General features: G+C 25.7%; 34 protein-coding genes and 2 CRISPR repeat arrays. Of the genes, 10 read left to right on the forward strand and 24 right to left on the reverse strand.

What is annotated here, in order from left to right:
• Positions 1–212 precede the first annotated feature (212 nt).
• On the forward strand, positions 213–761 hold the full coding sequence (locus J3E06_RS07360; protein ID WP_048187082.1) for a recombinase family protein: 549 nt from the start codon (positions 213–215) through the stop codon (positions 759–761).
• A gap of 524 nt (positions 762–1285) precedes the next feature.
• Positions 1286–3321: direct repeats of the CRISPR family, unit length 37 nt; unit sequence GTTTCAATCCTTGTTTTAATGGATTATGCATTGTGAC.
• A gap of 400 nt (positions 3322–3721) precedes the next feature.
• Here J3E06_RS07360 and cas4 read toward each other — a convergent pair.
• The 3 genes from cas4 to cas1 are packed head-to-tail and all read right to left on the reverse strand — an operon-like array spanning position 3722 to position 5621.
• A complete protein-coding gene (gene cas4 / locus J3E06_RS07365) occupies positions 3722–4339 on the reverse strand; it encodes a CRISPR-associated protein Cas4 (protein ID WP_013179909.1) in 618 nt (205 codons plus the stop codon).
• Positions 4308–4604 (reverse strand): CRISPR-associated endonuclease Cas2, encoded by a 297-nt coding sequence (gene cas2, locus J3E06_RS07370; protein WP_013179910.1) that lies wholly within the window; start codon positions 4602–4604, stop codon positions 4308–4310. The genes cas4 and cas2 overlap by 32 nt, the downstream gene beginning before the upstream one ends.
• Before the next feature lie 27 nt (positions 4605–4631).
• Entirely contained in the window at positions 4632–5621 is a 990-nt protein-coding gene (gene cas1, locus J3E06_RS07375; protein ID WP_013179911.1) for a CRISPR-associated endonuclease Cas1, read from the reverse strand.
• Positions 5622–5810: 189 nt separating this feature from the next.
• Here cas1 and J3E06_RS07380 point away from each other — a divergent pair, with 189 nt between their 5' ends.
• The 5 genes from J3E06_RS07380 (at position 5811) to J3E06_RS07400 (ending at position 12638) form a co-directional block, all read left to right on the forward strand.
• The gene (locus J3E06_RS07380) at positions 5811–7556 is read left to right on the forward strand and encodes a TIGR02556 family CRISPR-associated protein (RefSeq protein ID WP_013179912.1); all 1746 of its coding nucleotides are present in this window, start codon (positions 5811–5813) and stop codon (positions 7554–7556) included.
• Between the two features lie 80 nt (positions 7557–7636).
• Positions 7637–8515 (forward strand): type I-B CRISPR-associated protein Cas7/Csh2, encoded by an 879-nt coding sequence (cas7b, locus tag J3E06_RS07385; protein WP_013179913.1) that lies wholly within the window; start codon positions 7637–7639, stop codon positions 8513–8515.
• A 77-nt stretch (positions 8516–8592) separates the two neighbouring features.
• Positions 8593–9318 (forward strand): type I-B CRISPR-associated protein Cas5b, encoded by a 726-nt coding sequence (cas5b, locus tag J3E06_RS07390; protein ID WP_013179914.1) that lies wholly within the window; start codon positions 8593–8595, stop codon positions 9316–9318.
• On the forward strand, positions 9299–11944 hold the full coding sequence (locus J3E06_RS07395) for a CRISPR-associated helicase/endonuclease Cas3 (RefSeq protein WP_013179915.1): 2646 nt from the start codon (positions 9299–9301) through the stop codon (positions 11942–11944). The genes cas5b and J3E06_RS07395 overlap by 20 nt, the downstream gene beginning before the upstream one ends.
• A 19-nt stretch (positions 11945–11963) precedes the next feature.
• A complete protein-coding gene (locus J3E06_RS07400; RefSeq protein WP_013179916.1) occupies positions 11964–12638 on the forward strand; it encodes a CRISPR-associated endonuclease Cas6 in 675 nt (224 codons plus the stop codon).
• A gap of 61 nt (positions 12639–12699) precedes the next feature.
• Here the strand turns inward: J3E06_RS07400 and J3E06_RS07405 are convergent, their stop codons facing one another.
• The 11 genes from J3E06_RS07405 to J3E06_RS07455 all read right to left on the reverse strand — a co-directional run bounded on the left by J3E06_RS07405 (position 12700) and on the right by J3E06_RS07455 (position 24246).
• Positions 12700–13107 carry a hypothetical protein gene (locus tag J3E06_RS07405; RefSeq protein WP_013179917.1) on the reverse strand — a complete coding sequence of 136 codons (408 nt, stop codon included), beginning with the start codon at positions 13105–13107 and terminating at the stop codon, positions 12700–12702.
• A 54-nt stretch (positions 13108–13161) separates the two neighbouring features.
• Positions 13162–14262 (reverse strand): type III-B CRISPR module RAMP protein Cmr6, encoded by a 1101-nt coding sequence (gene cmr6 / locus J3E06_RS07410; protein WP_013179918.1) that lies wholly within the window; start codon positions 14260–14262, stop codon positions 13162–13164.
• An 11-nt stretch (positions 14263–14273) separates the two neighbouring features.
• On the reverse strand, positions 14274–14648 hold the full coding sequence (locus tag J3E06_RS07415; RefSeq protein ID WP_013179919.1) for a type III-B CRISPR module-associated protein Cmr5: 375 nt from the start codon (positions 14646–14648) through the stop codon (positions 14274–14276).
• Entirely contained in the window at positions 14641–15471 is an 831-nt protein-coding gene (cmr4, locus tag J3E06_RS07420; protein ID WP_013179920.1) for a type III-B CRISPR module RAMP protein Cmr4, read from the reverse strand. The genes J3E06_RS07415 and cmr4 (J3E06_RS07420) overlap by 8 nt, the downstream gene beginning before the upstream one ends.
• Positions 15468–16715: a type III-B CRISPR module-associated Cmr3 family protein gene (locus J3E06_RS07425; protein WP_013179921.1), complete on the reverse strand. Its 1248-nt coding sequence runs from the start codon at positions 16713–16715 to the stop codon at positions 15468–15470. Before J3E06_RS07425 ends, cmr4 (J3E06_RS07420) begins: the two co-directional genes overlap by 4 nt.
• On the reverse strand, positions 16716–18458 hold the full coding sequence (gene cas10 / locus J3E06_RS07430; protein ID WP_013179922.1) for a type III-B CRISPR-associated protein Cas10/Cmr2: 1743 nt from the start codon (positions 18456–18458) through the stop codon (positions 16716–16718). It lies immediately after the preceding gene.
• Entirely contained in the window at positions 18442–19797 is a 1356-nt protein-coding gene (locus tag J3E06_RS07435) for a hypothetical protein (protein ID WP_013179923.1), read from the reverse strand. The genes cas10 and J3E06_RS07435 overlap by 17 nt, the downstream gene beginning before the upstream one ends.
• Positions 19798–19933: 136 nt before the next feature.
• Entirely contained in the window at positions 19934–22096 is a 2163-nt protein-coding gene (locus tag J3E06_RS07440; protein ID WP_013179924.1) for a CorA family divalent cation transporter, read from the reverse strand.
• Between the two features lie 218 nt (positions 22097–22314).
• Entirely contained in the window at positions 22315–22716 is a 402-nt protein-coding gene (locus J3E06_RS07445; RefSeq protein ID WP_013179925.1) for a hypothetical protein, read from the reverse strand.
• A 176-nt stretch (positions 22717–22892) separates the two neighbouring features.
• Positions 22893–23210 carry a nucleoside triphosphate pyrophosphohydrolase gene (locus tag J3E06_RS07450; protein ID WP_013179926.1) on the reverse strand — a complete coding sequence of 106 codons (318 nt, stop codon included), beginning with the start codon at positions 23208–23210 and terminating at the stop codon, positions 22893–22895.
• A 1-nt stretch (position 23211) separates the two neighbouring features.
• Positions 23212–24246, reverse strand: coding sequence for an HNH endonuclease domain-containing protein (locus tag J3E06_RS07455; RefSeq protein WP_013179927.1), 1035 nt, complete (start codon positions 24244–24246; stop codon positions 23212–23214).
• A 105-nt stretch (positions 24247–24351) separates the two neighbouring features.
• Here J3E06_RS07455 and J3E06_RS07460 point away from each other — a divergent pair, with 105 nt between their 5' ends.
• Positions 24352–25035 (forward strand): hypothetical protein, encoded by a 684-nt coding sequence (locus tag J3E06_RS07460; protein ID WP_013179928.1) that lies wholly within the window; start codon positions 24352–24354, stop codon positions 25033–25035.
• 441 nt (positions 25036–25476) lie between these two features.
• Here J3E06_RS07460 and J3E06_RS07465 read toward each other — a convergent pair whose 3' ends face one another.
• Together J3E06_RS07465 and J3E06_RS07470 are read right to left on the reverse strand one after the other, a co-directional pair.
• Positions 25477–26769, reverse strand: coding sequence for an ATP-binding protein (locus J3E06_RS07465; RefSeq protein WP_013179930.1), 1293 nt, complete (start codon positions 26767–26769; stop codon positions 25477–25479).
• Positions 26770–26977: 208 nt separating this feature from the next.
• Positions 26978–30235 carry an ATP-dependent helicase gene (locus tag J3E06_RS07470; RefSeq protein WP_013179931.1) on the reverse strand — a complete coding sequence of 1086 codons (3258 nt, stop codon included), beginning with the start codon at positions 30233–30235 and terminating at the stop codon, positions 26978–26980.
• A 245-nt stretch (positions 30236–30480) separates the two neighbouring features.
• Between J3E06_RS07470 and J3E06_RS07475 the strand changes: the two genes are divergently transcribed.
• The 3 genes from J3E06_RS07475 (at position 30481) to J3E06_RS07485 (ending at position 35358) form a co-directional block, all read left to right on the forward strand.
• Positions 30481–33153: a tetratricopeptide repeat protein gene (locus tag J3E06_RS07475; protein ID WP_013179932.1), complete on the forward strand. Its 2673-nt coding sequence runs from the start codon at positions 30481–30483 to the stop codon at positions 33151–33153.
• 8 nt (positions 33154–33161) lie between these two features.
• Positions 33162–34460, forward strand: a complete 1299-nt coding sequence (locus J3E06_RS07480; protein ID WP_013179933.1) for an McrC family protein — start codon at positions 33162–33164, stop codon at positions 34458–34460.
• Positions 34461–35076: 616 nt separating this feature from the next.
• Positions 35077–35358, forward strand: coding sequence for a hypothetical protein (locus J3E06_RS07485; RefSeq protein WP_013179936.1), 282 nt, complete (start codon positions 35077–35079; stop codon positions 35356–35358).
• Positions 35359–35390: 32 nt separating this feature from the next.
• On the opposite strand, the gene J3E06_RS08525 is transcribed toward J3E06_RS07485, so the two are convergent.
• The 8 genes from J3E06_RS08525 to cmr1 are packed head-to-tail and all read right to left on the reverse strand — an operon-like array spanning position 35391 to position 43407.
• Positions 35391–35585 (reverse strand): hypothetical protein, encoded by a 195-nt coding sequence (locus J3E06_RS08525; RefSeq protein WP_418904721.1) that lies wholly within the window; start codon positions 35583–35585, stop codon positions 35391–35393.
• 49 nt (positions 35586–35634) lie between these two features.
• The gene (cmr6, locus tag J3E06_RS07490) at positions 35635–36681 is read right to left on the reverse strand and encodes a type III-B CRISPR module RAMP protein Cmr6 (protein WP_013179937.1); all 1047 of its coding nucleotides are present in this window, start codon (positions 36679–36681) and stop codon (positions 35635–35637) included.
• Between the two features lie 8 nt (positions 36682–36689).
• Positions 36690–37118, reverse strand: a complete 429-nt coding sequence (cmr5, locus tag J3E06_RS07495) for a type III-B CRISPR module-associated protein Cmr5 (RefSeq protein ID WP_013179938.1) — start codon at positions 37116–37118, stop codon at positions 36690–36692.
• Positions 37119–37135: 17 nt separating this feature from the next.
• Complete coding sequence (gene cmr4, locus J3E06_RS07500; RefSeq protein WP_013179939.1) at positions 37136–38005, reverse strand: type III-B CRISPR module RAMP protein Cmr4; 870 nt, start codon at positions 38003–38005, stop codon at positions 37136–37138.
• A gap of 12 nt (positions 38006–38017) precedes the next feature.
• Entirely contained in the window at positions 38018–39394 is a 1377-nt protein-coding gene (locus J3E06_RS07505) for a hypothetical protein (RefSeq protein WP_013179940.1), read from the reverse strand.
• Between the two features lie 8 nt (positions 39395–39402).
• Positions 39403–40473: a type III-B CRISPR module-associated Cmr3 family protein gene (locus tag J3E06_RS07510; RefSeq protein ID WP_013179941.1), complete on the reverse strand. Its 1071-nt coding sequence runs from the start codon at positions 40471–40473 to the stop codon at positions 39403–39405.
• 2 nt (positions 40474–40475) lie between these two features.
• On the reverse strand, positions 40476–42233 hold the full coding sequence (locus tag J3E06_RS07515) for a Cas10/Cmr2 second palm domain-containing protein (RefSeq protein ID WP_013179942.1): 1758 nt from the start codon (positions 42231–42233) through the stop codon (positions 40476–40478).
• Complete coding sequence (gene cmr1 / locus J3E06_RS07520; protein ID WP_013179943.1) at positions 42226–43407, reverse strand: type III-B CRISPR module RAMP protein Cmr1; 1182 nt, start codon at positions 43405–43407, stop codon at positions 42226–42228. The genes J3E06_RS07515 and cmr1 overlap by 8 nt, the downstream gene beginning before the upstream one ends.
• 703 nt (positions 43408–44110) lie before the next feature.
• A CRISPR array of direct repeats spans positions 44111–44896; the repeat unit is 31 nt; unit sequence GTTTCAAATCTACTATAGTCTTATTTCTAGC.
• Positions 44897–44959 lie beyond the last annotated feature (63 nt).

Raw genomic sequence — 44959 nt, forward strand, 5'->3', positions numbered from 1 at the left:
TTTTGGCACGAGTTTTGGAACTGATTTTTAAACAAAAAATAACAATAATCTATAAAATAAAAAGATTCCCAATAACGACCGTTTTTAAGACTTTTTACTTTTTTTAAGAAATTAACATCTTTTATATATGGATAATTCTCAAAACTTAGTATCAATATCAAAGTATCAAAACCTTACAAAATAGATAAGTAATGAGACTTTACGTGATAATTATGATTATAGGTTATGCAAGAGTATCGACAAAAGACCAAAACTTAGAACGACAAGTTCAAGATTTAAAAAAAGTAGGTTGTGAAAAAATCTATTTGGAAAAGATTTCAGGAACTATAAGAAATAGACCTGAATTTACTAAAATGTTTGATAGGTTATCTAATGAAGATATAATAATCGTTACAGAACTTACACGTATTTCAAGAAGTACAAAAGATTTAGTTGAAATTGTTGAAAACTGTAAATCTTTAAACGTTGAGATTAAAAGTTTAAAGGAATCTTGGCTCGATACGAGTTCGGCACATGGTAAGCTTCTTTTCACTATCATTGCAGGATTAGCACAATTTGAAAGGGATTTGACATCTGAACGAACTAAGAACGGTTTAGACGTTGCACGTTCACGTGGTCGAGTTGGCGGTCGTCCTAAGGTTGATTTAGGTAAGGTAGAAATGGCCATTAAACTTTATAATTCGGGTGAATGTACATTAAAAGAAATAAAAGAGATTACTGGAATTAGTAAGACTACTTTGTATAGATATTTAGGTAAATAGTTATTTATTTTTATTATTTAACTATTGTATCAAACCCTTTTATTCACTTCGTTCATAAAATCCTTTGATGGATTTGAAATGAAGCCGTTCGTCCTAAAGCAGTTGGGCTTTCAATCCTTGTTTTAATGGATTATACCAAACCCTTTTATTCACTTCGTTTATAAAATCCTTTGATGGACATATTTTGTAATTAAAAATATCAAATCTTCGATTTGAGTAAATGCCAATCGCCCAGAGGCAGTTGGGCTTTCAATCCTTGTTTTAATGGATTATACCAAACCCTTTTATTCACTTCGTTTATAAAATCCTTTGATGGACATATTTTGTAATTAAAAATATCAAATCTTCGATTTGAGTAAATGCCAATCGCCCAGAGGCAGTTGGGCTTTCAATCCTTGTTTTAATGGATTATACCAAACCCTTTTATTCACTTCGTTCATAAAATCCTTTGATGGACATATTTTGTAATTAAAAATATCAAATCTTCGATTTGAGTAAATGCCAATCGCCCAGAGGCAGTTGGGCTTTCAATCCTTGTTTTAATGGATTATGCATTGTGACAATATCTTTTTTATGATATAGAAACTCTTGATATTGAGTTTCAATCCTTGTTTTAATGGATTATGCATTGTGACGGATATGACGTTTAAAAAGACGGACGGCACTATATCGTTGTTTCAATCCTTGTTTTAATGGATTATGCATTGTGACTACTACTAATTTCGGGAAATATACGCATATTGGAGAGTTTCAATCCTTGTTTTAATGGATTATGCATTGTGACTACAACTACCAGAAACACCAAATATCGAAACAAATTCGAGTTTCAATCCTTGTTTTAATGGATTATGCATTGTGACTTTATAGCTCCTGGAGCATCAGGGGGTTTAGATATTAGTTTCAATCCTTGTTTTAATGGATTATGCATTGTGACTATAAAACACAATGGGCAACGGATAATTGTTGAAGAACGTTTCAATCCTTGTTTTAATGGATTATGCATTGTGACAGTTCAACACCTCATAATCGACATCAATTTGTTGATTATGTTTCAATCCTTGTTTTAATGGATTATGCATTGTGACGGGGGGATTAGCACAGCACAGTTTGAATGTATTAGCGTTTCAATCCTTGTTTTAATGGATTATGCATTGTGACGAAAATAATGGTGGAAGATATTCACGTTATCTTAGAGTTTCAATCCTTGTTTTAATGGATTATGCATTGTGACTTCTAAACTATCGCAGTTTAGAAGCAAGGGCTGTCGGTTTCAATCCTTGTTTTAATGGATTATGCATTGTGACAAGATGCGTATATTCCCTTAAATATATGCATTGTAGGTTTCAATCCTTGTTTTAATGGATTATGCATTGTGACAGTGTAGTATACGATATTACAAAACAATTTAGTGAGTTTCAATCCTTGTTTTAATGGATTATGCATTGTGACTAAAAAGGTGGTAAAATGGACATAAGCGAATTAATGAAGTGTTTCAATCCTTGTTTTAATGGATTATGCATTGTGACTTGAAAACAGTTTCAGATTATGATTTCAGACAGTAGTTTCAATCCTTGTTTTAATGGATTATGCATTGTGACCTGAACGATTCAATTGATGAAGAATCTTCTCAAAAATGTTTCAATCCTTGTTTTAATGGATTATGCATTGTGACAGATTATATGAAAAATCCCACGCCAAAAGAATCGATAATGTTTCAATCCTTGTTTTAATGGATTATGCATTGTGACTTGAGCTATATCCTCAAACTAATAATGAGGTATATGCGTTTCAATCCTTGTTTTAATGGATTATGCATTGTGACAATGAAGTACAAACATTTACATTATTCTAAAAAAGGTGATGTTTCAATCCTTGTTTTAATGGATTATGCATTGTGACAGACCAACCCCTTAGACGGGGAAAATCGCCAAAACCTCGTTTCAATCCTTGTTTTAATGGATTATGCATTGTGACTTTTCTAATATGAAGAAATCAAAATATGTATTCTTGTTTCAATCCTTGTTTTAATGGATTATGCATTGTGACTGGATATTCCAGATTGGATTACCAGACAAATATGTTTCAATCCTTGTTTTAATGGATTATGCATTGTGACTGACCCCCAGTGGTTGGGGGAAAAACATTATAGCGAATGTTTCAATCCTTGTTTTAATGGATTATGCATTGTGACATAATGCAATATCTTTATTGATAGACACAAGTTTCGAGTTTCAATCCTTGTTTTAATGGATTATGCATTGTGACAATTGAATGAACTTTTCTAAGGGGGAGGTTAGTAAGTTTCAATCCTTGTTTTAATGGATTATGCATTGTGACAATGCAGTTCCATTTATTGCGTCAGTCAAAGGTTCTAAGTTTCAATCCTTGTTTTAATGGATTATGCATTGTGACCAATGTATACAATAATGGATGGGCAACCGGTGGAAGTTTCAATCCTTGTTTTAATGGATTATGCATTGTGACAAAGATATTGAAAGACGTGCAAACGTTAGAAATTCAAATGTTTCAATCCTTGTTTTAATGGATTATGCATTGTGACACGTAGTTAAATTATTACTCATCAATAAGTACAAAATAAGACTTATAGATTAAACAAAGCTCTATTTAACCGTATCACAAAATTTATTCAATCTGACAATATATAGTTTGTTTTGGACTCTATATAAAAGTTACCATTTGTATTTTAAAAATATAATTCGGGGTTAGTTGAATAACTAAAAAGTAACTCTTTTAGTAAATACAACGTAACTAAGAAATAATAATCAAACCATAAAAAATGAATTGAGCATATAGATAACTGTATAGATTAAACAAAGTTTATAAAGAACTCTAAATTTTTTAACCCTAAAAAAAGAAGCTCAGAATGGGCTTAATAATTTTGGATTTTGAAATGTGTTATTACAAAGGTCACGTAAAAATCATATTAAGTAATACGTATATTACCTTGGGCATATGTTTTTATAACAACAGTCCAGACATCTACGCTCGTATTTGGTAGCTTCGGGGTATTTGCCTTTTAAAACTTCCATATACGAATTAATACTTTCTAAAGTTTCAGTTCTTAGTTTTTCAGATATTTTTATTTCTTTTAAAACATTTTTATCTTTGCAATATATAATATATCCATAATTTACAGGTTTATTGTACAAATCTTCAATCATTAGCGAGTACATAGTACTTTGAATTTTATGAGTTTTGTATGTTTTAGAGTTGTAATTTGTAAATTTATAATCTAATGGAGATAATGTATTATCATTCATTGTTAAAATTTCATCAATAATTCCCCTAATTTTGTATTTTTCAGAAATTAAATTTACATTTATTTCTTTTGAAACCATCGGAATTTTTTTACGAATGTATTGTATATTTTGAGATTCTCTTATTTTATGAATTTCCCTACCCTTACGCACATTATAACGCTTTTCTTCATGTTGTAAAATGTTTAAAACTTTCATAAAATATGTATATCGTCTACAATAAGTAAATTCTATCATATCGGAGGGTGTAACAAAATACGAATATTCATTAAATTCGGAAGAATTTTGAGGTAATTTCATCTAAAACCAGCTCCTCATCAAAAGATTGACCTATTAAGTATGATTTATCAATAAATTCTTTACTGGTGGGTAAAAAGTAAACTGAATCTGTTTCTGGATTTATAACATCTTTTGTTATTAGTTTAAGTTCTTCAAATCTATTTTTAGCAACTTCGCCCAAGAATACACTTTTTTGAACCCTATAAAGTCCAAAATTTAAACAACTTTTGGATATTTTGGTTCTTACCTTATTTTCTTGTATATCATAAATAACCCATAATAACACTTTAGCACCCCCGTATTGTTGATAATTTTAAATATATTTTAATATTTTATTAGATACTTTATGACAGTCTTTTAAAATTGTATCTTCAATTCGAGTATTTTTACCATCGTATTTAATTTTTTTATCCATGATTTCATTGTATTTTGAAATTAAAAGCTGTTTACCTTCTTTATTTAAATAATATCCATTTTTTGATTTTTCTTCAGCTTTTAACTCATCAAAAAATTTGCCCTCAATTAATTTATTGTTACAAAGTTCAAACACCGTTTTATCTACATAGTAACGGTATGGTTCTATCATATCATACACTAAAGCAGTTCGATTATAATTATCCCTATGTAAAATACCTATATAAGGGTCTAATCCCGCAATTATGCATGAACGTTCAATTTGCCCATAAAGAATGCCATAACCGTAATTTAAAAGACAATTAAAGTAATCTTTTGCAGGATTTCTGCTTCTACATTCAAAACGATATTCTTCATGCAATAATTCAGAAAGAGTTTTAAAATACATTCTACTTACATTAGCTTCTAAATTTTGAATTTTATCCCTTTCTTCTTTTATATTTTTGTAATTATATTCCATTTCGTTTATTTTTTGTATATAGTTATTCATTTTAGAAATTGCATTATTATTAATAAATTCATCATTTGAAAATTTCTTTAAAAGTTTTTTTTGATTATTCATTTTTGTAGATATCCAATCTTTAACTAATTCAAAACCCAAATACGTATTTTCTAATTCAAGCTGTTTTTTACGTATTGTGCTAATACTTCCAAATTTAGAGTGCCAAAATCTACCCAAAGGCTTCCCATAATTGTTAAGCATTATAAAATCTATGTTATTTTCAACTGCAAGGTTTATGGCATCCGTAGTAATTACGCCTTTTGTTGTTACGACGATTTGCTCGACCTTATCCACAGATATTTCGTCTTTTTTACCATCTGCTTTAATAACAAACCTATTTCCATTTTTCGAAAGATAAAAACCGTAAGTAGTTAAATTAAGTTTCATAAAATCACTTTTATAAGTTTTTATTATATCTTATTAATAACATGAGATTGTTATCGTAAATTTATAATATTTTTTTTAAGTAATATATAATTACCTCATCAAATTACTTAAGAAACTATTTATCTAATAAAAATCAAATTTTATAACAATTAATTTCGTCAAATTACTTAAGAAAATAAGGGATATCTTATGTTAGAACATATTGCAAATATCGGCAAATATTCCGATGAATCAGGTCAACTAATTGATTTATGGCAAAAAGATGAAAAAGACTTTGATGGGATTATTGAAGTCGCCATAACTAATGGTAAAGTGGATAATATACTCGCTAAACAATTTGATAAAAAAGTTTGGCGAAATATGTTATTTTATCAAGTTGGAAACGGTTTTGTTGGTAGTTTAGTAAAAATAGAGAAATTTAAAGATGATAAAAAAATCATTGAAAAATTAAAGAAAAAAGTTGAAAAATCTATTAAATTTTTAGACTTGAAGTTTAATAATAACCAAATAGATGGGCTAATGAAAGAAATTGTATCTCAAATTCAAGATACGTCTAAAAATTATGTCGTTAGCTTTAAAATTAACGATAAATATCCATTTGAAATAGGTTCATTAAATGATAAATTTAATTTAGAAATTGAAAAAACGTATTTAAATAAATCTAAAGTTAAAAAAAAGTGTCATATATGTAGTAAAGAAGATATAGCATACAATACCGCAGTATATAAATGTTATACTAATGACAAATGTATTTTTTCAAATACGGAAGATGGTGAATCATTCTTTATGTGTAGAGACTGCGTAATAAATATTTTAAAGGGTAGAAAATTCATTGATAATAATTTAAAGGGTTATTGGATAGGCAACGAAGTAATGTTTTTACCTCAAAATGTAAATGAAGATGTGCTTGAGGCTTTTGAAGAATTTGTAATATATGATAAAAGTGACATTGAAAGAAAAAACCCTCAAAAACTAATTAATTCTATTAAAAATAATGAAAATGAGGTATTTACCAGTTTAGGTAATTTAAAAACGCCTTTAGATATTATATTTTTTGACGACCCAAAAGCAAGTTCTGAATGGAAAATTAGATATTCGATAAATGGTGTCTTACCTTCAAGATTTACGATTATATCGAAGTTAGAACAAAAATATATGAATAAAAAAGGAAGTGAGCTTAATTTATGGATGGTTATAAATTATCTTATTCCGAGGGATGATAAAAATAAATATTCATCAAACGAAGCAAAATCAATATTAAATGTAATTTTTCAAGGTAATAAATACAGTAGAAATTTATTTTTTGCAAAAGTTATGCAAAAATACAAAGCAGAATATGGAAAATATTTGAAAAAAGAAATAAAATATCCGCCAAATATTAATGATATACATAGAATTTATAATTTTATGGTAGACTGTGGATGTTTATCTAAGGGCTGGAATTTCGCTTATGAACTATCTAATAGACCATTTAATAAAGAAAATAATGAGGATAATAATATGTTATATGAAAGTATTGTAAAATATGAAAGCATTAACGAATTATTTGATAAAAATAAAGATTATTTTGATACAGATACTAAAAAAGCCTGGTTTTTATTAGGCAATATTTACGATTCAATCGTTTATTATTCAAAAAAATATCACAACAGTGATAAATCATATTTGGAATCAAATTTTTATTATGGCAATAAATTTGATGAAAAATTTTTCCAAAAAATGTTAAATCAATGTAATGAATTAATGTTAAAATATGGAACAACAATTCAAGGTAAAGTAGGGTTAGAAAAGAGAATAACCGATGCAAAATACTTAATGACCGATAAAAATAATGATAAAAATAATAAATTATCATCTGATGAAGCAAAATATATCTTTTTCTGGGGATTGCAACAATACTTTGGACCCATAAAAAAAGATGAAAAAGAAGAATAATTGATATAATCAATTAATTATACATTATATTTTATTTATCAAATTGAAATATAGTTCAAAAAATTCGAAATGGTGATATTATGGCAAATACAAGAGAATATTTATTGATATGGGACAGTACAATGGCAAATCCTAATGGAGATATGTTATCGGAAAATAAACCAAGAATAGATGAAAGTACGGGTCAATTGGAAGTTTCAGATGTTCGGATTAAACGATATGTACGAGATGAGTGGATTAAAGAAGGAAAAGACGTTTTAGTACAAACTTTAAAAGATGATAAAGGTAAAATTTTATCCTGTCAAGATATGGTAAAAAATATTCAAGCCAAAGAAAATTTGGATGATAATACGTTATTAGAACACGTTTTAAATAACTATATCGATGTTAAATTATTTGGTGCAGTTATTACAAAACCTAAGCGGGATATTATGGGTCCTTTACAAGTGATGTGGAGTAAGTCATTACATGAGGCAGAAGTTAAATTTATGCAAGGAAATGCCGCTTATGCAAGTGGTTCTGGTAAGGAACAGGCTTCAATATGGTCTAAATACATAAGCCCGTATGTTTTATTTAAAACCTACGCCATATATAATGAAAATGTCGCAAAAGTTCAAAATATCAATGTTGAAGAAGAAGATTTAGAATCATTTAAAAAAGCTTTAATAAATGGTCTTAAAAATTATAGAAGTACCTCTAAAAACCAAATGCCGAGAGTTTTAATTGAAATAATTTACAATGATAATAATATTGATGGTGAATTAGATTATATAGATGTAGTTTATAAAGAAAATATTTTACCAACAGAATTAAGAGAAATTTCCCAGGTTGAAATCGATTTAATCAAATTAAATGAATATATTGAAAATAAAAAAGACAGCATTAAAACAGTGAACATATATAAGCACGGGAAAGTTAATTTAGTAAATGAACCAGATGCAAATATTAAAACAATTTAATATTTTAATAATAATTTAATTCTAATAATAATTTTTTACAATGATTCAAAATATTTAAAAATATTTAACGTGATATTATGGATAAAAATGTATTAGTTTTCAATGTTCAAAGTAATTACGGACGTTTCAGAAAACCCTATACTACCACATCCGCACTAACTTATTTATGCATACATCCTGTAGCGCTTAAAGGACTTATCGGTGCCATATTAGGGATTAAAAAAGAAGATTTAATCCATGAGACCTCAAATTTAACTTTGGGAATCGAAGTACTATCGGCTATTGATAAAGATTTACAATCTGTAAAATTATTATCCCTAAAGTCCGGAATGTTCCACTTTCCCGCTAATGTTGAATTTTTAAGAAATCCCAATTATAATATATACGTAAAATGGGATTCAAAAAATTATAACGCCTTGAAAGACAAATTAGCTTCAGGAGAAGTTTTTTTTACCCCTTATTTGGGAGTAAGTGAAAATGTTGCTAAAATAAGTTATGTTGGGGAATTTAAAGAATTAAATGAAATAGGGAATACAAAAATAGAACATACGGATATAAAACATATAGATTCAATATTTCCTGTAGCAGAATTTAATATAGAAATTGATTTGAATGATGCTAATAAAAAATATTATTTTGATACAATACCTATCAAAAATAATGAAAAAAGAGAATATACGGAATATAAACGAGTTTTAATTTCAAAAGATGCAATACGTATCAATTGTAATAACTTAAACAACCTACATAATTTTAGTAATTTATCTAAAATCGGTGAGAAATGTGTCTACTTCTTTAAATAATGGTAAAAGTGAATGTAAAAATATAGCATATACTATTAAATCTCACCCTTCTAAATTATTAAAAGACCATCTAGAAGGTGTTTTACAAATTTGTGATTTTTTTACAAATAATTATTATGGGGTTTATTTCCAAAATAATGAAGAATATTCTATTTTAAAGAAAATAACATATATTATAGCACTTTGTCATGATTTTGGAAAAATTACTCCTTATTTTCAAGAGTATATACAAAATATTATTGATGAAAAATCTACTCTAAAAAATTCTAAATATAAAAATCATAGCTTAATTTCAGCTTATTTTACATATTATGTTGTTTCAAAGTATTTAAAATCAATAAATAAGTTAGACGAGGTAGATAATGAAAACTTCAAAAATTTACCATATTTTTCATATTTGATTGTAAAAAGACATCACGGAAACATTAAAAACGCAAAAGAAGAACGAGTTTTAGTAGATGACGATTTAATAAATTTACAAAAAGATAGTATTGTTAATGGAAAAAAAGAATACGTTGAAGAAATAAATTTAATTTACAATGAGTTATTCAAAAAATATGGTATTTTTGAGGATGAAATTGATATTTTAGAATTTTTTGGAAATTTAATGGTTCCAGGTACTAAAAGTATCAACTATATTGTCAAAAAAAGCTATAAAACCTGTAAAAAATCTATCGATAAAAATACAGATTTTGCAAATTCGGAAGATATAGAACAACTCCAATATATGTATTCTATACTACTAACCGCAGATAAAATGGACGCAGGAAATATAAACTTGCAAAAAAACTCTCCAATGTATTCAAAAGAATTAATAGAGCCGTATATTCAAAGTTTAAATCAAAAGAATACTATAGAACCTAATGTAAAAAATATTAAAAATATAAATAAAAATATAAATGACATAAGAAATGACATATTTAATGATTTAAAAAACAGATTAAATAATATAAATTTAAAAGAAAATCACGTATTATCCTTAAATTTACCTACGGGAACTGGAAAAACTTTATTATCATATTATACGGCTTTCCATATTGCAAATGAATTAAATAAAAAAAATATATTTCCTAAAATAATTTATTCATTACCATTTACTACAGTAATTGACCAAAATTATGAAGTTTTAGAAAAGTTACTACATATGAATAATGAAAATACAAGTATTCATAATAACGGACTTATAAAATATCACTCTTTAGCAGAAATTCCTGATAATTTAGAAAATGAAGCTGAAGAAGAATTTTATAATAATAGTAATATCTGTGATAAAAATAGTAAATATTTAGATTATAATATAAAATTTAGTTATGACAATTGGCAAGGGAAAGTCATTGTTACTACTTTTGTACAACTATTTAACACATTTTTCAAACTTGGGTTAAATAAAATTAATCATAGATACTATAACCTTAGAAATTCAATAATCATACTTGATGAAATTCAAGCGATAAATCCAAGTTATTATAAAATAATTAACAAATATTTAAATATGTTATGTGAAAAATATGGAATTTACATAATATTGGCTACTGCTACTATGACGCCGTTGTTTGACGATTCAATGGAATTAGTAAGTTCTAAAAAATATTTTGAGAAATTAAATAGAATTACACTATATAATAAATCAAAAGAAGAAATTAATATTGAAGATTTTAAAGAATTGGTTTTAAATGACATTTTAGATAATGAAAATAATAATACTAATAATACTAATAAATCAAAAGATAAATTTTTAATAGTTATGAATACAGTGAATTCTGCACGTCAAGTTTACGAATTTATGTCAAATAAGTTGTTGGATAAAAATAATAACTATGATGGCGAAGTAATTTATTTATCAACAGAAGTTGCCCCTAAAAAAAGAATGGAAATAATTGATAAAATTAAGGATAAAGAAAATAGAAATAAAAATAGAAAATACGTTGTAGTATCTACTCAATTAGTAGAAGCAGGTGTAGATATTGATATGGATGTAATATATCGGGATTTTGCACCAATAGATAGTATAACACAAACTTCAGGTCGTGCAAATAGAAATGGGGCAAATGATGAAAAAGGTATAATTTACATCTACAAAGTAACAAATGAAAAAGATAAATGTTATTCCAAATTTATATATCCAGCGTGGTGTATTCAATTAACCAAAGATATATTAAATAAACAAAAAAATAGGGAAATTTCAGAAAATGAATTCCAAGTTATAAATGAAACTTATCAGCACGAATTGCACGGAAATCGAATAAGTTACATAGATTCGAATAAAATGGAAGAAAACCTAAAAGAATTAAATATAAAAAGCTTTAGGGACAGTTTTAATTTAATAGATAATAATTATAGAATTTATGATATTTATTTAAATTATGACAATGAATTTAATGAAATAATTGGCGAAATTGAAAAAGAATTATTAAAGTCCAAAAAAAATAATATAAAAATAAAAAATCTATTTAAAAAATTGAATAAATATAAAATATCAATTTCAAAAGACAAATACTACAATATTAAAGATAATTTAAAAGAATTGTCCAACTTAGAAATTGAAATAGTAAATAAAGAATATTGCGAAGGCGGTTATTTACGTTATGATAGAATAGAAGATGCACCCATACAAATTTTCTATTAAAATATATAAAGGAGATATAATGGATTTACAATACTTAATGATAAAATATATTGATTTACACTTAAAAATGAGAGATGGAATGAAACTAAGAGGTTATTTTGCTAATAAATACAAAGATTTAGAAGTATTCCATAATCACGATAATACTAAAGAAGAAACTAAAAATAAGAAATTTCATTTTAGATACCCCACAGTTCAGTTTAAAGTAATTGACAGCAATCCTGTAATCGTAGCCATAAATGAAGGTGCAAATACTTTAAAAGACGTCGTACTTTATGAAGATACTATAAAAATAGATGATAAAGAGTATTCTGTTCAAAGAGCTGAATTATCTTCCAAAAGCGTAAACTTTGGATTATCTAATGAAATACATACCTACGAGTTTAAAACGCCGTGGATGTCTTTAAATCAGAATAATTATCCAAATTACTTAGCATTAGATGATATAGATAAAGAAGAAAAACTTAAATCCGTATTAATTGGTAATATACTTTCAATGTCTAAAAATATAGGTTATAAAGTTGATGAAAAAATTAAAGTAAGTGTCGATTTAAAGCCTATTGAATTAAACTTTAAAGATATAAAAATGAAAGGTTTTAAAGGAACGTTTAAAACTAACTTTGATATTCCTGATTATTTAGGACTTGGTAAATCCGTTTCAAGAGGTTTAGGAAGTATTGTAAAAGTTAAATAATTATTGTATTTTTTATTTTTTGTAATTATTTATTTATTTTTATTATTACTTTTATTATTATTTATTCTTCAAACAAATAAACCATTTCCACATCTTTAAACTCAATAGTGATGGTTGTTTGTTTAAATTCTTTTTTTATGAGTTCTGCAAAATAAATAACTGCTTTTTTGTAGAGTTCTAAATTAACAAATTTCGGATTTGCACTACCTATTATTGTAAATGTATCCTCCCCACCTACTGGGCAACCCCATTCTGTGTTGTATATACAGTTGGTAGCTTTTAGTACACCAGAAGGATAAACTTCTGTTTCTTTCATAGTTTCTAATAATAACTTTTGCAAAATTGTCCCTATTTCTTTTGAAATATTATTTTTCATTAATTTTTCGTTTTCGTGAAAGTAACCTTCATTTATTCCAAAAGTTATTGTATATTGAATTGTTTTAAAAGTTTCTTTTATAATTGTAATCACCTATTTTAATTAATAATAAATTAAATTAATTATTAATTATTGGTATTATTGTTCCTATTCCAAATTTCCATAACCTACTTTTGTTTTTGCACCAATGCCTATATCTATTAATATCTTTTTAAATAAATCTATTTTATTTTCGGCAGATATTTCTATTGGTTCATTTCCAGCTATATTTATTTGAGAATTATTTAATAAAAAGTTAAATTTAATTTTATTATTTGGACCTATTTTTAAGAATTTTAAAGGTACGGGGTCTTTAAAAACTTCTTTATGTGGTGTTATATAATCATCTTCAAATAATTTGTTATTATTATCTTCAGAGTATATTTCAGCATCTAAAAATATATCTCTATTATACATTGGTATTGTTTCTTTATCTGAAACTTTACCTTCAAATATTAAATCTCTTAACTTAACGATGAATTCTATTTTATTATCTTGTATATTTATACCATCTTCCAAGTTGAGTATATTTACTAAGTAGTCAATTTTTGACTTATTTTTAGACTCTTTTTCTTCCTTATTTAACGAATCTACATCGCCTATCGGAAATATGCTTCTCAAAGTACCTTTTACCGAAGAGCCGGGGACTATTGGCAAACCTGTGGTGTAATCAAAGAAAAATCCTAATTTAAATTCTTCATCTGCACGACTGGTTTCGTGAGTATATCCTGAACCAATAAGTAAACCAGGATATAATATATTTAATTTAAACTCTTTATTTAATTTTTCGAAGTTCTTTTTGGGAATTAATTCAGTTTTTTCATAATTCTTATTTATATCCTGTACAGAAATGGAAGGTTTAAATTTAATTTTGTCAATATTAGGATTTTCTTTTGCATTTTTTTCTAAATTTGTATAATATTCTCTATAATATAAATATCCCAAATTTCCATTTGACATTTTATCAGCTTTTTCGTTTTTAATAACTTTATTTTTATTATTTTTAATATTCTTATTATTTAATTCGATTTTTGAATTTTCAGAATTGCCCCTATAATTTTTATTTTTTTGATTAATGGTACTATTTTGATTCTTAGAAGTATTATTATCTTTTTTTGATAGGTTATTTGATAGGTTATTTGAAGTAGTAAAACTAGTTATTTTTTTTACAACATTTTCTTTCCTACTTTTTTTGTTTCGCTTTGCCATCGAAAAACCACCTATTTCTCTTCAATTTTAAATGTCCTTAAAGCTAATTTTAAAGCAATTATCGCATCCATTATTTTTTCTTTTGATTCTTCTTCATTATTACATGTGTATTCTAATAAATCCTCATCATCTGTTTTCCCGATGACTTCTAAAATTAAATCATTTACTATTTTCTTCTCGTCTTTACCTTCATAAAATACAACCGCAGGTATTAAACCGCTTTGAATAATTGCAGGGCCATAAGAAGCTAAGTATCCGCTTACTTCTTTTCTAATCTCCGTATCATTTTTCCATAACCCTTTATCACCCACTTTGTCGCATTCTTTACATTCTTTAATGACATTTAAAGCAATTGGTATATAACTTTCGACTTGTTTTTTACTCATTATTTCCCTCATTGCTTTTTATAATATCAATATTACAAAATCCATATCCAATTGTAGCATTTCCGCCGATTTGAACTAATTTTTCATTAATAGCCCCTTCAAATTTCTTGTCTAATTCAGTATCTTCACAGTTTGTCATAAAGTAAAATATTGATTTCCGCGGTACTACTTCCTCATACCATAAATTTTTACTTTCTCCGTTTTCAAGCTGATTTCTTGCAATTACGGGTAATTCTAAGTTTTTAAATTCTTCGTTAGTCGTTATATAGATTTTAAGCTCTTCGCCTTTTAAAATATCATTAAATATATTAATACTATGCGATTGTAAATCTATCTCTTGTAATTTTATACTAGATATATTTTCAAATTTTTCATCTTCTACTTTTTTATAATTTTTAGTTAATTGTTTTAATTGTTTTAAACCTTCTTTTTCATCTTCTTTAATCCCCGAAATCTCTAAATATTCGAAAAAATCACTTAAAGCTTGTGGACAAGTAACTAACACATAAGGTCTTTTATTACTTCTAACGGGTCTAAATAATATTTTAGCATCAAAAAATGCCATTTTACCCTTACCACCTAACGCATCGTTCTCCAAGTTTGTATTACTATCTTTACCAAATATTTTAACTACATCGTCCTTACTCCCCGTACATTCAAAGAAAGCTCTTAAAGCTCCTTTTAAACTAGAAGAGTTAATTATTGGATAGTTTGTAACACAATCCCTTTGAACCATATTATCAATTACACCATATGTGGTATCACCACTGCCAACGTGAAGATTTGTAATTGTTTTTATAAAATAAACATTTTTCGAACTCATTCCTTATCACCCATAGCTACATATTGATTATACCCAATTTTTTTAAGAATGTCATATTTGTTGTCATTTAATATTTTTTCAATTTTCAATTTGTTGTCATTTTCAAAATGAATAACGCTTCCTTTTTTTAGGAATTTATATTGATTATCAAGCTTAGTTTTATGCTTAAAATCCTGTAAATTAATTGTAGCAAAATTCTTTAATTCCGTATGTATTAATAGAGAATTTTCCCTAATTTCCTTATAATCATCATTTGCAAGATACGTATCTGACATTAATGTTATTGTATTTTCTTCAAATTTTAAATTATCAAATAATTTATCCTTCTCAATTTTTTGAATTTCCAAGTTAAATGACGAATTTTCTGCACCCATATTTACAATATTTATATAATTTTCATCTAATTTTTTCAACTTTTTATTATTCTTAAGTGACAATATGAAACAAAAGCCCCATTCTTCATCTAATTTATCTTTATTTCTTAATTTATAGCTTTTTTGCTTATAATATCCATCTTCATTATCCTTGTTGTTTTTAGAGATATTAATTCCAATATTTATATTTTCAATAAATATATCACTATATTTTTTGAAATTTTCAAATTCATTGATATTTTTTGTTTCCACAGTGTAGCTATTATCTTTTTGATTAAATTCTAACACTTTAAACACTATTTCATTATTATGGGTTTTAGGATTAAAGTATACGTAGTTACTATCTTCTTGTACATAATATCCTTTAGTATTATTTTTAGTAATAATATCTTTATTTTCATTTTCAATGTTTTTGAATTTTAAAGGCTTTAATTTAGTTTTATCACAAGTAGGTTGGTAATTAAAAGGTATTTGCGTATAAATTTCTAATTTATTTTTATCTTCATTATCTTTTTTATATAAAACTACTGGCGATATTTCTTTAATATACCCAATATCTGTTTTAAATTCTTTATATTCTTTAAACTCTTCCAATTTGTCTAATTCTAATTTAAAATCCCCGATTATTTCGTGTATATATATATTTTCTTTTTGATAATCCATAATATTAGATTTATAATCTCCAGTGATTTTTAACAATTCTTTTCTTATCATTCCTAAAACGGTAGTTTGTTGTGGGAACTTTTCAGAATTTACGAGATAATTTTTTAAAGAATCATCCGCACCCTCTCCAAAAGTTTCTTTTCCACCAAAGAAATAACTGTCAATCGGTTTTAATGTAACGAGATAGTAATTTAAATCATCAGTCATTTATTCACCTCTCTCATTTAAGAAGCTTAATACCCTTAAAATTCTTTCAAAAGTTTCAATTGCATTATTTTCCTTTTTCGAATTATTGTACGGATATTCATAATAGCAAGCCTTTAATAAATTTTTAATATTGTTAATTTGTTTTTCATTTGACTTGTGAACATCTTTTTTAAAGTTATTTTCAAAGTAATTGTCAATAGAATTATCAAATTCTTTAATGTTATTTTCAAAATCATTAGTTCCATTATTTACGTATAAATTATATAACGAATTTAAAATTACTCCATCTTTTGCAATTTTTGTCTTAAATGATTGCAATATTTTTCTATTTTCTTTAACTTCTTCTTCTGTTTTAGGGGATATAATTTTGAGCAATTCCTTAAATATTTTATATACTGATTTTTGTTCTTTTTCATCCTTTTTTATTTTATTTAATGTAATTTGTATTTCCTGCCCACTGTGTTTTAAAATTTTTAAAGCAACTGCATTTTTCTCATATTTTTTGTTTTCATCTTTTAAATTAGGTGTTATTATACATTTTTTAGCTTTTTCAAGTAGTAAATTATCTGATTCGTTTAAAGCTTCATATAATGGATATTTGTAATAATTAATCGTTAGTCCGTACGATAAAGATGGTTTTATTTCTTTTTCATTTATTGTCCCAGTTCCAAATTTTTTATCAAATTTTTCGTCAATATCTTCTATAAGTCCAAATATTGTTTTAAAGTTATTGGTATCATCTTGATAAATTAAAGGCACAAACGCTAATATATCGTCGCCACCAATGTATATCGGTAAACCACCGTAATTTTCAATGATTTTAACTGTTTCTTTTGAAAAATTAAACAATTTCTTTGAAAATTCGATATATTTCACAATATCTTCGTTATTTTTAGTTTCATTGGTACTTTCTTTTAAGAAATTTTTTAACACTTTACCGACAGAATCCCCGTCTGCTTTTAAAATGGCATAATATTTATAATGTTTTTTAAAATTTTTATTTCCTGCACATTTTTTATAAATTTCATTATACTTTCCGCCATTTATTAAGTCCTTAAAATTATCAATTTTAATATCATTAAATTTAATAAAATTACCTAATGCAATTTCCGGAAGTGATTTTATCATATTTTTAGTATCCTCTCCAAAACAATCTTCTGCTAAAAAACTGCTTTTTATAGCATTATTTTCAAAAAATTTAAACAATGGATTTTTTATATTACAAGGATTATGACTTTGATAATTTGGTTCTAATTCTAAACTGTCTAAATACTCTGTTAATGTATTTATTGCATCTTTTTTAGATTCAAACTGTTTTATAACACCATAAATTTGAAAATAATTCATTAAAACTTTTTTTTGGGCATTATTTTTGGAAATATCTACTTTTAATTCGTTATCATGATTTTTTGATATTATTTTATTTGCCAACTCACTTAATACTTTATTTTTAATTTCTTCAAATTTTTCTTTATTAAAATCCTTAGAAACTTTTAAAATACACCTATCGGGGAATAAACCTGCATTGTACTTGTTATCTTTAAAGTTTTCTTCAACATAGGGGGTTAATATTTCAAAGTCCTCTTTATTTATTTTTTTTTCTTTTAGCTTTATTATCATCTGCTTCATAATATATGAAAATATATAACTTCCACCCCAAGCGTGACCTGTTTTTTTAGCAGAAGCGATAGTTTGTACAATTGGACCGATTGTAAATCCTAAATAATTATTGTTTTTTGTCATTATTCACCCCTACTGGTTCATAGTCTAATTCTTTCATATTCTTTTCTAAAAAATCTTTAATATCAAAATCTGATGGAACTTCTAAATCAGATATTTTATCCAATTTTAAATTAGCATAGTTATCTTTTTTATTGAGTGAAGGTTTAAAAGAATATCTTTGTACATTTTTGAATGCATTAGTTTCATAACATATCATATATGGCATATTATCTATAACTTTATAATATATTGGAGACTGATAACGCTCTATTGGATTATTAGACCTATTTTTTATACCAATGTTGATAAATTTCTTTGGACTTTCTTTCTTCATAAACCTAAAACCTGTTCCCAATCCCAATAAAGGTCTAATAAATTTATAATCATAATCTTGTTTTTTGTCGGAATTTTTATATAAATTTTTATTATTTTTATCACCTTTTAAATCATTGAATAAATTCTCAGAATTACTTGTTTTCTTATTATATGCCTTTTTTAAACTATATTTTATAAATCGCTTTTCCCAGTAGGTTTTTTTAGTAGGATTATTAAAATATTCCATAAGTAATGATTTTTTATAAATTTTACATTTCTCGTCTTTATACTGTTCTTTGAAAATATCAATCGTATCTTGCAATTCATCCTTTTCATCATCTTTTAACTTAAAATCCTCTTCGGTTAAGCCTGATTTTAAGTATTTGTAATCATAAGCAATCTGTCTAACTGCTTCTTCCATATCGCCAAATTTTGAATATTCATAAATTGCAACTATTTTAGACCTATTCTTTTCATTTAATTCAAATTTTTTTTCTTTTTCAAGTAATTTTTTATATAATTCATTAAAATCAGTATTTTTGTCCGTACCATTTATTTTTTTAACTGTAAAAGAGCCAAAACCTTTATTTTGTCTTGCTCCAAAGTTTGTTATTGCGAAAAAACTTTCAATATTTTCTTGAATTTTTGTTATTAATTCAGTATGAAAACTAAAAATTTTTAATTCAATCTCATTATACATTTTAAATTTATATTTATCCCTATTTCCAAATCCAGAATTTCCAAAAAATAATTTATTAAATGGATTTTTACTAATATCATATGCATTATTTTCTCTTGAAACTTTTATTGTAACCCTATAATCAAAAGCTTCATTTTTAATTTCCTTATCTTCTTTTTCCGTATTATATCCAATTAAAAATGTTTTATATTGTTCAATATTATTTTCAAAAGCATACTTCTTTAAAAATTTATCCAACTTAGGTTTTAACTCCGTTCCCCTAAGAGTTGCCCCACTTTGCTCATGTTGGAAATGAATCATAGGTGTATGTTGCTTTAATTCAATAGTTAACTCGTTCGATGTCATAAATTCACCTATTGTATACCCACTTAATTATTTAATACATATTAATTAGTTTGGAAAATATATAAAAATATCGATTTAATCCTGATAATATTAATATTATATAATGTAAATAATTGAAAAAAGAATGTATTAGTTTTTAATATTCATTGAATAATTTTCGAATTTTTTTACAGATATTTTTTTTATTAATAGTTTTGAAAATTGATTTTATATAAGTTATTATTGATTTTAAACCAGGCATGTTGATAAGTACGATAGAAATTATAAAAATTAATATAATATATATTATTTCTACAATTAAGTACAATATGGAATTATTTCCAATATAACCTGTTATATAACTCAATAATCCAAAATTTATGCCCAAAAATCCCGTTATTATTAGTATTACAATTGAAAGTAACATGTATTCTCTTAATTTTTTAATTGATACTTGACAATAATAATGGATATGCCATAATATATATAACAGTACAAATGGCAAAATTATAAAGTTAAATATCCATAGTAAAAACTCCGCATTGTACAACATTGTAAAGAATACATTTGAAGAATCCATACTAAATAGGGGGGTTAATCCATTTTGGTTAATTGCTGTGCTTGCACCGGTAAACATTGTTAGATTCATTCCAAAGAAACCTGTAAAAAATGTTGGTACGATAAATAAAGCCCCTAATATTGCCAAAAGGTTTATTTTTTCAGATGTCTTATTAGATTCTATTAATGTAACATATTGATGTAGTTCGTTCAATTCATTATCCAAATCTTTAAGATTTTGCGCTATATTCATACGGTCTTGTATAAGGTCGTACATTTCAATACCCTGTTCTTGTGCAGATACTTCATTAAAATACATACAATTTAAAAAGTTTATATACCTGCCATATAATGAACGAACGTTATTTAAATAATTGGTAAGCCCTTTACCTTCTAATCCTTTTCCATTTATGCCATTTTTTGAATTTTGAGAAATATCTTCGGAAAATTTTAATATAGAAGCCCTTTGAGCTAAACAGAGTTGAACCATTTCAAAATACATTGTTTTGAAGTGATTTACTAAAAATTTATTATTATCACAATATTCTGTCGTTAGCAATGCGAAAGAATACCTTGTAACACCATATAATGTTCCATAATTAGACCATCGGGTATAGGTATGTTTTTTATTTAATTCAGTTAATAATTTTTCATTTTGACAAGTACAAGAACCACCTGAATCCATAAACATAAATCTATGCCAATATTCATTACTTTCATAATTATAATCAGTACGTGTATTATATTCGTGATTATAGTTATTATTAAAGTTATTATTATTATAATTCAATAAGTTTTTATTTTCTGAGTTTTTAGCATTTTTTGAATCATCTAAATAATTTACTAAGTCATTATTTCCATACCAACACATTGTAAACATACGGTCATCAATAATTGGCTCAATACAAATTGATTCAGAATTACAGTTTCCTATAGTGTCAAAACTAGTACCTAATAAATCCATTATGGGTTTAGCCAATTTTACAGGATTTTGAAGTCCTTCAGTTGATTTAGTTATACTATTGTATTCTTCAAAATTTTCAGGATTTAAACTTGATATTTTTATTAAATTTGCTAAAAATTTAGTCTTGGGACCTTTTAAAATATTATTTTCACATAAATTTTCATTAACATATATTTGTTTGTCCAAAAGCCCCAAAAATTGAGGATAAATTCTTCTCCCATAATCATTAATATTAATGATATCTTCTTTTTCCGAATAATCATAATTGGATAAATGAATTGATAGTATTCCTACGCCAGTATTATAAATATTTAAATAAATTTTATCAATATTTAACTTATATTCTAGTTCATTAAAGTATAAATTTTCAGTATCATTTTTAGTATCCTCATCTTTTTTATAGAGTTTAAACGTATAGTCTTTATTTTTAAAATTTGGGTTTTTATATCGTATCACAGGATATTCTTTTTTTAAATATTTTTCTAATAATTTATTTTCATTATCTTTATATTTGTCATTTTCTTCGTTTAAATCTTCGACACCTTTTCCAAAAATTGCTTTTCTAACATTATTGTAAAAATAAACAAATTCATTATATTTTAAAGGTTCATTCACTTTATAATCATCAAATTTCCAATTATCATCATTTTTTAATATATTTGTTAATTTATGAACATCTAATTTTTCATCATAATTATTATAAATTTTTCCGGTCACATCTGTTAAATTCCACTTAAATGGTAACATAAAAATATGTTTGCTTACTGGTTCTTTTATACTGTTCTTGTCTTTATTCATACTCTACCTTTAAATACATAACTTACTAATAACTTAATAAAATTGACATATAATAGTTATAATATATATTTAATAAGATATAAAAATAGTCCTACGTACTCACAATACTAAGGACTAACAAAATATCGTTTTAAAAAAAGTTTCCTCACAGGTTGCAGGACCACGATGTAAGCAACGGTTTTAGTCCTGTGGATTAACTTAAGACTTATCTCGATGTATTATCGAGTTAGAGTATTGAAATTTGGTAAAAATACCCCATTTAGTAATTTTAAACATATTATTTGGAATGTATTCGTATTTAAACGATTAGCTATAAGCTCATCTAATAAATGTATCCAATTTTCATGTTCATGTTTATTATATTCTACAGGTATTTTAGTTTCAAAAATATATTCGATAAATTCCTTAGGATTTGCATATGATTTTACCGCAATATTTTTTTCAGGATATATGTTATTTAAACTACCTCGTAAAGCTTTTGAATCGATTACAATATGTTTTTCATAATCTTCGTTACTAAAATATCTTTTATAATCTGCCCATTCTTTGAATCCATGTAAAACCTTACAACATTTTAAATTATCAAAACAATATTCAAAGTTAGGGATATGAAATACCATGTTTTGAGAATCTAAGTGTAAATTCCATATGGGAACCCATTCTTCTTTTCTACCGAAGTTATCCCAAAAAAATTTTTAAACTTATGATTAATACCAACTAATGGGATATAAATTCTAAAATTATTAGTTCCATTTGACATATTTTCTATTTGTGAAAAATAATCAAATTTAACAACCTAAATTTCTGTAACATTTTCAAGGATTATCTTTTTTTCAAATCCCCCATTTTTTAATAATTTAGATTTTCTTACTTTTTCAACAGTTTCTAAATCAAAATTATTAATTTTAGATATTGAATATATAACTTCTAAAATATCTGCAAGTTCTTCTTCGCAAGGATTATCTTTAAATTCTGCAATTTCTTCGTTTAATTTTTCATAGAGCTTTATTTTATACTCTTCATCACTCGCAATATGAAAACTTGCTTTTTTACCGTCTTTTTCAATAATTTTTATAATATTATCCCTTACTAGTTTGTTGTGTTGAATTTTCATATTATCCCTTCGAAGCTATCCAAAATTTTCTAACATAGTCTTTTTTAATCGCTAAATTTAATTCCTTAGTAATTTTACTTGTAGAGTATATTGAATTTTCCAATTTTTTTAAGAGTAATATATTTCTATCTTCTAACTTTTCTATAGTATTTTCTGCAGGCGTTTTATTTGATTTACTCGAATTTATACATCTATTACAATAAACTAAATTCCATATGTCGTCAGAGTACATAAAAGACCAAGGTATAACGTGGTCGATTGAAGTTAAACCATCGGATAATTCTTCATTGCTATAAAAACAATACCTATTTTCATCTTCAAACTCACAGTCTAAAAACTTTTTAAATTTATTTAAGCTATTTCTTTTAATTTCGGACTGGTCAGATACTTTTACTTTTGAAGATATTCGGGGAGATAAGTTAAAACCTTCTAACATCTGAGTCCATCGATAATTTATTATTTGAAACATTAAATCAGAATATTTGTTTAAAATCATTGAATCTTCTAATTTAAAACTAACAGTCCTTTTTTCCCTATTTAATTCATAAATTTCATAAGTATTTTTATTTAATTTTTTAAATCTCCAAGCTACATTTTCAGGCAATACATTAGAAATCTTTTTTATGGTATTTTTGTAAGATTTTTCTAAACCTAACGCTTTAAAGTCTATTTTTTCATATTTTTTAGGATTATTTCCTGCAATAAGTTTGTATTCATTTATTAATTTTTTAACGTGCTGTATAATAACTGGTAATTTTGTAAGATTAGAACCTTGTACTAAATCGAAGTATATTGTTTGATTCCAATAATATTTTAAATAAAGTTCTGCAATTTCTTCGAAAGTAAACGTTATTGTTTCTTTTGAATTATATTGATTAATTGATTTATCTTTTAAATCCGTATTTAGAACGCATAGTTCTACCAAAGCCTTGGCCCATGCCATTTTATATGTATTATCATAACTACAGTTTGCTATTATGTTATTCCAAGTTGCTATATACTCGTTGATACTAATCCCCTCAATTATGCCGTACAATTTTATAAATATGAATTAGATTATTATTAATATATATGTTACGATATTAAATAATATTTTGGTATATAATTATATACTCATTAATATTTTGCGTAGGGGGAATTTATGGAAAAAACCGATTTGATAAAATTTAGAAAAAAATACAGTGAAGTAAGTTTAAAAATAAAAGATGAAATAATAGATTATTTTAATAATAAAAATGTTAATTCTTTAGAATCTTTAAAAGAAGTGTTAGAATTAAAAAAAATACCTTTAGAAGAATATCCTATTTTTTGGGAACTCAACAAGTTAACATATAATTATTCAACTTTTGAAGATGCACTTAATGAATATTTGGTAAAATCCGCTAAAACGTATTATTTAATGTTTGCTACTTTAAGAATACTAAAAAATAGAAAATTAATTGATTTTGAATACAATCAAGGATATGCTTATGAACATTATGAAGATATTTTTAATAAATTATCCAAAGAGTTACCTTTTATTTATGAAAAAAGCCCCTATAATACTATAAAATTATCTGAAAGCTTGATATACGATATATGTGCGGATTTAGACGAAATAAGTAACGATAAAAAAATTAAATCGATTAAAGAATCAACCCAAAATTCAGATGGAACTACTAAAAATAGGGAAAATAAAAGAATTAAAGAACTCACAGCGATAAATAATTTATTAGAAAAATTAAAAGAAATTAATCCATCATCTGAAAGTTATTATAATAAAGGTATTAGTGAAAATATAGAATATTTTAAAGAATTTATTTCTGGCGTTTATTCAAAGAACTAACACTAAATAAATAAACACCTTAAATTTTTTCAAAATCCAAAAAATTTGTGAGAGCAAGGATATATATAATATATTAATATTTAAAACGTCCTCGGCGGCACTTTATTATTATTTTTTAATATATAATTTAAAATAACAATTAAAATAAACAGATTTATCCGATTCATATCTAAAAATATCCCTTCATCTTTTAACGCTTCATTTTTATTCACTTCATCCCAAATCATTTTATTCACTTCGTTCATAAAATCCTTTATACTAAAATCTACGATTTTAGATATTTTAAAAATCTTTGATTTTTAAGATGATGGGCTTAGGGCTTGAGTCATATATCTTTCGGTTTGTATATAGTACGTGTTTTTGAACTATCTTCATTCAAAACGTAGGGAGAGAGGTTCGGTTCAACAATAATATTTTTCATAACGTAAATAATATTCATAATTAAATTTCAATATCGCAAAGCTTCCAAAACGGAATTAATTTAACTATAAATCCATCTTCATTTATTTCATCCTCTTGGTCAAACGTTATCAGATATAACTCATCACATTTAACTTTTTTTCCAATTTTAACAAGTTTTTTAATCTCTATATCGTAATTATCCATATTTAAATCATAACAAACATTTATAAGCTTAGAAATATGTTCATTTCTTTTTACTAAAAAGTCAACTTCCCCAATGTTATCTTCGTAATAAAAGATATTTTGATTTTCAACTAAACCTCTTCGTCTTAATTCAAGAAAGACTGCATTTTCAAGATATTTACCACTATCGGGTGAATTTTTAAAGTCATAAATGTTTATAAATCCATTATCTATTATATAAGATTTCATTAAGCTTAAACTACTTTCTTTTAAATTATGAGAGTATTTTTTTAATGGAAAAATTACATAAGAATCATTTAAATGGCTTAAATACTCATATAATGTATTTTTACTTACCTTAACGCCCATCGATTTAAAAGTATTTGCAAGCTTATTTATCGATACTTTCTTTGTATTTGAATTAATTAAAAATTTTAAGAATAAACGTAATGAATCAGTGTTTTTTACACCATAACGTTCGACTATATCCTTATAAATTACCATGTCAAGATAATTCTTTAAAATATCGTCCCTATTTTCTTCTTCAAGTACTACTTCAGGAAATCCTCCATAATTAAGATAGTTTTCCAAATGATATATTATTGTAGCGTGCTCTTGCTCAGTTAATACGTCAAATTCTGTATTTGTTTTATTTATTCCTTTAATTCCTTTAAATTCTAAATATTCCTTAAAAGATAGTGGAAATACTTCAACAGTTAAACTTCTACCCCTTAGTTGGGTTGCAATTTCTTTTGAAAGCAATTTTGAAGACGAACCAGTTAAATAAACCTTGTATTCTTCTTTTTCCACTAATCGTTTTACAATCAACTCAAAATTATCAATTTCTTGAATTTCGTCAAAGAAAAATGTTATCTTGTTATTGGGATACATCTCTTTTGAGACTTTTACAATTTCTCTTAACGTTTCCAAGGTTACAGGGAATATTCTATCGTCATCGAGTGGAAAAAATATAGCATCTTTGGTTTCTTTAAATAATTTCATCAATATAGACGTTTTTCCAGACCTTCTTATACCAACAACCGCAAGAGCTTTATTAGTCGTTGGCAAACTTATATTTCTTTCATTTAAAGTTATATCTTTTTGTGAATATTCTTTAATTATTGATTTTATAACATTTTTATCGTTCATAATTTCACCATTAAGTATAGTATTTATATACCTTTACTCATTTGAGAGTAAATATATTATGATTATTTACTTATATGAAAGTAAAGGTATATAAATATATAGAAATATCACATATGGTACATAAAGGTATTAAAATATAATAAAAATAATAATAATTAACATAATAAAAATAATAAAAAAATATAATAATTTTTTAAGTTTTTAAGTTTTATTCATTATTCAAATATTCACATATATTTTTATAATCGCAAAAATGACAATTTGATGGATTTTTAACAACCTCAAAGTCTTCATTCATTATTTTATCGATATAACTTTCAATATTTTGCTTAATTTCCTCAATTTTAGATTCTTCGATATCTAAAATAACGCTTTTAGCGATAGCGGGGTAAATATGCCCTATTTGAATAGGATATTTGCCATACTTCTCTTTAACAGCAATTGCATAAATTATCAATTGAATGTTATTCAACAACTTATTTTTAGATAGTGCCGTTTTTCCAGTTTTGTAATCCAGTACTATATAATTATCATCGGTTGTTTTATCTATTCTATCTATTATACCGTTTATAGTATGATTACATAAATTTATGCTAAATTTTTCCTCAACACTAATAATTTTATCAACATTATTTTTTTCAAACTCAAACCAGTAATTTAACATATTTAAACAGTTCGTCATTTGTTCATCATATTCTGTCTTTGAATCAAAATCTTGCTCTTTTAAATTTTCTAAAAGCATATTTTGAGCCATTTCAATTGTAATACGCTCATCGTTAATTTTTTTATCACCTAATATCTCAAATATCTTGTGAACGGTATTCCCTACTGAAAAGTAGGACTTTTTAGGTGTCGGTATCGATAATACGTTCTTATATTTAAACATTAAAGGACAACTGTCATAATCTACTATTTTAGATGGTGAAAAAGCCATATCTGGATTAACTAACGGAGGAAGTTGAATTTCATTGTTTATCAACCTTGTTATTTTTTCATCTTCATTATTATTAGTATTATTAGCGTTAGTAATATTCTCTTTATTAACTATATTACAATTTTTATCAAGTTTTAAAACGTCATTTAAATCAAAACCTGTCAAATTACCTGATTTTTCAACTTCATTTAATTTTGCAAGGGTAATAAGTGAATTTAAAGCTTTATCGTACATTTTATTTATGGTATATTTTGAAACTAATTTTTCATATTCGTTAATTTTTTTAGACAACAGTGTCTCAGAATAAACGTTATGGTTTTCAAATGGCTTTGATTCGATGAATTCTACTTTTTCATTATAAATATGGTTAATATATTCTAAAAACTCGCTTGGCTTTACATCTCGCTTATTTCCCGTATATCGTTTTGGATAAACCAAATACAGTTTTTTCATTGCTCTTGTCATTGCTACATATAGCAATCGCAATTCTTCTTCTTTATGTAATTCCTTTTCTGGAACATTGTTTTTAATACGGCTTTTCATTAATTCTACGGGTACGGTGAACTCTTTTGAGTTATAGCGTAAAGGTAGGTGCCTATCTGCAAGGTCCCCTATAAATACGACTTTTGCCTCTTTACCTTTTGATTGATGTATTGTCATTATTTTAACAGTATTACTATTGTCAAACTCATTTTCTTGTTGTATTTCTAAATTTGACAATATATTTAGATATTCCGAAATATTTTCAAATTCTAAATTAGATGTTTCTTCAAAATCTTCTACAACGTTTACAAGTGAATTTAACAAATGTATGTTTTTTCGAGATAATTTAGTATCGTTATAAGCTTCTATTTTATAAATATCGGTCTTTTTATTTAGCAAGTAGATTAAAGTGTCAGATGGTTTATGATTTTTCTTATAACATATTAATTCTTTAATATTTTCAAATATTTTTAATAATATGTCTTTATTTTTATCTTCAAGGTCTAAATTAAGGTTTAAATCAACGTTAGAATTGGTTAATGTATCTAATTCTTCGTTATTATCTTTATTATCTTTATTATCTTTATTATATTCATTATATTCATTATATTCATTAGTATATAACATCTGCAATGTATAATAAATACCGTCTCCTTCAGCATTTTTATAGCTTAATTCCTTTGCTTTTTGATTTATTTTTTGGATATCGTGTTCATCTACTCCTTCGCGGGTAAATATCCGTTTAAAATCTACACCTGATTCAAAAGGATTTGAAACCACATTTATGTATGCTAAAACGTCTTTAATTATCGGTTGCTCTTGTAAGTTGTGATTTCCAATGTATTCGCTCGGTATCATCCTATTTTTTAAGGCTTCACTGTATTTTTTACCGTCTTTTATCGTCCTTGTTAATATAAATATGTCTTTTGGTTCATATGTCAAATCATCGTCATTTTTAGTAGATATAAGCTTTTCAATTTCTTCCGCCACCCATTCGGCTTCACTGTAATCATCTGGAGTCTTTAAAATCTTTATTTTTTCTCCATTTCCGTCATGCGCCTTAGATTCTTTATTTTCTCGATTAGGATTGTTTTGTATCAATTCTTTTGATAATTCAACGATTTCATCCGTAGAACGGTAATTTACATCGAGTGTGATTTTTTCGAGTGCCGGGTATATATAATTCAATTCTTTAATATTTGTAAGGTATGCACCCCTAAAACGATAAATACACTGGTCATCGTCCGCTACGCAAGTTAAATTGTCATTTTTAACGAGTTTTGTTATTAAATCCAACTGTGCAAAGTTGGTATCTTGAAATTCATCCACAAGTATATAATCGTACCTATCTTGTAATTTCTTTTTAATTACTGTATTTTCCTTTAAAAGATTGCAAACAATACTAATCATATCATTATAGTCTATTAAACCATTTTTAAGCTTATATTCTTTATAAGCTTTGTAATATTTACATAAATCATATAATTTCTTTAATTCTTCGATTTTTTCTTCATCTTCTTCATTTGGCAATTGTGTCGTTATATAATTGTTTAGTTCCTCTGGAGATACTAAAAAGTCATAGAATTGAGAAATACCATCATATAATTTAGAAATTGCACCATATGAATTATTTTTAACCTTAATAGTTTCAAAATTAAACGAATCGATGTTTTTAACTCCAAAAACACAAGCGTGTTCTTTGGAAATTAGTTTTAAATTGCTACCCCGACCAATTTCAAAAGCAAATTCATTTATCAAATCATTACAAAATGAGTGAAACGTTGAAATAGATATGCCCGTATTTAGCCCTATTTCTTTTTCTACCCTCGTTAACATTTCATTTGCTGCTTTTTCCGAAAATGTAAGTGCTAATATCTTTTCAGGCTTTAAATTTTGGTTTTCGATTAGACTAATTATTTTATTTGTAATCGTAAATGTTTTCCCAGAGCCAGGACCTGCCAATATTAGCAATGGACCATTTGTGTATTCAATTGCACGTTTTTGTGATTCATTTGGTTCTCTTTTGGTTATTTCTATTTCATTAGACAAATTCCCACCTTTTAATAAATATGCTATTACATCGATAATTTTATTATCAGTTTATTATTTATTGATTTATTAGTTTATTAGTTTATTAGTTTATTATTTTTTTGTATTAATCTATTATATAAAAATTTACTTTTTAAAAAAATTGTAATTTACAAAAGTTTTATATAGATATATATGAATATATGAAATAACTAATGACTACTAATTAAAATAATATATTGAAATTTAAAAAATAAAGGAATAATATGGTAAAACAATCTAAGTTAGAAATAAAGTATAATTTAATGGATATACGTAGTAATGCAAAAGAATATGTCAAAATGAAAGAATATGAAAAAGCAAAAATCGTATTTGCTAAAGGTTTAAAAGAATATCCCAACGATATAGATCTGTTATATAATATGGCTAACGTATGCAAAATTCTCGAAGAATATGAAGAAGCCCTGAAATATTATATTAAAATTATAGAAATAAGTCCCCCCGATTGTCGTACAGTAAATTATATTTATTCCCATAAGTATGTTGGTGACATTTATTGTATATTAGAAAACTATGAAGAAGCTCTGAAATATTATGAAAAAGTTGGGGCATTCTACAGTACAGCTTATGATAAAAATGATTATCAAATATGGGGGGATTATGATTACCATTATGGGGAGAAAGGCTCACATATAAAGATTACTCAATCAACATATAATGACTTATTAGATTTTTTATCCAAAACCATTCAATTATGGCAAAATAATAAACTACTTTATTTTTATAAGGGTAATCTTTATCGATATTTTACAGAATATGAAAAAGCCCTAGAATGTTACAATAAAGCTTTAGACGTAGACTCTAAATATACTGTTGTATGGTGCAATAAAGGAAATGTATACCATAATATGAAAGAATATGAAAAAGCCCTAGAATGTTACAATAAAGCTTTAGACGTAGACTCTAAATATACTGTTGTATGGTGCAATAAAGGAAATGTATACCATAATATGAAAGAATATGAAAAAGCCCTAGAATGTTACAATAAAGCTTTAGACGTAGACTCTGAAAATGTAATATATTTGCATCATAAAGCAATTACTTTAGAATGGTTGGGGAGATACGAAAAGGCCTTATCATGCTACTATAAAGCTTTAAAACTATATACTGGCTACAGTTATATATTGGACAATAGTAGAGACACTATTGACGAATTGATAATAAATAGTAACGATAAAGGAGTGAGTATTAGCTATAGCTTTTTATGGAGTATACTGGGAGATCAGTATCATGAATATGGAAGATATGGAGAAGCCATAATACGCTATGATAAGGCTATAAAATTAAATCCTAATCACATAGATGCTTTACGCCATAAAGCAATTGCTTTGGAAAAGCTGGGAAGGTACGAAGAAGCAAAAGAATGCTATGAACAAATAAAGGGTATGGATATGGAAGAAACGGCATATGATTTAGACTATCCATTAAATCAAATACTTTACGGACCGCCAGGGACTGGGAAGACATACAATACAATTGCAAAAGCAGTTCAAATTATCGATAATTTAGATGAAAATCAAATAAAAGAAATGACCAGAAATGAAATAATTCAAAGATACGAAGAATTAAAAGAAAATGGTCAAATTGAATTTATAACATTCCATCAATCGTATAGTTATGAAGATTTCATCGAAGGAATTAATCCAGAAACTGACGAACAAGGAAATATATCTTATATTATAAAAGATGGAATTTTTAAAGAAATATGCAACAAAGCACTTAAAAATTATAAAAATAGTAATAACACTAATTTGAATAATAGATTAGATTTTAAAGAAGCTTTTGAAAAATTAACTGAAGATACTAACTTTATTGACGGAGAAACTCTAAAAATTGAGACTAAACAATCATACTATAATATAACAGACGTAACGAATACTACAATTCGTTTTGATAAAAAAAATGGTAGTTCAAAACATAGTTTATGTATTGCAACGTTAAAGGATATGTATAATCATAAAACTACGGATAAAATATTAACGGGCGGTTTAAAAACGTATTATGATGGTTTATTAAATAAACTAAATAATATAAATGAAATATCGGAAAATACTCCTAAAAAAGTAGAAAATTTAAAAAATTACGTTCTTATAATAGATGAAATAAACAGGGGCAATATTTCAAAGATATTTGGTGAATTAATAACATTATTAGAAGAAGATAAGCGAATAGGGGATAAAAACGAGATTAGAACAACATTGCCATACTCACAAGATACTTTCGGAGTTCCAAATAACTTATATATTATAGGTACTATGAACACCGCAGACCGTTCTATTGCTTTAATAGATACTGCTTTAAGAAGAAGGTTCCATTTTGAAGAAATAATGCCAAATTCCGAACTTTTAAAGGATTTAGTTGTAAAAGATATAAATATAAGCAAAATGTTAACTGCAATAAATCAAAGAATAGAATATTTATACGGAAGAGACCAAACAATCGGGCATGCTTACTTTATGAATCTTTTTGATATAGAAGATGAAGATGAACAGTTTAAAGAGCTAATTAATATCTTTGAAAATAAGATTATCCCATTATTACAAGAATATTCACACGAAAATTGGGAAAATATACAAATCATACTTAGAGACCATTATAAACATTTTAAATTAAATAAAGAATTAAAAGAATATGACGATGAATTACAAAATAATAGATTAATACAAAGTAAAATATGTTCAAAAATGGATTTAATAGGATTTGACCATGATGATTATGAAGATTGTATAACATATCGAGTAAATCCTAATATAAACAGTTCTGAAGCGTTTATAAAAATTTACGATGGCAATATTATAAAGGATATTAATAAAACTATTGAAAATAAAGAAAATAAAGAAAATAAAGATAAAAAAGACACCGATAGAGATAATATTTAGGTCATTTTATGTTAAAAAATCACAAATCTAAAAATTTTGTAATTACTGAATACGGATTTATTGCAAAAAGAATGGAAAATAAACAAGAAGATGACCATATTATACTTAAAAAAGATTTATTTGATAGTTTAAAACTCTGTATTTTAAAAGAAGGCTACGATGACTTTTTAACAATTAGTTATCAGAAAAATCACGGTGAAATTTTAAAGGCTAAGAATTATGTGGGATTAATTCAAATGAAAAATGGATTAACGATTGAAATACTTCCCAAAATACATAATAATAGCTTTAAAGACTTAAAACCAAATGAAAGGATAATTAAAACAAGGAAAATATTTCTAAAAATGCTAAAAACCTTAAAAGACTCACCGTTTAAAAAACTTAATCATTCAAACTTAAAAAGTGAGAATTTACCAATAAATGAAATATTTATCAAAATGTTTTTAGATGAATTAGACGTTTTATATAAAAAAGGTTTAAAATCAGATTATAAAACAGTTGAAAAGAATCTAAACGTTTTAAAAGGGCGTTTAAAGTTCAAAGAAAATATTAAGCATAATTACATTCATAAAGAAAGGTTTTTTGTAGAGTATGATGAATTTATAAAGGATATGCCAGAAAATAGGCTTATAAAATCCACTTTAAATTTACTAAATCATATTTCTAAAAATCCGCAAAATCTTAAAAGAATAAACGAATACATTCACATCTTTAAAATAAATGAAGTGTATCGTTCAAAAAATGTTGAAAAGGACTTTAAATATTGCAAAAATAAAAATAATCGATTAATGACACATTATTCAAATATAATGAATTACTGTAATGTATTCTTAAAAAATCAAAGTTTCAGTAGTTTTAAGGGTTCAAAAGTAGCTTTTGCACTCCTTTATCCAATGGAAAAGGTTTTTGAAAGCTATGTAACACATAGTGTTAAAAAAATGGATAAATTTGATTATGTAAATGCCCAACATTCTAAATATCATCTTGCAAGGTTTGAAGATGAAAACAGTTGTAAAAACTTGTTTAAGTTGCGACCAGATGTTTATGCTGAATCAGAAGATATTATATATTTATTAGATGCTAAATGGAAACTTTTGGACGTAAATGCCCCTAATTTTGGAGTTTCTCAAAGTGACGCTTATCAATTATTATCTTATGCAAAAATATATGAAAATAAATGTGGTAAACCTGTAAAATTGGGATTAATTTACCCCAAAACTGATAAATTTGTCGATAAAAAGTATTTAACGTGTAATGATTGTAATAACGTTGAATTGATTATTTATCCTTTTGATTTAGGTAATTAACACTTAATATATTATTTAAATAAAGTATTATTTAAATAAAGTGCTATTACTTAAGAAATAATCTAAAATTAAATATCCTCTTTTTTTAAATTTTGTAAATATATTTTAAAGATATCTCCGCATCAATATCAGATTTTACAGATACAATAATTGCTAAAACTGTAAAATAAATACCCTATAAAGCTATCATTAAACCAATGAATACAGATAATACATTTAAATCTAATATTTCAGTCAATGACAATTTACCAATAAATAAATTTTCAAACAAATCAAACACCACATTATGCATAGAATTTTATTTTAACATTTAAATTATCTTTTTCATTAAATTCAAAGGTTATATCATTTATTTTATAAATATTATAAATTTATATTTTTATATTTTTATAATTTTATAAATATATAATTATCTAAAATAATTGTTTCATAATTAACGATATTAAAATATATATTAAAAAGATATGCGTCAGATTCTTTTAACCTGAAAGCTCAATAAGTATAAATAAAGATAATTTAATGTCCCAAGTGAATGGTAGACTTAATGAAAATATTTATACCTTATTTAGTGAAAAAGAAAACTATTTTAAAAAATTGAAGGAATTACCTAAGAAATATGCAATATATTAAAGATGAATTAAAAGAAATATCTTCGGGAAAAGAAACAATATTTGGTAGTTTAGAAAATACTCGTTGTGCAAGAGTATTACTTGGAAAATTTGATTTAGATGAAGAAGTACATCACCCTAACGAAACAAGAAGTTGTTATACTCAGAAAGAAATTAGGGAAAGTATAAATCTAGTTAAAGAATTTATAAAAGAAGTTGATAGTATAAAAAAAGAAGTAGAGAAAAATAAACTCAAAGAGAAATTAGGGAAATATAAAAAGATTAAATAAAATTATAATAATATATTCAAAAAATAAAAAAATTATAGAATACTTTCTTCTATATCTTTAAATTTAGAAACTGCTTTGAATAATACATTTTCTCCAGAAATAGCTTCAAAGTGTTTTTTAGCACATTCAATTTTTATAGTTTCTATTTTTCTTAAGTTTATATCTTCAATATCACCTTTTGACTCAAAAACACAATATGCATTTTTTATATTTGTATTTTTATCAATTTAGTACTATCAAAATTAACCATATACTAACTTTTATTATTTATATTTTTTATTCTTCAGTAAGTGTTCCTATACCATATCCCGATGTAGATTTTGCACCAAAACCTTGTATTTTCAAACATTCGCTTAATTCATCAAATAGCCAATCTATAAGTTGTTTTGATTTATCTGTATTTTTATCATCAAAAGGTTCTAACAAATCATTTTCAAGTTTTTCAAGTTCATTATTATAATCCAATAAACCGAAATATATATTAAATTCTCCGTTAAATGTTATGAAATTTATGGGGTTGGGATTTTCAGTATCTTCAGGTGCTCCATTACCACCATAATATTTAGGATAGTGTGGATTCATAATATCAAGTTTCATTGTTGGTTTATTGGAATATGAATCCATAAACACTATATTACCCATATTTTCTTCTGAACCAAAAATATATTTAAATATATTATTTTTAAGAGCTTCTTCTTCTTTTTCATTGAAATATTTAGTAATAATCCAATTTCTTAAATTTCCTTTTATTGCTTGCCCTGGTATATATGGAACTCCATATATGTGGTGCAATGTTGAGGAAGTTTCTAAAACGTGAGTATTTCCCAAACCTACTGCCATTCTATTGGCTACTTTAAAAGTTCTGCAAGCATAATTATTATCAAATAACTTTTTGGATATGTCCTCCATATTTTCTTGAGGTTTTGTACTATGTTTATATGAATTACTAATATATTTTAAATCATTATTAGACTTAGTATATTTTTTATCTTTACTATTCCCATCATTATATTTAAAATACCCATATTTATTAAACGTTAATCCAAAATTAATATTATTGGAGTTATTTTTCAAATTAAATATATTGTTTAGTTCCTTACGTTGAAAGATGGTAGTATTATTTGTATTGTCTTTAGAAATTTTTTCACCCCCTTTATTATCTTTTTTTGAATTATTATAATTCTTATTTTGATTATTATTTTGATTTTTTGAATTAGTGGGTTTATTGCTCTTCTTTTTAGCTTGTTCTTTTAAATATTCTTCTTTTTGCATATCTCGAAAATTTAACTTTATTCTTTTATTATTAGGGGCTTTTTCTGTCATATTAACCCCTATTCTATATTTTCATTATTATTTTTTGAATTTGAATTATTATTATCTTCAATCATTCCTTCTGCAAATCTCTTTAACCAACCAATTAATCCCAATGTTCGCTCTGTCGCTAACATGTAGTTTGCAGTGTCTAAGCCACATAATTCATCTAAAAAGTCCTTACCATTTTTTTTAATTAATTTATCTACAACTGGTTCTTTTGAAAAATATTCTTCAATATGTTTAAGTAAAAATTTGTAAGCTTCTTCTTCTTTTTCCTTTTTAGAATTGTAAAAAGCTATCGTATTAACTAAACCATTTACTTTAATGTACATTGGTGCACTTCTTGCATAACTTTTGTAATTTTTATTCAATTTATCATTTTTTTCATTGGTAACCTTTTTTACACAATCAAAAGCATATCTTGCAGTATTATTCCATTCACTCATTTTTTTCACCCCCTTAATTATAACTTTAAAGGTTTAACAATTCCTTTTCCTAACGTAGTATTTCCACCAATTTGCATATATTTTGGTAACTTGTTGCAAACTATATCTATCACATTATTTTCATTAGATAATACGCCCTCAATTTTTTTAAATGGATTACTTGCTAATGCGATTGTGTACATTATAGTTTCAGAAGGTAGGTATTCCTCGGTAAATAATGCCCCGTTCACTACAATACCAGTTTTAGGGTCTATTTTAGTTCTTGTGATAACTTCCGTTGCATAATTTACAAAATATTTAAATACATCATCGGAAACTATTGCAAGATTTTTATCATTTAGTTCAAATAAATTATTTAAATCTTTAAGTTTATCATTTGATTTTTCTTTAAAAACATATTCTTCAAGAATAACTTTATCTTTAATTTTTAAATTATCATTATTGATAATAATTTCTTTATTACTTGTAGTTAAATTTTTTAAATATTTTATTTCTTCCAACAGTTTGTTATCCTTTTTATCGCAAATTTTCGTTAAATAGTCCAAATCTTCATAAAATCTTTTTAAAACTTTTGGGCAAGTTATTAAAGCAAAAGTACCTTTTGCAGACTTCACGGGAAAGAATAAAAGTCTTGCATCGGTAAAAGCAATGCAACTTGAATGTTCATTTCCGGACTCTGGACCAAAAATTGCATCTAAACAATTTTTTTCTACCTTTTCCACAAATTTTTGTCTAATTGCCCCCTTTAAACTTGATGCTTCTATTTTAGGATAGCTTGTGTGTCTTTCTCTTTGTATTGGTTGGTCTACAACCCCTAAATCTGAACCACTGCCAACGTGCACTGGTGAAATTGCTTTAAATCCTATAATTTTACCTGTTTTATACATAGTTTTCCCCCTTTATTTTAAATATTTTTTTAAGATATTATTGCCACATGTTAATTTATCAATACCAATGACTTCTAAACCCGCTCTTCTTGCAGAGTTGTATGCACTTCGTATATATTCATAATCTTTATCGAATAAGTAAGCATATGTTCCTTTGCTATCTTTGGTATGTATTGCACCCAGTTCAGCGTCAGTTAATGGATTTATTAGTATTGGCAATCCATAAACTCCGCAAGTTGCATATGTGGAATAGTTATGACTTTTTGCAACATCTCCGGACATTCCGCCAGATTTGCATTCAATTATTATTAATTTACCTTTTTTAGTTAATAGTATTATATCAAATTCATCTATTTGATGCCCATCAACGATATCCTCTTTATTTGCAAAATTAATTTTATAACTGTGTTTCATTTCCAAAATTGTATTTTTTTCTTCATCTTTATGATATTTATTATATAATACGGCATAAACCATTTTTTCAAGAATATATCCAAAAAAAACAGTTCCTTTTGGTTTTTTACTCCAATCTTCTTTTAATTTTTTAAATACCTCTTCATTATTTATTAATTTTTTAAATTCATTATTTTCATCATCTGAAAAATCTAAATTATTACCCTGTTTATTTGAATTTATAAAATATTCCCTCAATTCTTGATTTTTTATATATAAGTCATAAAGTTTACCATATTGGCTTATTTCATCATCCGACATGTTAAAAGGTTCTTCTTTGGTATCATTATTCTTATTATTTCCATTTTTATTATCATTATCCCGAAAACCTGCTAATTTTAAACAATCTTCAATTGTAAGATTTTCATCGTAGTTTTGATTAAATAATTTTTTAACTTTTAAACCGGGTTTTGAATAATCTACTTTTAATAATTTAACATCACCCATATTTCCTTCTAAATAACACAATAAGTCATTATTTCTATTATTCTCTTTAATAAATTTATGAATAGCCATGACCGTTGACCGTTGACCGCCCGTAATGTTCCATATAAGTTTTTCATCTTTCGATAAATCATATTTAGGTTTTTTGTTTTCATCTTTCGATAAATCATATTTAGGTTTTTTGTGATCGTTTAAATCATCTTCCAACCTGTTAAAACATTTTATAATCAAATCAATATTCCCTATCTTATCGTCGGATATAATTATGTCTATTATCTTATCTTCGCTTATAAGGTTTTTATTTTTGATAACTTCTTTTAAATTCTTGTCCCATCTATTATTGTTGTGCAAGTTATTCGAGTTAGTTTCGAATGTTATATTATAAATTTTATCAATAAGTTTATTTTCACAAAATCTTTGAATAATATTATAGTTTACATATTGATTTAATGTTGAACAAATTACTAAATTATATTTTTCATTATTATTCATAATCACACCTATAATCCAATTATTTCATACTTACCGAAGCCTTGATATTCTTTAACGGTATTTAATTCTTTATTCAATAATTCTTTTAGTTTTTTAGATTCAGTTTTTTCATTATATTTAACAATATAACAAGAACCTGCACCTATTGCCTTTACTTTATCTTTTTGGCAGTTCTTTTTCATATCATAACCACCAACTATAAAAGACCCGTTAAATTTTACACAAATTATTTTGAAATTACTTTTTTCTAATACTTCTTTTAATTCGTTGTTCTGTAAAATTGCAGATGTTTTAAAATACATCGCAAATAAATCGGTATAATTATCTTCCCCTTCATCAAATTTTTGAACGTTTTTTATTCGCAAATATCTTTTAGAGTCCATCATAGCATATTTAGAAACATTGGATTCCCCACCTAATTTTAAGAATCCTTTTTCTTCTTTAAATTTATAATCCTCATGTATCTCTACTTCTACAACAATTGAATAATTTTCATTAAATTCAGTCACGTCAGTGTTATAAAGCATTGATTCTTCTGAAATTCCTGTATTATTATTAATTTTAATACCGATTTTAGGATATTGTTTTAATAATCTTTCTGAGGGGATTAAATTACTTTTAGAAACACTTTCGAATAAATTTTCATAGTAAGTATGATAGCTAGTAGAACTTTCTGTATAATCACCATCATGACTGGGAATATACTTAATTTCATTATTTGATGAAATTACGCCTTCTTCATCTAAATTAATAAAACTTTTTGGATACTCAGCACTAAAACTATTTTTTTCTTTTAGACATATTGAAGGTGCGGGAACTATAAACGAAGTACCGTCATACAGCATAATATCCTCAATAGTCAATATTTCAGCTAATTTATCATTAGTTAAATTTTCATTTTTCACTTTTTTACTAAGTTCTGTATTATCTGCCATTAATTTTGCGAATAAAGCTCCCCAGATAGTTGAAGGGTTTGGTAATAAGTAACTTTCCGCCCAAGTGTCTTTTCCTTTGGTAAATCGATTGCCTTTCCTAAAAAATAAAGGGTTTTGAGGTGCTATTTTAATATAATATTTCATTATTATTCACCCCTTTGGTTTTCGTTATTATTATTATTCGTATCATCTTCTTTATAATATTTTTTTAATTTATCTGCAATATATACCAAATTTGCCAGGTTTTCAATGGATATTTTACGATTATTAGAATTTTTGTCAATGTAATTATTTAATAATGTGTATATTTCCATTTTAATAAGTTCTTTATCATCTGAATTATTTAAATTACTTAAACTTCTTCCAATAAGTCTTTTTAATTCATAATTTGTCATTTGACTAATTTTTGGATATTCTACATCAGTTAAAGATGTATTTCCCATATCAAAGAATTTAGGGAACTCTACTTCTAAGTTGGTTATAAATTTGCTAGATAATCCATTATTTAAATGATATATAAGTTTAAAAATATCTTTATAGTTCTTATTTTTAAGAAATACTCTGTTTAAATTTCCGCTACCTGTTATGTAAGTTATACACATTCCATCTTTTGAATCTTCCCTATTTTTACAAAGTGCTAAACTTTCCCTTCCTATTCTTAGTACTTTTTTAAGTGGTGTTTTGTGATGTGCTATTACTATTGAATATGATTTTGTGATTTTTTCATTTTTATTTAAATAATTAGAAAGTTTTTCATTTATGCCAGTATAATGATTTTCTTCAATCTGTTCAATAGCTTCTTTTAGATATTTTAAACCTACAAATCCTAAAAAGTCGTCACCGCCCGAATAAACTGCATTGCCGTATGGCAAAATACCTGTTGATACATTTGCACCGAACTCTGATTGTGCCTTAGATAATTTTTTTTGGAATTCTTTTAAATTTACTCCTTTTCGATATTCGTCTTTTAAAATACTACTATTTCCACTTATGATTTTGCCCATGTTATCGCCATCGAACATTATCATAGCATAATATCTGCAAAGTTCCGAATCTTCTTTTACTTCGTAGCCTTTTTTTCGCATATGGTCTAAAAATTCATTCCTACATTTTTTTTGAAATGTTTGTTCTTTTGATTCTTTTGGTAAATTATCTATTGTTTCAGGAAATACGCACTGTATATCAAATTTATTGGAATTATTCTTATTTTTATCTTTTAAAGAATCTTTAAAGTCTTGAATATCTTTTTTTTCAAAGTTTGAATATAGCGCATAATCTGATAAACTTATATTATTTAATTCGTCATGTACCTCATATTCCCTTTTAATATTACAAATTTCACATAACTGATATTTGCCTTCGGATTTAAGTTTTGTGGCAATTCTTTCCCCACAAATTACACAATTATTGGACGAGCGAGTTCCTTTTTTATTATACAATTCGTTATTTTTTTCAATTTGTTTAATGGGCGTATATTTTTTAATTCCATCTAAATAATAAACTGCTTTTGAATAAATTTCTTTATAATTTTCTTCATTTTCGTAAGGAACTAATATATAGGTAAGTTTTAAAATTTCTTTTAATTCTTCCTTAACAAGTTCATTAGAATTTATTACTTCATTCAAATAATTATTTTCAATATTTTTAAAAGTACTTTTATCAAACTTTCCGTTTTCAATTGTAAAAACAATTTTATTTGGAATATTATTTACAGTAATATTTTCAATTTTTTCAGTATTTGGATAAATTACATTTATTTTATCTTTTAATTTATTAATTATATTTTGTATAATATTTGAAATAATTTTACTACCTTTATAAAGGTCTTTTACTTCTTCCGCCTGTTCTATGTACGATTGAACTGGTGAAACCGTTATTATACCAAGATATTTTTTGTTAGTCATTTAAATCCCTTCGTATGGCACCGCAAAATGTATCTTGTGCGGAATTTTTATACCCTTTATTATGTTCGTCATGGGGTCCCGATAATTTAGTAATAATTAATTCATAATCGTTATTTTTGGCATTTTCTTTTTTAAATAAAGATATACAAGAAGGTGAAGCATACCTTTCACCATTTTTCGTATGACCATTGTAATAATTTTTGTGTTTGTGTGTAATATCCCCAATAGCACCTAAAATACCATCTAACGGTTTTTTTATTGGTTTTATAGTTATTTCTTTAACAATTGGTCTACTTTTTGATGTGGGCGTATTTTTTATTAGTATACGTTCATCTGAAAAATTATAATATTCGGATATTCCTAATTTTTCAAAATTTTCTTTTAATAATTCCATTGTAGATTTATTGATTATTGAAAAGTCGTCAGTTAATCTAAAACAGCCAGCTCCTCGCCTGGTTCTTCCACCAACCCCCCCTAAAATTGTATATATTATAAAAAGGGATTTTAATTGTTCTAATGTCATATTGGAATTTTTTTGAAGATGTAGCGTAATTTTAAATTTTCCACTTTCAAAAGCATCTTTTTTAAAATTTTTATGCCCCAAATATTTTTTTGAATAAATATTTAGTGTATCTTTACCAGTTTCATTTTTGGTAGTTGTGTACATTATATTCACATAAACCTTACTTTTAAACGCTTTATCTCCATCAACGCCTCCAAAAATTTCAAATTCTTTTTTTCGCAAGTTTTTCATGTAATAAATATAATATAATTCTAATAATTTTTTATCACTCTTTTGTATATCCCTAATTAATTTTTGAATTTTTTCTTTCTCAATGACATCCGTATTTTTTGGAATAGTATTACTGGTTAAAAATTTTTTAATATCATCAACAGTTATAAAATCTGGTAATTTATATTCACTGTATTTATCGCTCTTACTTACTTTACCTAACAAACTTTTCAACGCATAGGCATCGTCAAACGTTTCTTTTAAAAATTTTTCAAATTCTTCTTTTGTTAATTCGGGCTGTAAAGCTCTCCACCAGAATCGTAAAGCTCCACGAATTGATGAAGCCCTTATTTCTGGACTTTCTTTATCCGCACCATAACAAAAAATAGGCGATATAATTTCGCAATTAAAATTTAAAGTTTCATATGGGTTTTCCACCATAAAATCCCCCTAAAAAGTTATAAAATAAAAATTTAATTATTGATAATTTAGTTGAAATTAAATATGTAATATATTATTTTTTATAAAATATATATGTTGTGATTTAACTTAAAAGTTGCAATTGCAAATAATATTGATAGGATTTAATATTGTAATATCTAAAAACTAGTAGTCCTACGTATTCACAATACTAAGCACTAAAAAAATATCGTTTTAAAAAAAAATTTACACATAACGCAAAGGACTATCCTTAATCAACTGTTTTAGTCCTGCGGATTACATTAAGACTTATCTCGATGGATTATCGATATAATAATTCATTTTTTACAAAATTTACAAAAAAGTTTTATGAATTCTTTAATCTTGAAAAAAAGTTTACTATGAAGTTTCCCTCTGCCAATCCCGTTGGATTTTGTCCAACCCGTGTTCAAATCGCGTTCTCCGCGTATTCTTTTATTTAACGTATTTTTTGAAGTTTAAATTTTAGATTTTTAAGAAATTAACGGGATAATTTTTGCAACTAGTCCGTTTTTCTTATAAGAAATAAGACTATATTAAGTTTATTATTAGATTTAAAAGGCATTTTACAATTTTCGTTTTCGGAAAAGTTCACGACAGTGCAACGGGATTAAGACGAAGTTCTCACTTTTATGCCTTAAAAGAAAAATAATATATTGTAATGTAATATATGTTCTTCGATTAAGTTTCAAATCTACTATAGTCTTATTTCTAGCAGTTACATTACCCGCTTGGGGTCCTCTTGTAATTGGTTTCAAATCTACTATAGTCTTATTTCTAGCTGCGGTTCTATGCTTTGCTTTACTGCCTTCATAGTATGCGTTTCAATCTACTATAGTCTTATTTCTAGCAAGCTTAATAGCCATATCTATTTTTGATTTATCAACCCGTTTCAAATCTACTATAGTCTTATTTCTAGCATTCAGAATGGAAAATAATTCCTCATTTGGATATTGAGTTTCAAATCTACTATAGTCTTATTTCTAGCAGTTACATTACCCGCTTGGGGTCCTCTTGTAATTGGTTTCAAATCTACTATAGTCTTATTTCTAGCGTTAGCAAGTTCTCAAATGCCTACGAGTGCAACAAATACCAGAAGTTTCAAATCTACTATAGTCTTATTTCTAGCATATCCAGAATATTCTTCTGCAGAAATTCCACCGATGCGTTTCAAATCTACTATAGTCTTATTTCTAGCACTCTGCAAGGTTTGCTTTGCCTAAGTCTGAATTGGGTAGTTTCAAATCTACTATAGTCTTATTTCTAGCAGGAATAAGTAAAGGTCTTAGTAGTGGGGGCAATAGGTTTCAAATCTACTATAGTCTTATTTCTAGCATATATAAAAGTAGTGTATAATGTCGCAATAATAAGTTTCAAATCTACTATAGTCTTATTTCTAGCTTATCTGTGCAATAGTATTCATAATAATAGCAGGAGCTAGTTTCAAATCTACTATAGTCTTATTTCTAGCTTATCTGTGCAATAGTATTCATAATAATAGCAGGAGCTAGTTTCAAATCTACTATAGTCTTAT

This window comes from Methanococcus voltae (assembly GCF_024807655.1).
In the GTDB taxonomy this organism is placed as follows: Archaea; AGJL01; Methanococci; order Methanococcales; family Methanococcaceae; genus Methanococcus; species Methanococcus voltae_D.

Coding starts and splice junctions, on each gene's coding strand:
- cas7b (WP_013179913.1), top strand. CDS start 7,637: ATGGCAAATACAAGAGAATATTTATTGATATGGGACAGTACAATGGCA.
- J3E06_RS07400 (WP_013179916.1), top strand. CDS start 11,964: ATGGATTTACAATACTTAATGATAAAATATATTGATTTACACTTAAAA.
- J3E06_RS07475 (WP_013179932.1), top strand. CDS start 30,481: ATGGTAAAACAATCTAAGTTAGAAATAAAGTATAATTTAATGGATATA.
- cmr4 (WP_013179920.1), bottom strand. CDS start 15,471: ATGAGTTCGAAAAATGTTTATTTTATAAAAACAATTACAAATCTTCAC.
- J3E06_RS07465 (WP_013179930.1), bottom strand. CDS start 26,769: ATGAACGATAAAAATGTTATAAAATCAATAATTAAAGAATATTCACAA.
- cas5b (WP_013179914.1), top strand. CDS start 8,593: ATGGATAAAAATGTATTAGTTTTCAATGTTCAAAGTAATTACGGACGT.
- J3E06_RS07485 (WP_013179936.1), top strand. CDS start 35,077: ATGCAATATATTAAAGATGAATTAAAAGAAATATCTTCGGGAAAAGAA.
- J3E06_RS07505 (WP_013179940.1), bottom strand. CDS start 39,394: ATGAATAATAATGAAAAATATAATTTAGTAATTTGTTCAACATTAAAT.
- cas1 (WP_013179911.1), bottom strand. CDS start 5,621: ATGAAACTTAATTTAACTACTTACGGTTTTTATCTTTCGAAAAATGGA.
- J3E06_RS07515 (WP_013179942.1), bottom strand. CDS start 42,233: ATGACTAACAAAAAATATCTTGGTATAATAACGGTTTCACCAGTTCAA.
- J3E06_RS07425 (WP_013179921.1), bottom strand. CDS start 16,715: ATGACTGATGATTTAAATTACTATCTCGTTACATTAAAACCGATTGAC.
- J3E06_RS07445 (WP_013179925.1), bottom strand. CDS start 22,716: ATGGTATTTCATATCCCTAACTTTGAATATTGTTTTGATAATTTAAAA.
- cas10 (WP_013179922.1), bottom strand. CDS start 18,458: ATGACAAAAAACAATAATTATTTAGGATTTACAATCGGTCCAATTGTA.
- cas4 (WP_013179909.1), bottom strand. CDS start 4,339: ATGAAATTACCTCAAAATTCTTCCGAATTTAATGAATATTCGTATTTT.
- J3E06_RS07460 (WP_013179928.1), top strand. CDS start 24,352: ATGGAAAAAACCGATTTGATAAAATTTAGAAAAAAATACAGTGAAGTA.
- cmr5 (WP_013179938.1), bottom strand. CDS start 37,118: ATGAGTGAATGGAATAATACTGCAAGATATGCTTTTGATTGTGTAAAA.
- cmr6 (WP_013179937.1), bottom strand. CDS start 36,681: ATGACAGAAAAAGCCCCTAATAATAAAAGAATAAAGTTAAATTTTCGA.
- J3E06_RS07380 (WP_013179912.1), top strand. CDS start 5,811: ATGTTAGAACATATTGCAAATATCGGCAAATATTCCGATGAATCAGGT.
- J3E06_RS07510 (WP_013179941.1), bottom strand. CDS start 40,473: ATGAAATATTATATTAAAATAGCACCTCAAAACCCTTTATTTTTTAGG.
- J3E06_RS07435 (WP_013179923.1), bottom strand. CDS start 19,797: ATGACATCGAACGAGTTAACTATTGAATTAAAGCAACATACACCTATG.
- cmr6 (WP_013179918.1), bottom strand. CDS start 14,262: ATGGCAAAGCGAAACAAAAAAAGTAGGAAAGAAAATGTTGTAAAAAAA.
- J3E06_RS07450 (WP_013179926.1), bottom strand. CDS start 23,210: ATGAAAATTCAACACAACAAACTAGTAAGGGATAATATTATAAAAATT.
- J3E06_RS07440 (WP_013179924.1), bottom strand. CDS start 22,096: ATGAATAAAGACAAGAACAGTATAAAAGAACCAGTAAGCAAACATATT.
- J3E06_RS07480 (WP_013179933.1), top strand. CDS start 33,162: ATGTTAAAAAATCACAAATCTAAAAATTTTGTAATTACTGAATACGGA.
- J3E06_RS07360 (WP_048187082.1), top strand. CDS start 213: ATGATTATAGGTTATGCAAGAGTATCGACAAAAGACCAAAACTTAGAA.
- J3E06_RS07415 (WP_013179919.1), bottom strand. CDS start 14,648: ATGAGTAAAAAACAAGTCGAAAGTTATATACCAATTGCTTTAAATGTC.
- cmr1 (WP_013179943.1), bottom strand. CDS start 43,407: ATGGTGGAAAACCCATATGAAACTTTAAATTTTAATTGCGAAATTATA.
- cmr4 (WP_013179939.1), bottom strand. CDS start 38,005: ATGTATAAAACAGGTAAAATTATAGGATTTAAAGCAATTTCACCAGTG.